Origin of the sequence: Paenibacillus campinasensis (genome assembly GCF_002272015.1) — a bacterium.
Lineage (GTDB): Bacteria > Bacillota > Bacilli > Paenibacillales > Paenibacillaceae > Paenibacillus_AQ > Paenibacillus_AQ campinasensis.
Window position 1 is genome coordinate 1 of record NZ_NPBY01000043.1, and the last position, 57671, is coordinate 57671.

At 53.4% G+C, this 57671-nt stretch carries 54 protein-coding genes (1 of these 54 running past the window's edge); 5 read left to right on the plus strand and 49 right to left on the minus strand.

The features are described from left to right. Positions 1-33: 33 nt before the first annotated feature. On the minus strand, positions 34-1779 hold the full coding sequence (locus CHH67_RS13130; RefSeq protein WP_095265645.1) for an ABC transporter ATP-binding protein: 1746 nt from the start codon (positions 1777-1779) through the stop codon (positions 34-36). Between the two features lie 183 nt (positions 1780-1962). Between CHH67_RS13130 and CHH67_RS13135 the strand changes: the two genes are divergently transcribed. Next, entirely contained in the window at positions 1963-2478 is a 516-nt protein-coding gene (locus CHH67_RS13135) for an ADP-heptose synthase (RefSeq protein ID WP_095265646.1), read from the plus strand. Between the two features lie 98 nt (positions 2479-2576). On the opposite strand, the gene CHH67_RS13140 is transcribed toward CHH67_RS13135, so the two are convergent. Beyond that, positions 2577-3029, minus strand: a complete 453-nt coding sequence (locus tag CHH67_RS13140) for an NUDIX domain-containing protein (RefSeq protein WP_095265647.1) — start codon at positions 3027-3029, stop codon at positions 2577-2579. Positions 3030-3078: 49 nt separating this feature from the next. Beyond that, positions 3079-3384 carry a HesB/YadR/YfhF family protein gene (locus CHH67_RS13145; RefSeq protein WP_095265648.1) on the minus strand — a complete coding sequence of 102 codons (306 nt, stop codon included), beginning with the start codon at positions 3382-3384 and terminating at the stop codon, positions 3079-3081. Positions 3385-3952: 568 nt separating this feature from the next. Here CHH67_RS13145 and CHH67_RS13150 point away from each other — a divergent pair. Further along, positions 3953-5710: an ABC transporter ATP-binding protein gene (locus tag CHH67_RS13150; protein WP_095265649.1), complete on the plus strand. Its 1758-nt coding sequence runs from the start codon at positions 3953-3955 to the stop codon at positions 5708-5710. Next, complete coding sequence (locus CHH67_RS13155; RefSeq protein WP_095265650.1) at positions 5711-7816, plus strand: ABC transporter ATP-binding protein; 2106 nt, start codon at positions 5711-5713, stop codon at positions 7814-7816. Between the two features lie 272 nt (positions 7817-8088). Here CHH67_RS13155 and CHH67_RS13160 read toward each other — a convergent pair whose 3' ends face one another. From CHH67_RS13160 to CHH67_RS13185, 6 genes are all read right to left on the minus strand, one after another. Beyond that, entirely contained in the window at positions 8089-9012 is a 924-nt protein-coding gene (locus tag CHH67_RS13160) for an S-layer homology domain-containing protein (RefSeq protein ID WP_095265651.1), read from the minus strand. Positions 9013-9080: 68 nt separating this feature from the next. Beyond that, positions 9081-9545, minus strand: coding sequence for a hypothetical protein (locus tag CHH67_RS13165; protein ID WP_095265652.1), 465 nt, complete (start codon positions 9543-9545; stop codon positions 9081-9083). 75 nt (positions 9546-9620) lie between these two features. After that, on the minus strand, positions 9621-10349 hold the full coding sequence (locus CHH67_RS13170; protein ID WP_244908193.1) for a hypothetical protein: 729 nt from the start codon (positions 10347-10349) through the stop codon (positions 9621-9623). Continuing rightward, positions 10349-11242: an ATP-binding cassette domain-containing protein gene (locus CHH67_RS13175; protein ID WP_095265654.1), complete on the minus strand. Its 894-nt coding sequence runs from the start codon at positions 11240-11242 to the stop codon at positions 10349-10351. Before CHH67_RS13175 ends, CHH67_RS13170 begins: the two co-directional genes overlap by 1 nt. Before the next feature lie 192 nt (positions 11243-11434). Then, a complete protein-coding gene (locus CHH67_RS13180; protein ID WP_095265655.1) occupies positions 11435-11773 on the minus strand; it encodes a four-helix bundle copper-binding protein in 339 nt (112 codons plus the stop codon). A 140-nt stretch (positions 11774-11913) separates the two neighbouring features. Next, positions 11914-13077, minus strand: coding sequence for a CobW family GTP-binding protein (locus tag CHH67_RS13185; RefSeq protein WP_095265656.1), 1164 nt, complete (start codon positions 13075-13077; stop codon positions 11914-11916). A 109-nt stretch (positions 13078-13186) separates the two neighbouring features. Here CHH67_RS13185 and CHH67_RS13190 point away from each other — a divergent pair, with 109 nt between their 5' ends. After that, positions 13187-13702, plus strand: coding sequence for a MogA/MoaB family molybdenum cofactor biosynthesis protein (locus CHH67_RS13190; protein WP_095265750.1), 516 nt, complete (start codon positions 13187-13189; stop codon positions 13700-13702). Positions 13703-13799: 97 nt separating this feature from the next. Here the strand turns inward: CHH67_RS13190 and CHH67_RS13195 are convergent, their stop codons facing one another. The 29 genes from CHH67_RS13195 to uxaC form a co-directional block, all read right to left on the minus strand. Further along, complete coding sequence (locus tag CHH67_RS13195; RefSeq protein ID WP_244908191.1) at positions 13800-14327, minus strand: hypothetical protein; 528 nt, start codon at positions 14325-14327, stop codon at positions 13800-13802. A gap of 72 nt (positions 14328-14399) precedes the next feature. Continuing rightward, positions 14400-15407 (minus strand): acrylyl-CoA reductase family protein, encoded by a 1008-nt coding sequence (locus tag CHH67_RS13200; protein ID WP_095265657.1) that lies wholly within the window; start codon positions 15405-15407, stop codon positions 14400-14402. A 405-nt stretch (positions 15408-15812) separates the two neighbouring features. Continuing rightward, complete coding sequence (locus CHH67_RS13205; RefSeq protein ID WP_095265658.1) at positions 15813-17267, minus strand: nicotinate phosphoribosyltransferase; 1455 nt, start codon at positions 17265-17267, stop codon at positions 15813-15815. Between the two features lie 159 nt (positions 17268-17426). Next, the gene (locus tag CHH67_RS13210; RefSeq protein WP_095265659.1) at positions 17427-17969 is read right to left on the minus strand and encodes a cysteine hydrolase family protein; all 543 of its coding nucleotides are present in this window, start codon (positions 17967-17969) and stop codon (positions 17427-17429) included. A 90-nt stretch (positions 17970-18059) separates the two neighbouring features. After that, positions 18060-18845 carry an NUDIX domain-containing protein gene (locus CHH67_RS13215; protein WP_095265660.1) on the minus strand — a complete coding sequence of 262 codons (786 nt, stop codon included), beginning with the start codon at positions 18843-18845 and terminating at the stop codon, positions 18060-18062. 187 nt (positions 18846-19032) lie between these two features. Further along, the gene (locus tag CHH67_RS13220; protein WP_095265752.1) at positions 19033-19482 is read right to left on the minus strand and encodes a YlbF/YmcA family competence regulator; all 450 of its coding nucleotides are present in this window, start codon (positions 19480-19482) and stop codon (positions 19033-19035) included. A gap of 65 nt (positions 19483-19547) precedes the next feature. Beyond that, positions 19548-21107 (minus strand): tRNA (N6-isopentenyl adenosine(37)-C2)-methylthiotransferase MiaB, encoded by a 1560-nt coding sequence (miaB, locus tag CHH67_RS13225; RefSeq protein WP_095265661.1) that lies wholly within the window; start codon positions 21105-21107, stop codon positions 19548-19550. Positions 21108-21380: 273 nt separating this feature from the next. After that, positions 21381-21953, minus strand: a complete 573-nt coding sequence (pduL, locus tag CHH67_RS13230) for a phosphate propanoyltransferase (protein WP_095265662.1) — start codon at positions 21951-21953, stop codon at positions 21381-21383. A gap of 174 nt (positions 21954-22127) precedes the next feature. Next, positions 22128-23084 carry a dipeptidase gene (locus tag CHH67_RS13235; RefSeq protein ID WP_095265663.1) on the minus strand — a complete coding sequence of 319 codons (957 nt, stop codon included), beginning with the start codon at positions 23082-23084 and terminating at the stop codon, positions 22128-22130. 106 nt (positions 23085-23190) lie between these two features. Next, on the minus strand, positions 23191-23451 hold the full coding sequence (locus CHH67_RS13240) for a stage V sporulation protein S (protein ID WP_006211249.1): 261 nt from the start codon (positions 23449-23451) through the stop codon (positions 23191-23193). Between the two features lie 126 nt (positions 23452-23577). Next, positions 23578-24372, minus strand: a complete 795-nt coding sequence (locus CHH67_RS13245) for a TIGR00282 family metallophosphoesterase (RefSeq protein WP_179292125.1) — start codon at positions 24370-24372, stop codon at positions 23578-23580. A 90-nt stretch (positions 24373-24462) separates the two neighbouring features. Further along, positions 24463-26004, minus strand: a complete 1542-nt coding sequence (gene rny / locus CHH67_RS13250) for a ribonuclease Y (RefSeq protein WP_095265665.1) — start codon at positions 26002-26004, stop codon at positions 24463-24465. Between the two features lie 350 nt (positions 26005-26354). Next, positions 26355-27098: a regulatory protein RecX gene (locus tag CHH67_RS13255; protein ID WP_095265666.1), complete on the minus strand. Its 744-nt coding sequence runs from the start codon at positions 27096-27098 to the stop codon at positions 26355-26357. Between the two features lie 88 nt (positions 27099-27186). Further along, a complete protein-coding gene (recA, locus tag CHH67_RS13260) occupies positions 27187-28254 on the minus strand; it encodes a recombinase RecA (protein ID WP_095265753.1) in 1068 nt (355 codons plus the stop codon). A 331-nt stretch (positions 28255-28585) separates the two neighbouring features. Next, positions 28586-29851, minus strand: a complete 1266-nt coding sequence (locus tag CHH67_RS13265; RefSeq protein WP_095265667.1) for a competence/damage-inducible protein A — start codon at positions 29849-29851, stop codon at positions 28586-28588. 366 nt (positions 29852-30217) lie between these two features. Then, a complete protein-coding gene (gene pgsA / locus CHH67_RS13270) occupies positions 30218-30799 on the minus strand; it encodes a CDP-diacylglycerol--glycerol-3-phosphate 3-phosphatidyltransferase (protein WP_095265668.1) in 582 nt (193 codons plus the stop codon). Positions 30800-31060: 261 nt separating this feature from the next. After that, positions 31061-31552 (minus strand): YajQ family cyclic di-GMP-binding protein, encoded by a 492-nt coding sequence (locus tag CHH67_RS13275; protein ID WP_095265669.1) that lies wholly within the window; start codon positions 31550-31552, stop codon positions 31061-31063. A gap of 163 nt (positions 31553-31715) precedes the next feature. Beyond that, a complete protein-coding gene (locus tag CHH67_RS13280; protein ID WP_095265670.1) occupies positions 31716-31895 on the minus strand; it encodes a hypothetical protein in 180 nt (59 codons plus the stop codon). 75 nt (positions 31896-31970) lie between these two features. Then, positions 31971-32897, minus strand: a complete 927-nt coding sequence (locus CHH67_RS13285; RefSeq protein WP_095265671.1) for a helix-turn-helix domain-containing protein — start codon at positions 32895-32897, stop codon at positions 31971-31973. 38 nt (positions 32898-32935) lie between these two features. Then, on the minus strand, positions 32936-33703 hold the full coding sequence (locus CHH67_RS13290) for a DUF3388 domain-containing protein (protein WP_095265672.1): 768 nt from the start codon (positions 33701-33703) through the stop codon (positions 32936-32938). 206 nt (positions 33704-33909) lie between these two features. Then, positions 33910-34164, minus strand: coding sequence for a DUF3243 domain-containing protein (locus CHH67_RS13295; RefSeq protein ID WP_095265673.1), 255 nt, complete (start codon positions 34162-34164; stop codon positions 33910-33912). 104 nt (positions 34165-34268) lie between these two features. Further along, positions 34269-35039, minus strand: a complete 771-nt coding sequence (ymfI, locus tag CHH67_RS13300; RefSeq protein WP_095265674.1) for an elongation factor P 5-aminopentanone reductase — start codon at positions 35037-35039, stop codon at positions 34269-34271. Next, the gene (gene yfmH, locus CHH67_RS13305) at positions 35036-36319 is read right to left on the minus strand and encodes an EF-P 5-aminopentanol modification-associated protein YfmH (RefSeq protein WP_095265675.1); all 1284 of its coding nucleotides are present in this window, start codon (positions 36317-36319) and stop codon (positions 35036-35038) included. The genes ymfI and yfmH overlap by 4 nt, the downstream gene beginning before the upstream one ends. Positions 36320-36322: 3 nt before the next feature. Continuing rightward, positions 36323-37603, minus strand: coding sequence for an EF-P 5-aminopentanol modification-associated protein YfmF (gene yfmF, locus CHH67_RS13310; protein ID WP_095265676.1), 1281 nt, complete (start codon positions 37601-37603; stop codon positions 36323-36325). Positions 37604-37728: 125 nt separating this feature from the next. Continuing rightward, on the minus strand, positions 37729-38544 hold the full coding sequence (gene sleB, locus CHH67_RS13315; RefSeq protein ID WP_095265677.1) for a spore cortex-lytic enzyme: 816 nt from the start codon (positions 38542-38544) through the stop codon (positions 37729-37731). A 328-nt stretch (positions 38545-38872) separates the two neighbouring features. Then, positions 38873-39979: a glycoside hydrolase family 88/105 protein gene (locus CHH67_RS13320; RefSeq protein WP_095265678.1), complete on the minus strand. Its 1107-nt coding sequence runs from the start codon at positions 39977-39979 to the stop codon at positions 38873-38875. A 157-nt stretch (positions 39980-40136) separates the two neighbouring features. Continuing rightward, a complete protein-coding gene (locus tag CHH67_RS13325) occupies positions 40137-41645 on the minus strand; it encodes a UxaA family hydrolase (RefSeq protein ID WP_095265679.1) in 1509 nt (502 codons plus the stop codon). Further along, a complete protein-coding gene (locus CHH67_RS13330) occupies positions 41642-43147 on the minus strand; it encodes a tagaturonate reductase (RefSeq protein ID WP_095265680.1) in 1506 nt (501 codons plus the stop codon). The genes CHH67_RS13325 and CHH67_RS13330 overlap by 4 nt, the downstream gene beginning before the upstream one ends. Then, positions 43147-44580: a glucuronate isomerase gene (gene uxaC, locus CHH67_RS13335; protein ID WP_095265681.1), complete on the minus strand. Its 1434-nt coding sequence runs from the start codon at positions 44578-44580 to the stop codon at positions 43147-43149. Before uxaC ends, CHH67_RS13330 begins: the two co-directional genes overlap by 1 nt. A gap of 165 nt (positions 44581-44745) precedes the next feature. Here uxaC and CHH67_RS13340 point away from each other — a divergent pair, with 165 nt between their 5' ends. Then, the gene (locus tag CHH67_RS13340) at positions 44746-45630 is read left to right on the plus strand and encodes a helix-turn-helix transcriptional regulator (protein WP_244908192.1); all 885 of its coding nucleotides are present in this window, start codon (positions 44746-44748) and stop codon (positions 45628-45630) included. Positions 45631-45786: 156 nt separating this feature from the next. Here CHH67_RS13340 and CHH67_RS13345 read toward each other — a convergent pair whose 3' ends face one another. The 11 genes from CHH67_RS13345 to CHH67_RS13395 all read right to left on the minus strand — a co-directional run. Then, positions 45787-48453: an FtsK/SpoIIIE family DNA translocase gene (locus CHH67_RS13345; RefSeq protein ID WP_095265682.1), complete on the minus strand. Its 2667-nt coding sequence runs from the start codon at positions 48451-48453 to the stop codon at positions 45787-45789. Positions 48454-48513: 60 nt separating this feature from the next. After that, positions 48514-48756 (minus strand): YlzJ-like family protein, encoded by a 243-nt coding sequence (locus tag CHH67_RS13350; protein WP_095265683.1) that lies wholly within the window; start codon positions 48754-48756, stop codon positions 48514-48516. After that, positions 48753-49484 (minus strand): ClpP family protease, encoded by a 732-nt coding sequence (locus CHH67_RS13355; protein WP_179292126.1) that lies wholly within the window; start codon positions 49482-49484, stop codon positions 48753-48755. Before CHH67_RS13355 ends, CHH67_RS13350 begins: the two co-directional genes overlap by 4 nt. Before the next feature lie 288 nt (positions 49485-49772). Continuing rightward, positions 49773-51452, minus strand: coding sequence for a ribonuclease J (locus tag CHH67_RS13360; RefSeq protein ID WP_095265685.1), 1680 nt, complete (start codon positions 51450-51452; stop codon positions 49773-49775). A 218-nt stretch (positions 51453-51670) separates the two neighbouring features. Further along, complete coding sequence (gene dapA / locus CHH67_RS13365; protein WP_095265686.1) at positions 51671-52552, minus strand: 4-hydroxy-tetrahydrodipicolinate synthase; 882 nt, start codon at positions 52550-52552, stop codon at positions 51671-51673. Between the two features lie 44 nt (positions 52553-52596). Then, positions 52597-53811 (minus strand): aspartate kinase, encoded by a 1215-nt coding sequence (dapG, locus tag CHH67_RS13370; RefSeq protein ID WP_095265687.1) that lies wholly within the window; start codon positions 53809-53811, stop codon positions 52597-52599. A 189-nt stretch (positions 53812-54000) separates the two neighbouring features. Then, a complete protein-coding gene (locus CHH67_RS13375; protein ID WP_095265688.1) occupies positions 54001-54597 on the minus strand; it encodes a dipicolinate synthase subunit B in 597 nt (198 codons plus the stop codon). Beyond that, on the minus strand, positions 54597-55493 hold the full coding sequence (dpsA, locus tag CHH67_RS13380; protein WP_095265689.1) for a dipicolinate synthase subunit DpsA: 897 nt from the start codon (positions 55491-55493) through the stop codon (positions 54597-54599). The genes CHH67_RS13375 and dpsA overlap by 1 nt, the downstream gene beginning before the upstream one ends. Positions 55494-55740: 247 nt before the next feature. Next, the gene (gene dut, locus CHH67_RS13385; RefSeq protein ID WP_176475488.1) at positions 55741-56187 is read right to left on the minus strand and encodes a dUTP diphosphatase; all 447 of its coding nucleotides are present in this window, start codon (positions 56185-56187) and stop codon (positions 55741-55743) included. After that, positions 56165-57430, minus strand: coding sequence for a M16 family metallopeptidase (locus CHH67_RS13390; protein ID WP_095265690.1), 1266 nt, complete (start codon positions 57428-57430; stop codon positions 56165-56167). Before CHH67_RS13390 ends, dut begins: the two co-directional genes overlap by 23 nt. 101 nt (positions 57431-57531) lie before the next feature. Further along, positions 57532-57671: the 3' end of a polysaccharide deacetylase family protein gene (locus CHH67_RS13395; RefSeq protein ID WP_095265691.1), read on the minus strand. The gene runs 841 nt beyond the window's last position; 140 of the gene's 981 nt are visible here — the last part of the coding sequence; its start codon lies beyond the right edge, outside the window; it ends in the stop codon at positions 57532-57534.

The following is a 57671-nucleotide window of genomic DNA, read 5'->3' on the forward strand; positions in this document are numbered from 1 at the left end:
TTTTTTATATATCATGATGCTGTATTCGCCTGCCTACGCCTCCAAATGCTGCACATTGTACAGTCTCGCGTAGCTGCCTTCCCGGTCCATCAGTTGCTGATGTGTGCCCTGCTCGGTGATCTGGCCATTCTCCAGCACCACGATCTGGTCGGCATGGGTAATGGTGGACAGACGATGGGCTACGATCAGCGTGGTCCGGTTGCTGGACAGCGACTGCAGCGCCTGCTGAATCAAATGTTCAGATTCCAGATCAAGCGCAGATGTCGCTTCATCCAGCACCAGAATATCCGGATCCTTCAGGAACACCCGGGCAATCGCCAGCCGCTGCTTCTGCCCGCCGGATAGCTTGACCCCCCGCTCGCCCACCTCGGTGTCGTAGCCTTGCGGCAGCTGCATAATAAAGTCATGCGCATTCGCTGCTTTCGCAGCCGCGATGATCTCCTCCTCCGGGGCCTCCGGATTGCCGAACATAATATTTTCGCGTACGGAACCGCTAAACAGAAAATTGTCCTGCAGCACCATCCCGACCGAGCCGCGCAAACTTTCCAGCGTCAGCTCCTTGACGTCTTGCCCGTTAATTCTGACCGCCCCTTGCTGCACATCGTAGAACCTCGGGATCAGTCCGATCAAGGAGGACTTACCGCCGCCGCTCATGCCGACAAAGGCCACGGTCTGCCCCTGCTCAATGGTCAGGTTAATATCCTTCAGCACCCATCCATTCTCATCGCTATACCGGAACCATACCCGGTCGAACTGGATTTGTCCCGCCTTATCCAGCTTTCTCGCATTCGGTGCATCCACAATATCATAGGGCTCGTCCAGCAGCTCCTGCACCCGCTCCAGCGACGCTGACGCCTGGGTCAGCACCGTGGACGAATTGATCAGCCGCCGCAGCGGAGCATACATCCGCTCCAGGTACCCGAAGAAGGCGACAAACGTCCCGAGCGTCAGGTCCCCCTGAATGACCCGGTAGCCCCCATAGCCAATGACCAGAATCGGGGCAATATCTGTCAATGTGTTAATGACGGAGAACGTAAGGGCATTCCATTTCGTCTGCGCCATCGCCTTGTTCAGGAAATTGCCGTTAATGCCTTCGAATTTGTTGCGATCATAACGCTCTAGTGTGAAGCTGCGAATCACGGAAATGCCTTGAATCCGCTCATGCAGATAAGCCTGGATGCCCGCCAGCGCCTGAGAGCGATCCTTCGTCAGCTTTTTGAGCCGCTTATACAGCAGATTGACAGCCAACGCATATAAAGGCAGCACCGCTATGGACACGAGCGTAAGCATCGGGTTCATGAAGAACATAATTATTAAAACAAACAGCAAAGTAAACATATCCAGCCAAATATTCATCATCCCGACTTCAACCAGATTTTTAGATTGCTCGACATCATTGATGAATCGGGATATCCCCTCGCCGACCTTGGTGTTCTGATAATACCGGAGCGACAGGCGCTGAAGATGGGCGTACAGCCGATTGCGCATATCGAACAGAATGCGGCTTGTTATAAACTGGGCAAAATACTGCCGTAAATATTCAACCGGACCGCGGACAATCACAAACAGCACCAGCGTCCCGGCGAGCACCATCATCAGATCATGAATCTTCTGCTGATTGGTCAGTTCCGGATTGATCAGGAGCGAATCCACCACATATTTCATAATCATCGGCAGCAATAGAGGAATCGAGAACTTGATCATGCCAATGATCAGCGTGAGGATAATCCACTTCATGTATGGTTTGACGAATGGGTAGTACAATTTCCAGGACTTCAACGGTGAGTAACAGCTCCTTTCTTAGTTGCAGCAAGCCCGCTGTTTCGAGAGCAAGTTGACATTTACGCGCTTCAATGATTTATTAGTTCTAAACTGATTTTTTCAGGATTGTTGCCGAATCCCTATCCAGGATTACGCAAAATTCGATCACGTATTAACGCCCCTGCAGGGAGGATTTTATTCATGACCAGAGTTTTTGTAACGGAAGCCGTTATGCTTGCCATCTATGGGCAACTCGTGGTTCCGCCCAAGCCCGTAGAATTTATTATTCCTTATACCACGATTATGGAGCTTTATGAATTGCAGCCGAGCCCCGAGCCGCTTATGACCAACACTGCCGATGATCAGCATGTCAGGGATAAAATCGGTGAGTTGATTCAATATTTTGAGGAGCCGCTGAACAAGAAGAAAATCGATCGCGCGCTTCAAGTGCCGTGGGCGAAGAGCCCCAGCATTCCGATAGGTGACAGAACGATCGTCACCGTTATCAATGCGATGGATACCGCCACGTACGGAGATATTTTCGATCCCGTGGAGACCGAACTGCTGCTTACAGCCGGACGGACGGAAGCGCCGATCATCACCGACCAGTACGAGCTGATCGAACGCATTATCGAGAACGCACTCCCGGTTCAGGTATACGACATTGATGATTTTGATTTTGCATTGGAGCTGTCATTTCCGGAGCAGGCGGAATAGCCTGTTCCTATTTACTTACCCATCCGCGTATGTATCCGAAAAAAAATTCCCCTTGCGGGGAATCGCATACGATCGGCCACTGGCCTGCTGCTATCGATTCATGACTGCCCTATGTGATCCAACAGGCGAACGGCAAGAGGATCGAGCTTCGGCAGCTCGTCAAAGCCGAAATACTTTAAGGATACTTCGCTATCTTTGCCCTGCGGCATATTGATGGCACTGCGTACTCCGTCGGCCCCGTACAACCCGATCACATAATACTCCTCATCCCCGCCGGGATGCTTTTTGACATATCGTGGTCCCGAGAAGAGATCAAGCAGGCGCAAACGATCGGCCACCAGGCCGCTCTCTTCCCACAGCTCTCTTGCAGCTGTATCCTCCAGCGCTTCCCCCGGCTTCAAATTGCCTGACGGAAGCCCCCATTCGCCGCTGCGCGGCCTCTTCAGAAGCAGCACCTCTCCGTTATCATTCAGCACCAGCACCGCCGCCTTGACCTGAATGCTCGATCTTCTGCCAATATAAGGCCTGATATCGCGTTGAAATACGCTCATCCAAGGAGCCTCCTTTCCCTAAGGCAGCGCTGCAGACTTACAACCGATGTTAATTAACTGCGCCCTCTTTTTCATAAATATACGAAATATCATCCTGTGATTCCACATATTTCACGCTTAGCTTATAGCCTTCCAGATACCATAAATCGTGTTCTTCCATAAAAAAAAGCAGATCCTCGGCCTGTTCCGTCAATCCCGGCGACACCGGTTCTTCCACGGAAATACCGAGAGAAAATCCGGGATGCAGTCCTCCGCCAGAGCTGTATCTCGGGAAAAAGCGAATGGCCTTACCCCTCTCCAGCTCAAGCTCCTTCTTGTACCAGCGGGCAGCCTCATTGGTGACTTCGATTTGCATGCTCTATACACTCCCCTTTTCATGAGGTTCTCTAACGTATGTTTACCCTGAACTTGAAAACCATGTCTAAAACTTGTCATATGCAGGGTGTATTAGTATCATAACGCAAACCGGCTCAGGGATACAAACATTTTCAGCCGTAATCCCCCCGCCTGTTTCGCAAAAATAATGAAGATTTTCTGAAATTTTGTTTGACACATTCCGGTACCCGATGATAGAATTCAATCCATACGAGCGCGATTTCAATTTATTGTAAAATGAAAGGAAGGGTGAGACTCATGTTCAATCAAGTACATTTTATGCTCCATGATATGGATGGACAATGCTTGCAATTGAATATTGATCGACTCCCTGCCGGTGCACATCTTACCGAGGATTGATGGATTCCGCTCATTGCTGGGTAACTCCATTGTGGTCCTTGACCCTTATGCACGCACAGTCGTATCCCCGTGCGTAAGATACGTTGAATGATAAGGAAGCATATCGTCCGTCTTTCGCGGATGATGTGCTTTTTTTAGTTTAACCCGGAGCTTAGACTGCACCTCCCACACGAAAGGAAGGGTTTCTAGTGTTTGCTGTACTTAAAAATTTAGGGTGGTTCTTTAAACAAGAGAAAAAACGTTACCTTGTCGGCTTGTTCCTGCTCATTATTTGCGGTGTGATCGAACTGCTCCCGCCGCTTCTGCTTGGCAACGCGATTGACGACATCGTCACCAGCACGATCACATGGGCTTCGCTGACACGCTACCTGCTGCTCATACTGGGCATCGTGGCTGTCGTCTACGCGGCCACCTATGTCTGGATGCACCGCCTGTTCGGCGGGGCCAACCTGGTGGAGCGGCTGCTGCGCACCCGGTACATGAATCATCTGCTCGGCATGCTGCCACCGTTCTTCGAGCGCAACCGGACGGGTGATCTGATGGCCAAAGCGACGAATGACCTGCGTTCTGTCGCGGCTACCGCCGGCTTTGGCATGCTCGTGCTGACAGACTCCTCCGTCTTTTTGTTCACCGTGCTGTTTGCGATGGGCTTTCTGGTCAGCTGGAAGCTGACGCTGGCTGCCATTCTGCCGATGCCCATCATCGCGATCGGGATGGTCATTTACGGGCGGGCCATTCACAAGCGCTATACGCTCGCCCAGGACGCTTTCGGTGTCATGAACGACCAAGTGCTTGAATCCGTGGCCGGCGTGCGCGTTGTCCGCGCATACGTCCAGGAGCGGGCGGACCAGAAGCGGTTCCAGGACATCACGGATGATGTATACCGCAAAAATCTGGCAGTAGCCAAAGTAGATGCCTTGTTCGAGCCAACGATCAATTTCTCCATCGGCCTCAGCTATGTGATCGGTCTGTCGTACGGGGTGTACCTCGTCTTCCAGAACGAGATTACGCTTGGCAATCTGGTTGCCTTCAACATGTACCTCGGGATGATGATCTGGCCAATGTTCGCCATCGGCGAACTGATTAACATTATGCAGCGCGGCGGCGCCTCCCTGGACCGCGTCAACGAGACGCTGAAAACACCGCCTGACGTCACAGACCCGGAACAGCCGGAAACTCCGGCAGTGCCGAACTCCATCGTATTCAGCAACGTCACGTTCCGATATCCGAGCTCTTCGGCAGATAACCTGAAGGACATCAGTTTCACGCTGAATAAAGGCCAGACACTCGGCGTCGTCGGACGCACAGGCAGCGGGAAGTCGACGCTGCTGAAGCAGCTGCTTCATGAATATCCGACCGGCTCGGGCGAAATTCGCTTTGACGGTGTGCCGATTGAACAGCTGACGCTTGATCATCTGTACAGCTGGATCGGCTATGTGCCGCAGGAGCAAATTCTGTTCTCGAAGACCGTTAGGGAAAACATCCAGTTCGGTAAAAAGGATGCCTCCGACGAGTTGATTATGGAAGCGATCGCCACTGCGGCATTTGACCAGGACTTGTCCACTCTGTCCGACGGGCTCGATACCCTTGTCGGCGAGAAGGGCGTAGCCCTCTCGGGCGGGCAGAAGCAGCGCGTCTCCCTCGCTCGCGCCTTCATCAGCGATCCGGAAATTCTGATTCTGGACGACGCCTTATCGGCGGTCGATGCCCGAACCGAGGCGCGCATTATTGACAACATCCGCACTAAACGTGCAGGCAAGACCACGCTGATCTCTACACACCGGCTGTCTGCCGTCCAGCATGCGGACTGGATTATCGTCCTTGAAGAAGGACGCATCGTCGAGCAGGGCAGACATGAGGAACTGCTGGCGATGAACGGCTGGTACCGTGAGCAATACGACCGCCAGCAGCTTGAGAACAAACTAACCTCTGAGGAGGTGTCCTAATTGACGCCCAATGAACCGACATTCAAACATCAATCCGGGATCGGAAAGCGGCTGTTCCGCTATGCGCTCACAGCCAAAGGAACGTTTATTGCCGCTCTGATCCTGCTGGCGATCGGGGTTGCTGCCGAGCTGGCCGGTCCGTTCATCGCCAAGACGATGATCGACGATCACATTCTGGGCATTGAGAAGCCTTATTATGAAACGACCCAGGCGGATGGCGCCGCAAGATATCAGGATCAATATTACAAGCGAGAAGACCGATTTGGCGAGAACGAAAGCCGGGGGCAGGAGGTGCGCATTCTCCAGGTCGGGCGAAGCTTCTACTTCATTCCCGAAGCGGTGGCGCGCAGCGATGGCGAGCGCTCCTTCCAGGACGGCATGCTGAGCCTGTCCTATAACGGGGAGCTGCATCAGTATCCGGCCGTCCAGCTGTCTCGCGAGGAGCTGTTTGAATTTTACAAGCCGGAGCTGCCAAGCATCTACAAGCTGGTAGGACTGTTCCTCGTCTGCCTGTTTATCTCGATGGTTACCGTATTCGGAAGAACCTACTGGCTGCAATCAGCGGCGAATCGGGTAATCCAGAAGCTCAGAACCGATGTATACGCGCATATTCAGCGCCTGCCGGTTCACTTTTTTGACAATTTGCCAGCAGGCAAGGTTGTATCCCGCGTTACTAACGATACCGAAGCGGTTAAAGATCTGTTCGTTGCGGTACTGTCCAATTTCAGCTCCGGTATTGTATACATTACCGGGATTTATATCGCGCTGTTCCTGCTGGATGTCAGATTGGGGCTTATCAGTCTGTTTGTCATCCCGATGCTGGTCATATGGACGATTCTGTACCGGAAATTCGCCACCCGATACAACACCGTCATCCGTTCGCGTTTAAGCGAGATTAATGCCATCATTAATGAATCGATCCAGGGCATGGAGATCATCCGCGTATTCCGCAGACAGAAGGCAACCCAGAAAGAATTCGAGGATCTGAACGCGGACTACCTTGCCCATCAGAACAAAATGCTGAACCTGAATTCCCTGACAACCCACAACCTGGTCAACATTCTTCGGAACGTCTCCCTGGTGGTTGTACTGTGGTATTTCGGGTCAGGATCGCTGAACGGGGCCGGGATTGTGTCCATCGGTGTGTTGTATGCATTCGTCGATTTGCTCGGCCGCATGTTCCAGCCGATTACCGGCATGGTCAATCAGCTTGCCGCACTGGATACGTCCATCGTCTCCGCAAAGCGGGTGTTTGAGCTGATGGATGAACCTGGCGAGCGGGTAAACGACGGTTCCATGCCGCGCTATAAAGGCGATGTGGAATTTAAGGATGTGTCGTTTGCCTATAAGAAAGATTATGTGCTGAAGAACATCGCCTTTGAAGCCAAGCAAGGCCAGACCGTCGCTCTTGTCGGTCACACCGGATCAGGCAAAAGCTCCATCATCAATTTATTGTTCCGCTTCTACGATCCGCAGCAAGGCACCATCACCATTGACGGTGTTCCCGTTACGGAAATACCGAAACAGCATCTGCGGAAGCATATGGGCATCGTGCTTCAGGACCCGTACCTGTTCACAGGCACCATCGCTTCGAACGTGAGCTTGGGCGATCCGGATATTCCCCGGGAGAGAATTGAGCAGGCGCTGCGGGATGTCGGTGCCGACCGGTTGCTCCTCCATCTTCCGCAGGGCTTCGATGAGCCTGTCATTGAGAAGGGCAGCACGCTGTCAGCCGGCGAGCGGCAGCTGATCTCCTTCGCCCGGGCGCTCGCGTTCAATCCGGCTATTCTCATTCTGGATGAAGCGACCGCCAATATCGACACGGAGACCGAGGCGCTGATCCAGGATGCGCTCGAGGTCGTAAAACGGGGCCGCACCACCTTCATTATCGCCCATCGCCTGTCTACCATTCGCAATGCGGATCAGATTCTGGTGCTGCATCGCGGAGAAATTGTAGAGCGCGGCACCCATGAGGAGTTGATGAAGATGGGCGGGCGGTACTACAAAATGGTTCAGCTTCAGCAGGGCGGCCCAGAGCCAGCCTCCACCGAGGCGCCCGAGGCTGTCGGCGCTTCAGCCGGCCAGCTTGCCGGAGGCCAGGCGTAAGCGCCGAAGCTGCGGTCTTCGTCAGCAGGCATAAGCTGAAGTCTGAACGCCTGGACCATCGTTTGAAGCTCGAATACCGCGCTAGAGGCATGCGTCTTGAGGCCGAACCATCGTTTATAACCCACGCGTCAAGCGAGATTCTGTAACATTTAGCACATGCAAAAAGGCTGCAGCGCCCTTGCGAACCGTAAAGTTCGCGGGCGATGCAGCCTTTTCTTACTGGCAGAATCGCTACAGCCGTCTCTTAAGCGGCTGAAAAAATCTGAATCCGATTATGGCAGCAGTTCCAGCTTGTCTGCAAGCTTGGTTGTAATGTTGGTGTACTTAGCCGGCACCAGCACTTCATCAGAACCTGCTGTAATGACCTGAGGGTACATTTTGTCAGGATCAGGCTCGACCACCGTGTAGTATACGACAGCCTCGTCTTCACCTACATAATCCACGGACGTAATCTTAATTGCATATCCCGGATTTGGCAGATCCTCTTTAGTCACGATAACCTTGTTCTCGTTCGCATCCACTTTGACAACTTCGGTCGTAACCGCTGGATCGTCCTGCTCCGGCTTGTCAGGAATCGCGTTCTCCTGATGCATCTCTAAGAACTGAACCGCGCGGTAAGCGAGCTCAGCCGCTTCCAGCCGTGTCAGCGTGTCTGTCGGACGGAAGTTCCCTTGCTCATCCAGCTCGGCAATTTTCGTTAACAGCAGAAACTGAACCGCACCAAGGCTGTCCTGCTTCATCAAATCCGCATCCGCCACGTTAATGTACATCTTGATGACCGGATACGGGCCGGTTACTTCAACCGCTTCATACAGCAATTGCGCGAACGCCTCGCGCGTGATCGCTTCGTTCCATTTCATGTTCTCGGATACGGACAGTCCATGCTCAGCAGCAATTTGAACGGCATCCGCATACCAGGCGTTCTCAGGCACATTCACACGAGCGTCGCCCGTACCAGCTATAGACTCCAGCTGAGCGGCATTCACAATCATTTGCACAGCCTGTGCTGTCGTGATTGTCTTGGACGGTGCGAATTTGTCGGCGCTTACGCCTTGAATAATTCCTTTCGCTTGAAGCTCCTTCACCATTTGCAGTGGCTGCTCCCCTTGGATATCCGTAAAAGCGGAAGCGGCACCCGCACCAAGAAGCGACGAAGTCACAAGAATGGAAGTTATCAGTTTTGTAGTTTTGTTCATTATTTCCACCTCCTATTCCTTCTGACGTGGAGGTATGGCAAAATGTTTCAGCAATGTCCTATTTTCTACTAAACGTTCTGTTCATTGTGCAAGCCGAGCTTCACATACATCTCACGAGAGTAGCCCTGCAGCTTCTGCTCCAGCGCTTGCGCCTGGTCCTTGAAGGCGGACAGCTCCCGGATCATTCTCGTTCGACCGGCAGGCGTGAAGGTTTCATGGATCCGTTCCTTAAAATAATCATGAACGATATAATTCCGCTGTTTCCACACTTCCTTCAGCTGCTGCGTCTCTTCCTCGGAGAACGGAAAGTAATGCTGGATCTCATGCACCAGCTGGCCTAAAGAACTGCTGAGCTTGCGCTGATACAACTGTGTAAAATCCTCCTCCGAAGGCACGCTCCCCTGGGAGAGCTTGATTAACATCAGCAGATTCGCAAGCTGCTGTTCCAGCGCTTGGGAGTAGTATACCGCCAACCCGAAATAGGCAAACAGTTCTCTGGAATGTTCGCTGTCCAGCAGTAAGGATTTTTTCATAACGTCCTCCTGTCTTGACTATTTACCATCTGCTATATCTATTATTCTTAATGGTATAGGAAGAAGGCCGGTTGTTCAACCGCCTTTTTGAGCCGGAACGGCCGCATCCCGGCGAAGGGCGCACCACACATATACGGCAAGAAGAACCAGGCTGTACAGCCAGGCATACAGGATCGCGAGGATCTGAACCGCCTGCCCGCGCACCGGCGCATTGACCATCATATCCATGACCAGCCACACCGGCGGCAATAGATAACGAACAAGGGATGCCGCTTCCGGCAACTGGTTCCCGACACTCTGCCCGGCTAATGAAACAATCATCACCAGCAGCAGCAAACCTGCCGCTCTTCCCTGGTTCTCCATCCATCCCGATTGAAAATACATCGACAGCGATGCGCCCAGCATGGATAATACTGCATGTGCTGAATATCCGATCACCAGCTCGGACATCGTTATCGGCTTGTCAAACATATTGGCAGCGATCGGGTAGCCGACCGCGAACAGACTAAACATCATTACAATCAGGATAATGGCCAGATATTGACCTATGTAATAGCGCCCCGCGCTCCCGCTCTGAACAATGAGCAGCACAGCCTGTCTGCCCTGATCATGATTCAGGAAATTCATCCCGAGCCAGGCCGAGCCTATAAATAACAAAGCGGCCGTAACCGCATAGCTGTCCATAATCGGATTGGGCCGATAAGCATATATGAAGACCACCGAGATGAGCATAAAAGCCACCGGTGCAAAATAACGATAGGAACGCGTGTAATTCGCAATCATATAGCGGATCAGAGGCATCATCAAGCGAGCGCCCCCTTCCTTGCTGATTGGGCCGGCACTCCCGCGGCGCCTGAACGCTCATGCAGCCGCTGCACGCCGAGGATGGACCCGCCTGACTGCAAAATATGCAGCATTACGTCATCAGCAATACTGGCGCGAACAATGACCGCTCCAGTCTTGCCTTTCGTTTCCCAGCGGAGGAAGCCGCTGGCTTCCTCCAGCTCCGACAACAGATGTGCCGCCACATTCGCGAACTCCAGCCTCATCTCATCTTCTTCCCGGCTGATGCGAATCTCCGGCGGTCCTTCATGCACGATCCGTCCCCTGCTCAGCCGGGTCACCCGGTCAGCGACCGAAGAAATGAGCAGCGGCTCATGCACAGACATGACGATGGCCGTGCCCAGCCGCTTCGTCTCATTCAAGATGCCGACCATTTCAGCCTGGCTTGCCTCATCGAGTCCAGACAGCGGCTCATCAAGAAGGAGAAGATCCGGCTGGCGAAGCAGCGCCTGCATCAGATTTACCTTTTGCAGCATCCCCTTCGAGCTTCGCATCATACTGGTGTCTGGAAGCTGGAACACCGCCATCATCGCATCGATGCGTCTTGCCGCCTCCGATTTGGCAAGCCCTTGGATCGCCGCCACATGACGCAAATATTCCGTCGGACGGAAGCGGGTCGCCGGAAATCGCTCAGGGACGTAGCCGATCCGCAGCGGGTCTATATGTGCAATCCGCGATCCGCCGGATGGCCGGATAAGGCCGGCAAGGATGTGGAGCAGCGTGCTTTTCCCGGCTCCGTTTCCCCCGACAATCGCAGCGCACTCCCCCTGCTTCAGGCTCCATGTTATATTCGTCAAGGCAGCATATTGGCCGAAGCGTTTATCCACCTTGATGAGTTCGAGTACCTTCTCCAAAGCGACTCACCTACAATCCCATTCATTGGATACATCATCGTTCCATAGTCGTAATTATAGAGGTTCTCCGTGACGTTATCAACGTGTGCCAGCCTCACCCTAGGAACGCCATAACTTAAAACACGCCGTCACTCAAAAAAAGCCCGGCCTCCATTACGAAGCCGGACTTCCTCATATAGCAAACACTCAGGCTTAAAGATGGCTCAGCATTTCCCGGCAAGCCTCGGCGCATTGTCTACAGGCTTCTGCGCATTGCTTGCAGTGGTCGTGGTCATGCTTGCCGCATTCCTCGGCACATGCCGTCGTAATCTTGATGCATAGCTCGACTATTTCTTTGACAAAAGGGCTGTTGCGTGACATTGCCTGGGCAGCATAAGCGCAAATATCTGCGCACTCCCGGTCGATCGCAATGCAGTCCAGCAGCTTGGCCAGCTCATATTCCTTCAGACACGAAACGTAGCACACATTGCAAGCGTTCATACATCGAATACAAGCTTCAATACATTGTTCGTACTTAGGCTCAGTCAACATCGATCAGATCCTCCTTGCTGTCTTCAAAACGCTATGTCAATCTATTAAACACGAACCGGTCGGCTGAACCAACCTGACGAGCAATACGGGGAAACGGGGCCTTAAGTGCACAGATTAGACGAGCAGAGCAGATTAGATGTTTAACCGTGCCCCTCATTTTCAAGCGCTTGAAGCTGCTGCTCGAGCCCCGATTTATGGAAGTGCTCTCCGATAAACACAACCACATCGGGCAGTTCCCCCTGCGGCGTAATTTTCGTAAAGTCTGTTTCCCGATAAGCATACTGGAACAGAAAGCGGCTGTTCGTATCGCTGAACGTCAATATTCCTTTGGCCCGATACACATCCCGCGGCAGCTCGGATATGAATCGCTCAAACGCCTCGCTGTTGACCGGTCGGGAGAAATAATAGGTGTAGGACATGACATGATCGTGAGAGTCGTGATGGTGATGCTTGTGATCATGAGAGTCATGGTCATGATGGTGATGCTCATGGTCCTGTTGGTGATCATTATGAGGGTCATGACCGCCCTGGCCGTGATGATCAGCGTCTGAATTCCATTGGCTGCCGGCCGCAGTTGCGGTTCGGCTTCGTGCTGCGGAATGGGACGCAGCCGCGGGAGAGCCAGCTGACAGTACGGAAGATTGCGCAACGCCGCTGCCGCTTCCCTGGCCTGTAGCGTCCACCACATCGGCTGTCCGGCCAACGAGCAGCGCTTCAACATCCATCTCGCAATGCGATGCCGGCACAATCGGCGCATACGGATTCCAGCGCGTGAGCAGCTGACGGATCTCCGCCTGCTCATGGTCCTGAATGCGGTCGATTTTATTCAAAATGAGCAAGGTCGCTGCCCGAATCTGCTCCTGCATGAGACGGTAGGTTTTGCCCTTCTGCTCTCGGTGCAGCTCCAGCAGATGACCTGCATCCACCACGGTGATCAGCTGTTTCAGATCCACCTTCATATACAATGAAGCCTCGGCAATCGCATCCAGAATCTCCACCGGATTCGCGACCCCCGTAGCTTCAATGGCAATGACATCCGGCTGTTCCCGCTGGATCAGCAGCGCCAGCTCCGAAGACAGGTCAGAGCGGATGGAGCAGCAGATGCAGCCGCTGAGCATTTCGGCTGTGGGAACATCTTGCCCGGCAATATAACCGTCAATGTTCACCTCGCCGATCTCGTTCATCACGATGGCAGGCTTCAGTCCCTGCTGCTTCCAGTGACTGATGAAGCGGGTGAGCAGCGTTGTTTTTCCACTGCCAAGAAAACCTGATAAAATATAGATGGGCGTTACACGATGATCCATAAAGTACTCCTTTAACTACCGTTAGTGTATTATGCTAGCGAGTGTACTACAAATGAACGCAGGACTGCAACAGATGCCGCAATAACGAGACAGGAGATGTGATTTGATGATGAATTCAGTGGAAGAACATAGACAAGAAGCGCCTCAGACCGTAAACTGCATGATTGTGACCGTATCTGACACAAGAACAGAAGAGAATGACCGCAGCGGCCATCTGATGCGCGAGATGCTTGAAGAAGCGGGATATCGTGTAGTCAAAAAAATGATAGTGAAGGATGACTACGACACGATTCGGGAATTGATCCATGAAGCCGCCGGTGATCCCGAGGTCGAGGCCGTGCTGCTGACGGGTGGAACCGGGATATCCAGACGGGATACGACGTACGAGGCGGTTGCTTCCTTGCTCGATAAGGAGCTGCCCGGTTTCGGCGAAATTTTTCGCTACCTCAGCTTTGCAGAAGATATCGGGCCAGCCGCTATCTTAAGCCGGGCGATCGGCGGAACCGTCGGCAATACCGCCGTATTCTCGATGCCGGGCTCGACCGGCGCCGTCAAGCTGGCGCTCAGCCGCATCCTCGTGCCGGAGCTCCGTCACGTGAAGCGGGAGCTGGACAAGCAGGGCTAGGAAATCGTGGCGTCACGCAGCAGCTGCGTTTCCGAAAAACCCGCTTAGCTGAGACAATAATAAAACAGCGGCGCTAACGCGCCGCTGTTGTGGTTCATTATGGGCTTGACCGCCGTGGTGACTCTGCCAGTATCGTTTCGGCGATGCTTTTTACCTGCTCGGTATACTGATCCGTTTTATCTCCGGTCGAGGTGTATACGATCGCAGCATCCCGGTCGCTGATGACCAGATTGTGCATTCCGGCGTTTTGATGATCTCCTTCGCCGCCGTACAGCTCCTCGATTCCACGTTCACGAGACGCTTCATCCTGGTACACATGCACGGTGATCAACTGGCTGGAATCATAATTGATTCGGTACTGATATGTCATATTTCCCACTTCGTCTTCGACATAGTTCTCGTTGGTCAGGCGCATGTTCTGTTCACGGAAGGCCATCTGCAAGTCTTCCAGAAAACGGCCATTGAGGCCGCGTCCGGTCATTTGGGACTCGCGGGTCCCCTCTTCATACGCCTGCATATTGTATTTTCGCGCCTCTTCTTTGGCTACCTGCTTAGTACAGCCGATCATTGCGGAAGCCATGACCACGCTGATCAGAACGATCAGCATACGCCGATAGATCATCATAAGTCCCCCTTCCTGTACACGTGCTCCTTGTCTTAGGATGGCTGCGGAGGAAGAACATTATGCGAATGCCTTCTACTTTTCGACAACAATGACACTGCGGCCGATGGCCTTGCCTTGAAGAATGTTATGCAGCAGCTCGGGCAGCTGATCAAGGTTGTACTCGGCGATCCCGTGAGCAAGCACCTGCTCCGGCTTCCATTCGTTGGCCAGCCGCGACCAGATCGCTGTGCGCCGCTCCATCGGGCAATATACCGAATCGATGCCAAACAGCGATACTCCCCTCAGGATGAACGGATAGACCGAGGACTCGAACGAGCGCCCTCCCGTCATCCCCGACACGGCGACAGCGCCGCCGTATTTCACATGTTTAAGGATTTCCCCGAGCCGAGCGCCTCCTACCGGGTCTACGGCCGCAGCCCATCTCTGATCGGACAGCGCGCCTTTCCCGCTTCCGGCCGCCTCGTCTCTGCTCACCACTTCGCTGGCCCCGACGGATCGCAGCCAATCTGCCACGTCCGGCTTGCCAGTCGCAGCTGTGACATGATAGCCGAGGCGACTTAATATGGAGACGGCAAAAGAGCCCACACCACCAGTAGCGCCCGTGACCAGCACCGGGCCCTGATCCGGACGGAGACCGCTGCGAAGCAGCGCGTCCACGGATAGCGCCGCTGTGAAGCCGGCTGTTCCGATCGCCATCGCTTCCCGGGCGAGCAAGCCGCTCGGCAGCGGCACCAACCAGTCGCCCCGGACTCTGGCATATTCGCTGTATCCGCCATCATGGGATACCCCGACCTCATATCCGGTGCACAATACCTTATCTCCCGGCTGAAAGTCGGGATGGGATGAAGTCATCACCGTCCCGGCCAGATCAATCCCCGGAATAAACGGGTATTTGCGAACGATTTTTCCTTCCCGTATACTGGCAAGACCATCTTTATAATTGACGCCGCTATAGGAGACCTTGACTGTCACATCCCCTTCCGGCAGCTGATCCAGCGTCCATGGCTCGATCCCGCCCCGGACACCGCCGTCCTTCTCCTCTCGCAGCACAAATGCCTGAAATGGTGTATCCGCGCGCATGACAACCACCCTTTCCCTTATTGTTTAACCTGCATCTCGGACATTTAAGCAGACGGGGGCTGCTGCCCTGCTATCTGTCGAAGCCGCTGCAAGGGGGCGCACAATTTGGCGCTTCCTGCGCTTTCCCGAGAAATAATTTCCTATTGGTTATTTGCGTATCTGCTGCCTACTACAGTACCATCTGTTCAGCTTGGATGTCAGTGACCGATGATACGCCTTGCCTAGCCCAGCATTGCCCAGCCCAGCCCTGCCCTTCATTCGTCTGCAAGATGCCGGTCAATCACTCCAGGAGACCCGCTGCTTGTGCCAAACCGCCTGCCGGTTGATGTAAACCAAACGCCCCGGCGCAGCATGAGAACATCTGCACAGGAGCGTTAGGTATCGCTGCCTTAGATATGATGATGTTTAATCTTCACTATGTTCCATCAGTTCAGCCATCATTCGCTGCTTGACCTCCCATACCTCTTCGCTCAAGTTCACCCGGTAAATCTCCGGGTTCAGCTTGCGCAAATATTCCGGCCAGAATTGATCCAGCTGGGTGTCATGGTAGGCCCGAATCTCCTCCAGCTGCGGAAGCTCATACACAAGCTCTCCCTGAATAAAGATCGGCGTCAGCATCGGAACAGCTTCAAAGTTCTTCACATTCTTGCGCATGTATGGATGCAGCGGGTTAAACAGCTTGAGCTTGCCGTTCTCCGGCGGCATCTCTTCATGCGGGAAGCAGATATAATCGGCGATGGCTTTCCCGCTGCCATTGGAGATGATGCGATACACCTCTTTTTTTCCCGGTGTCGATACTTTCTCCGGATTGGCCGATATTTTGATGGTCGGTACCATCTTGCCGTCCACCTCACGCTCCACCAGCTTGTAAACCCCGCCCAGCGCCGGCTGGTCCGCTGCCGTAATCAGCTGGGTGCCCACGCCCCAGGTGTCGATCTTGGCGCCCTGCGCCTTCAGATCAAGAATCGTTCCCTCATCAAGATCGTTGGAGGCGACAATGCGGACATAATCAAGACCGGCGTCATCAAGCATTCTGCGCGCCTGAATCGAGAGATAAGCCAGATCGCCGCTGTCAAGACGGATCGCATTCATCCGCTTGCCCTGCGCCTCCAGCTTTTTCGCGGTGTTGATAGCATTCGGTATTCCGCTCTTCAGCGTATCAAACGTATCCACCAGCAGCGTGACCTGATCCGGCATCACCTGGGCAAAGATATCAAATGCTTCCTGCTCGCTTCGGAACGTCTGCACCCAGGAATGGGCGTGTGTCCCTTTCGTCGGAATCCCGAACTTCTCCCCGGCCAGCATGTTGGATGTCGCGTGAAAACCGGCGATGTAAGCGGCTCTGGCTCCCCATACGGCCGCGTCTGCCTCCTGGGCACGGCGGGTCCCGAACTCCAGCAGCGTGTCATCCCCGGCCACCTGACGAATTCTGGACGCCTTCGTTGCGATCAGCGTCTGGAAGTTCATAAAGTTCAGAATGGCGGTTTCGACCAGCTGCGTTTCGAAGATCGTTCCTTCCACCCGAATGAGCGGCTCGTTCGGAAATACAAGCGCGCCCTCCTTCATGGCGTGGATGCTGCCCTTGAAGCGAAAGCGTCGCAGCTCCTCCAGAAATTCCGGCTTGTACTGCTCCTCCTGCTTCGCTAAATAGGCGATATCATCATCCGAGAAGGAGAGGGACTGAATGTAATTCACGATTCTCTCCAGTCCGGCGAATACGGCATAGCCGTTGCCAAACGGAAGCTTTCTGAAATAGGCTTCAAACACCGCCTTCGTGTTATGAGAGCCGTTAATCCAATGAGCGTACATCATATTAATCTGATATTTATCCGTATGCAGGGCCAATCCCGCTGTCATCATCACGATCATCCTCCAGTTGCCCGGTCCATATATGTCTCTCCGGGAGGTTCGTACAAGTTGAACAGCAATGAACGGTTTAAAGTCAACCGGGTATAAGGACTTCCGACCGCTCTGGCGTTCTCTTGTCTAGTTCTTCGTTCAACTTATACAGCTGTCAATTTAAACGCTGCGAACGACGCTGGCGCCAAGGCTGCCGCTGAAATGACCCAAAGCCCACTTGTGGCCCTCCGGGTTAAAGCTTGCGACCGCATCCTCAAACACGGTAATATGATACCCTCGATTGTACGCATCCACCGCAGTGTGAAGCACACAGATGTCGGTGCAGACGCCGATCAGATGAACCTCGGTAATACCGCGCTCCCGCAGCTTCTGATCCAGATCGGTTCCGCAAAAAGCACTGTAGCGTGTTTTGTCCATCCAATAGATCTGCTCTTTGCGCGCCTCGTACACATCCTTCAAAGCGCCGTACAGGTCGTGGCCACTGGTTCCCCGGATATTATGCGGAGGAAACAGCTTCGTCTCCGGATGATAGGAATCATCGCGCTCATGAAGATCCACCGCCATCACCACATAATCCCCTTGATCACAGAACGATTCTGTCAGCCTGGCGATCGTAGGCTCAATCTCGATTGCCGGCTTGCCGACCGGAAGATTCCCGTCCACGAAATCATTCGTGAAATCAATCACGATTAAAGCTTTCATCCATCAACACTCCTTTGCCATCGATTGGAATGCAACTTGTTCCTTACACTTAACGACAAGCTGACTTGGAGTCCGGCTGCAGCTGAAACTTTACGTATAAATGGACAGCAGCGGCGAATGGTCCGTGAACCGGTACAGCTGCGCCGGCCGCTGGGAATACTGATTCGAGCTGAGCGGATTGCCTTCCTCGTCCCGAACCTCCTCCAGAATTCCTTTTCTGCTGCGGGTGGAGGTGATCTTGCGGATAAAGTTCGGCTCATTAAATTCAGGCACAACCGTTTGAATGACCTGATACAGCTCGCTTAATGTAAAATGCTCCGGCAGAAATTGTCTGGCAATGGTCGTCTGCAGCATCTGCAGCTGAATTTTCCGATAAGCATCCATAATGATCTTGCGGTGGTCAAACGCCAGCTCCAGTTCTTCCAGCGCCTCTTCCATCGTGAACAGGCCGACTTCCTCAGCATCATCCGCCGCCTGTCGATGCTCCAGCATCCATTCCTCCACCAGGGCAAAAAAAGCATGGCTGATGATCCAGCCCCGAGGATCGCGCCCCGGCGCGCTGTATACCCCCAAATATTCGAGATGACCGCCATCCACGCCGGTCTCCTCCTTCAGCTCACGCTTGGCCGCATCGTAGATGGACTCACTCTCGCGGCAAAATCCGCCCGGCAGTGCCCACATGCCTGCAAATGGCCAGGAGCGGCGCCGAATGAGCATGACCTTCAGCTCCCGAATCGGCAGCGTCTTGGTCACCGTCTTCCGTTCCCGCTTCGTGAGCGTAAACATGACTATATCAGCAGGAACCCCGTCCGGTGTTCGATATTTCTTGCCGCTGCTCTTCGGCTTCTGTTCATGATCTGTCATTTCCATCACCATAACTATTATTTTGATAATTTCATTATGACATATTTGTTTGCATTGTCAAGATATATTGACTTTATTTTAACAGGATTATGCAAAAGTTCACCTTTAACTTGCCCTGCTGCTCTCTGTTTTACCGCATCATTTATGTAGGAAGGCACATAAAGCGAAAAAAGGCGCGGAACCAGTCCGCACCTTCTCCTTACCCGCAGCTGCTCGGCGGCATGTCTTTCCCGGTTTCCACATTGACCTTCTCCGAAACGGTGTCATGGATGACCGAAACGACAAGTTGTAGCAAATAGTTGATGTCGCTTTGGGTTTGCTGGAATTCCACCACAAGCGGAATGCTGTCGATCTCGTCCTGCAGCTCTTCGATTTCCCGTTCAATCTTCGCCACCATCTCCTGGTTCTTGAAGGTTTCGAAAGCGACGATTTCTTTCTGCTTTTTCTTAATCTGCTTAATCAAATCCTGCACGCGCTCATGATTGCGGATTTTTTCCTCCGCCTGCTTGAACATTTTGACTTCTTCACTGGATGAAATCAGCTCGGCCAGCTCTTCCGCCTTGGCCATAATATCGTCGCGAATAATCAATTCTCTTGTATTGTAGCTTGTCATTCCGTACGCGTTCACACGACCATGCTCTTGTGCCACATTCATCGCTCCAATTCTATCCTCAATTCGGTTATTGTTATTCCTGAATCCGTTGGATTGCTTCGTTATACCGCATCCGGCGTACTGACCGGCTCCGGTACCATTTCCCCTTTAATATACCATGTTTTTGGATCGGTAATTTGTACATGGACAAAGCTTCCGATCAGATCTGCCGTCCCTTCAAAATGAACCAGCTTGTTCGTGCGGGTGCGGCCGGACAGCATCGATTCGTTGTTCTTGCTGACGCCTTCCACAAGCACTTCCACCGTCTGGCCCATCAGTCGGTCATTGCTCTTGCGGCTGAACTCGTTAATCGCTGCGTTAAGACGCTGAAGACGCTCGCTCTTGACCTCCATCGGAACATTGTCCTCCATCACGGCGGCCGGTGTCCCTTCACGAGGCGAATAGATGAACGTAAAGGCGGAGTCGTATCCGACCTCCCGCACCAGCGAGAGCGTCTCTTCAAACTGCTCATCCGTCTCTCCCGGGAAGCCAACGATGATGTCGGTGGTAAGCACCACGTCCGGAATTGCCGCCTTGATCTTGCGGACCAGCTCCAGATACGATTCGCGGGTGTACTTGCGGCTCATTTTCTTCAAGATTTGCGAGCTGCCGGACTGCACCGGCAGGTGAATATGCTCCACCAGATTGCCGCCTTTGGCAAGCACCTCAATCAGATGGTCATCAAAATCCCGCGGATGAGAGGTTGTAAACCGCACGCGCGGAATATCGATCTTATGAATGTCATCCATCAGATCAGCAAATGTATAGTTGATATCGGTAAAATCTTTTCCGTAAGCATTGACATTCTGACCCAGCAGCGTAATTTCCTTATAGCCCTGACGCGCCAGTTCACGCACTTCGGCGATAACATCCTCCGGTCGGCGGCTCCGCTCCTTGCCCCGCGTATAAGGGACGATGCAGTACGTGCAGAACTTGTCGCAGCCATACATGATGTTCACCCAGCCGCGAAGCCCTTCCCGCTTCTTCGGCAGGTTCTCCACGATGTCGCCTTCCTTGGACCATACCTCAACCACCATCTCCTTGCTGAACAGCGCCTCCTGGATGAGATGAGGCAGACGGTGAATGTTGTGTGTGCCAAAGATCAGATCAACGAAGCCGTGTTTTTGCAAAATGCGTTTGACGACCGCTTCCTCCTGCGACATGCAGCCGCAGACGCCCAGCAGCAGATCCGGTTTCTCGGTCTTCAGATGCTTGAGATGCCCCAGCTCGCCAAACACTTTGTCCTCGGCATTCTCTCGAATGGCACAGGTGTTCAGCAGAATGATGTCCGCCTCTTTGCGGTCCTCCGTAGGCGAATAGCCCATCTGCTCGAGCAGCCCCTTGATCGTCTCGGAGTCATGCTCATTCATCTGACACCCGTACGTATACACCAGATAGTGCTTGCCCGCGCCGATGCCCTTCAGCTCACTAGGAACCGCGGTATCGTACAGCACCTCGACGCTCTGTTTGCCACGCTGCTTCTCTTGTCTATGGTTAGGCTCCGATAGAATATTGATTTCCCTGCCGTTAATGCGGATTCGCTTTCCGTTCTCGTCCTCGGAGAGAATCTTCGCACTGGAAAAATCAAAATACTTGGAGTAGTCCTTCGTTTCTTTGGACATGCAACAGGTCACTCCTTATGCTCCGTTAAATCTCTTGTAATCCGATTGTATAATTTTGTTATGAAAAGCGGCCAGATAGGCACTGTTTTTAATTATATCATGATCTTGAGGGCTAAGCTACCATACCGGGGCGATGATTTGCCCGGCATACAGCAAAAAGAGCCGGCGGATCAAATGGCATGATCCCGGCTCTTCAAGCGAGGCGGCCCTGGACGACATATACAGCCGTTTTCGTCAGCTCCAAGGTGCACCTTATTCGATTCTCAGTATGTGTTAGTCCACGATTTCCGCAGTGTCCCCGGTTCTTGCGCCGGCTGCATTCGCTTCGTCGGTATCGATATGCATATCGAGGGCGAAGCTGTCGGATACGCGAGCAATGACGTTCTCGAACACAACGCCGCGCTCACCGCCCAAACGGACTTTCAGCAGATCTTTATCTTTAATGCCCCATTTCTCGGCATCGGATGTATGGAAATGAATATGACGGGCAGCGATGATGACCCCTTGGTCAATCGTAACTTCGCCAGCCGGCCCTTTAATCGTAATACCTGGCGTTCCCTCAATGTTGCCGGATTCGCGTACAGGTGCCTTCACACCAAGCGCGAAGGAATCCGTAAGGGAGATCTCCAGCTGGGTTGCAGGACGTGCAGGTCCCAAAATTCTCACTTTATCAAATTGCCCCTTCGTGCCGATTACCGCCACCGTTTCGTTAGCAGCGAATTGTCCAGGCTGGGACAATGGCTTGAATTCCGTCAATTGATATCCTGGTCCGAACAATGTCTCAATATGTTCTTGTGTCAAATGGATATGGCGGGCAGATACACCCACCGGTACAGTTTTGCTCACCTGACTCACTCCTTGTTTTTCTCTATATGCTGTACATGCCACCACCTATTATACTCTCTATTACCCAAAAATAAAAAGGCAGACCGATGACATCGTTCTGCCTTTTGCCCGATTTCGTGACTATTTATTGAAAATGAGGCGGCTAACACCGAATTCCGGTGCTCGCTGCGCGCGTCATGATTTTTCACTATGCATCGCCGGCAGGTTCGCTTCCAGAAACCGAAGGGCATTGCCGGACATCCAGCCATCGACTTGGGACGCCGAATAATGCTTCAACAGCAGCTCTGCCAGATCCGGATAAGCGCCGGGATGCTCCAGCCCCCTGACCCACTCGTCAATCCCGTCAAAATCGGAGCCGAACATCAGGTGCGCTTCGCCGCCCAACTCGCAAATCTTCTCAATATGGGGCAGCACATCCTCCATCTTTACCAGGCCTGTACCGTTCTTGATGAACCAAGGGACAAACGTAACGCCAACAAGCCCGTTTAGCGCGATCACCGCCCGAATCTGATCATCGGCCAGGTTCCGGGGATGGGGACATACCGAATCGGCATTGGAATGAGAAGCGATGATGGGCGCCTGCGTCAGCTCGGTCAACTCCCAGAACGATGCCCGTGACAGATGGGATACATCCAGCAGCATGCCGATTTCGTTGCACCGCTTCACCAGTTCACGACCGCGCAGGGTAAGCCCGCCGTTTCGCTTCTCCATCGCCCCGTCCGCCGCCCAGTTGGCATAATTCCAGGTGACGCCGAGAAAGCGAACGCCAAGCTTGTATAGTACGTCGACATAAAACAACTGCCCTTCCAGTCCATCGGCCCCCTCCAGAGACAGCAGTCCCCATTGCTTGCCTCCCTGCCGGATGTTATACACCTGCTCTTTCCACTGCAGCCACTCCAGATGTCCGGCACGATGGATCCGATCGCGGAATACCTCAATCTGGGCAAGGATTCGCTCCATCGAAGGCTTTCCGTACTGCTCGGACAAGAACACGGCAAACACCTGAAGGTCGAGGGAGCCTTCCTCCATTCGCTTTAACGTGACGTCCATATCCGGAGCATCAACAAACGAAGCCTGCGGATTTTGCCACATTTTGCTGAGTGCATCACAATGAAAATCGACCACCCGCATCCCAAAGGTCCCCCTTCATCAAGGAATATATCGATTCACAGCAAAAAGCCTGTTTACATCCAGGTGCAGCCCCCGCAGGTAAACAGGCCAAACGTCACTTCCAACATTATCTAGGTTCTACGATCAATTTAATCGCCGTCCGGTCCTCGCCATCAATCACAATATCCGTAAAAGCAGGAATACAGATCAAGTCCACCCCGCTCGGTGCTACAAATCCCCGGGCAATCGCTACCGCTTTAATAGCCTGGTTCAGTGCTCCCGCCCCAATCGCTTGCAGTTCCGCTCCGCCGCGTTCACGTAGAACCCCAGCCAGCGCTCCTGCCACTGAATTCGGATTGGATTTGGCTGAAACTTTTAATACTTCCATGGTAAGTACCTCCCCTGGGAATGTTGAGTGATCGTTTGCTTCTGCTTAGTAGATGTTATTCGTGAGAGGAGAAAAAATTCCTTCTTTTTGTTGGTGTCCTACATTATTAACCGTTTATGGCGCCCTTCAATCCATCCTCCATTCGTCCTCGTAAAGGCGAATTTTTTCAATTTTGCGAGCTTTGCCTGTCGCTTCGTCAATATCTGCATAGACGGCATGAAAATGCCATTTCCCCTCATCCACCTGGAACCGGGCCGGAAGCTGGGTTTTGAACTTGTACAGCACCGCTTCGCGCTGCATGCCAAGCACACCTTCCTTCGAGCCTACCATGCCCGTGTCGGTCAGATAGGCCGTTCCGCCCGGCAGAATCGTGTCGTCATTGCTCTGAACATGGGTATGCGTGCCGACCACCATCGACACCCGTCCGTCGAGATGCCAGCCCATGGCGATTTTCTCCGATGTCGCCTCAGCGTGAAAATCAACCAGAATGCACTTCGTTTCCGCTCGCAGCTCATCCACGATGTCATCTGCCGCACGGAATGGACAATCGATCGCCGGCAGAAACGTTCTTCCTTGCAGATTCACAATCGCCAGCTGCTTGCCGTTGCCCTTAACGATGGTATATCCTCTTCCCGGTGTTCCCGGCGGGAAATTGGCCGGCCGAACCATTCTCGGCTCATCGTCGATGAATTCGAATATGTCCCGGTTGTCCCATGTATGGTTGCCCATCGTAATCCCGTGAACGCCCAGATTAAAAAACTCATTGGCAATGGCAGACGTAATGCCCCGTCCAGATGCCGCATTCTCCCCGTTGGCAATGATGATATGCGGATTATATTTGCTTTTCAGTTCCGGCAGGCAGGACTTCAATGCCTTGCGCCCCGTGCTGCCGACGATATCTCCGATGAATAAAACGTTGATGTCAATCACGCTCCTTAGAATACGCTGTGTGTTCCTTCTGCAACTTAATGAAAAAAGTGGCCGGGTTGCGGCCACTTTCGGACTTTAAGCTTATTTCGCATAATCGACTGCCCGGGTTTCCCGAATGACAGTGACTTTGATATGACCTGGGTAGTCAAGCTCATTCTCAATGGTCTTCGTAATATCACGAGCCAATCGGAATGCTTCCGCATCATCGATTTTATCAGGCTGTACCATTACGCGAACCTCACGTCCGGCTTGAATGGCATAGGATTTCTCCACGCCTTCGAACGATTCGGAGATCGCCTCCAGTTTCTCCAGACGTTTGATATACGTCTCAAGCGTCTCTCTTCTGGCACCCGGTCTTGCTGCCGACAGTGCATCAGCCGCTCCGACGAGCATGGCAATAACCGAAGTTGCTTCACAATCACCGTGGTGAGAAGCAATACTGTTGATAACCACCGGATGTTCTTTGTACTTCTTCGCCAGCTCCACGCCGATTTCAACGTGCGAACCTTCCACTTCATGATCCAGCGCTTTACCGATGTCATGCAACAGCCCGGCACGTTTCGCCAATACAATGTCTTCCCCGAGCTCTCCTGCCATCAGACCGGCAAGATAAGCGACTTCCATCGAGTGCTTCAGCACATTTTGACCATAGCTTGTACGGAATTTCAAACGGCCCAGGATCTTGATAAGATCCGGATGCAGTCCGTGCACGCCAACCTCGAAGGTGGCCTGTTCTCCATACTCGCGAATGCGTTCGTCCACTTCCTTGCGGGATTTCTCCACCATTTCTTCAATACGCGCCGGGTGAATCCGACCGTCAGCCACCAATTTCTCCAAGGCTGTACGGGCAATTTCGCGGCGGATTGGATCGAAACCGGACAGAATCACCGCTTCCGGTGTATCATCGATGATAAGATCAATCCCGGTCAAGGTTTCCAGAGCACGGATATTGCGGCCTTCACGACCGATAATGCGCCCTTTCATTTCTTCATTCGGCAGTGTAACTACCGACACCGTAGTCTCTGCTACGTGATCGGCAGCGCAACGCTGAATGGCAAGCGTAATGATCTCGCGCGATTTCTTGTCGGCTTCTTCCTTCGCCTGCTGCTCGATCTCTTTGATCATCTGAGCCGTCTCGTGGCGAACTTCCTGCTCAACATTGCTTAAAATAATGCTGCGTGCATCTTCCATGGTGAGGTTGGAAATACGCTCCAGCTCGGTCACCTGTTTTTTGTAGATCAAATCAATCTGCTGCTGGGTTTCTTCAATTCGTTTCTCTTTGTTCGCCACTTGTTCTTCTTTACGTTCCAAAGATTCTATTTTTTTATCCAGCGATTCTTCCTTTTGCAACAATCTGCGTTCCTGCCGTTGAATTTCATTCCGGCGCTCGCGAGTGTCTTTTTCAGCCTCGGCCCGAATTCTAAAGACTTCGTCTTTCGCTTCGAGGACCGTTTCTTTCTTCAGCGCTTCAGCTTCCTTCTTTGCATTCTCAACGATCTGCAAAGCGGCTTCCTCCGCACTGGAAATTTTAGCTTCTGCAAGGGATTTGCGAATAAAATAACCGAACCCAAAGAATATAGCGGCTACAACGAGAACGATTATGATCCAGATCCATGCCTCCATCTGATCACCTCCTCGTTGGTTCCTCCAAGGCATTCCTTGGGAATGTGCAATTGTCAGGTTACTCATTCATTCATACATAAAATTCCGGCAGATGAAACTGCCTCCCCACACGTGTTTGTCCACACGTAAAGCCCGCCTCTACAGCGGCTCACATTTCGTTATGATGAATTGGCGAATCAAGAATCTTTCACAAAACAGTCGCTTTTTTGGAAGGAAAAAGGCTACTATTTCATGTTACAGATTCATGTTTATTTTAGTATTGATGAAAAGATATTGTCAAGGGAAAGCGCTGGGGGAAACAGCAGCCATCCACCAACGCTTCCAATTCTGGCAGCGGAAGACGAGTTCAATTACACGAAATCGTCTTCCAATGCATCCTCATCCACTTCCTCAAACTCTTCGTCAATCAGCCGTTTCAGCACCTGGCGCACCTGTTCTCCGCCGAATCCTCTGCGCATGAGGAACGCCCCTGTCTTGCGCTTTCTGTCGAGCGGCTCCCCCTTCGTCTGCTGCCACTTCTTGCGGCCTATGACCAGCGCGCTCTCCAGCTCTTCCTCCGGGCTGACCTCGCCGAGCGCCTCCGCAATCATGCCGGACTCAATCCCTTTCTGTCTCAGCTCCTGCTTCACCCACAGCCGGCCTTTCTTATGGCTGGTCATGCGCTGCTGAGCCCACATCCTGGCGTATAGGCCATCATCGACCAGCTTTTCCCGCTCCAATCGCTCCAGCGTGTGGTCGATGCTTCCCTGCTCCCAGCCTTTCTGCTGCAGCCGCTGCGCAATTTCCTTCGACGTTCTCGGCTTCCGCTCCAGATACCGCAGCGCCTCTACATAGGCGCGATGCCTTTCATCCGCGGCCACAATTTCCTCCAGCGCATCCTTCCGGAAGACAGCCCCGTTGATCATCCGGTATTTAATCATGACATCCTCATGAACGGATAACGTATAGGGGCCAAATGAGATAAGGTAGCGATAGCGCTGCTTCTTCATCAGCTCGACCGCAGTGATAACCAGATCTTCATCTTCCGGAAAAGCGGCCAGTCCCTCAGCCTCGGCCTCCGTCTGCTCCTGCTCTCTATAGCTGTCGTTCTTCATCAAGCTCTCCTTCCTCGTCCTGAATAAAGAAGACCGCCCGGTGCGTGCACACTGGGCGGTCCCGCTTATGTGGTGAAGACGTTAGACTTTAGGCATTGTCCACTTCAAATAACGCTTGCTCCTCTTGCTCCTCTTGCTTCTTCTCGCTCTCGGAAACCTCTGGAACAATGGTTGTCAGATTGCTTGCTTCCCGAATCTTCTGCTCAATCACTTCGGCAATTTGCGGGTTCTCTTTCAGGAACTGCTTCGCATTTTCGCGGCCTTGTCCCAGACGATCGCCTGCATAGGAGTACCAGGCACCGCTCTTATCCACGATATCCAACTCTGTGCCGATATCGATAAGGCTGCCTTCTCTGGAAATTCCTTCACCGTACATAATGTCCAGCTCAGCCTGCTTGAAAGGCGGAGCTACCTTATTCTTCACAACCTTGATGCGCGTGCGGTTACCCACAACGTCGTTGCCCATCTTAATGCTTTCCACACGGCGCACGTCGAGACGAACGGTGGAATAGAACTTCAACGCACGGCCGCCAGGAGTCGTTTCCGGGTTGCCGAACATCACGCCGACCTTCTCGCGAAGCTGGTTGATGAAGATCGCGATCGTTTTCGATTTGTTAATCGCACCGGACAATTTACGCAACGCTTGCGACATCAGACGCGCCTGCAAGCCGACATGAGAATCCCCCATGTCCCCTTCAATTTCCGCCTTCGGCACGAGAGCGGCAACCGAGTCGATCACGATGATATCCACCGCGCCGCTCCGCACGAGCGCCTCAGCGATTTCCAGCGCCTGCTCCCCTGTGTCAGGCTGGGACAGCAAGAGCTCGTCAATGTTGACGCCCAGCTTGCTGGCATACGACGGATCAAGGGCATGCTCGGCGTCAATAAACGCAGCTTGTCCACCGGTCTTCTGTACCTCGGCAATCGCATGCAGCGCTACCGTCGTTTTACCGGAAGATTCCGGTCCATATACTTCAATAATCCGGCCTCTAGGCAAACCGCCGGTTCCTAATGCTATATCCAATGCCAGCGAGCCGCTTGGCACAATCTCCACTTGCATGTGGGTGGATTCACCCAGCTTCATGATCGAACCTTTTCCGAACTGTTTCTCTATCTGACGAAGCGCCATCTCCAGCGCAGCACGACGATCTGACAATTCTTCCACAACCCTTCACTCTTGATATTATTATCATACCTTGTTTTGACACGTTTGCCAAGCTTTTTTTCGAACATACATTCGTCTTTTTTTCGCGCGATCGCCTCCTGATGCGCTGCTGCCGCTCTCGTCCGCAATGACAAAAAACCGCGGCAACATCGTTTGATATGCCACGGTTCTTCCGTACTTCTACTATACTTGGTTCCGCTTGGGAATTCAAGCAGCCTTGCCAGCGAGCGCGAGGATTGCGAATCCGCAAGCTGCCGCGCCAGGCCCTGATCCATACATTTACATCCAACGCTTGAGAATATCTGAAAAAGCGGCAGCCGGATCAGCTCTCGCCGCGAGCAGCCATCAGTCGCCGCCACAGCCGGTAGAGCAGCGCTTTGGTCGCCCGGATTCGAATCGTCTCCCGGTTGCCCTGCAGATGAAGCTCATGCACCTCTGTCTCTTTGCCACGCTCGGCCAGCCCGATGTAGACGAGGCCCACCGGCTTGCGCTCGGCATAACCGGGACCGGCCACCCCGGTAACCGACAAGCCGAAATCGCTGTCCGTAATCATGCGCACATGCTCGGCCAGCACCTCGGCCACCTCCCGGCTGACCGCTCCGGGCGCTCCTTCGCCTTCCAGCAGCCCGTGCGGGACATGGACGAGCTTCTCTTTCATCTCGTTCGTATAACATACGACCCCGCCGCGAAACATCGTTGCACTGCCGGGTACGGAGGTGAGGCTTTCCATCACCAGCCCGCCCGTACAGCTCTCCGCCGCGCTCAGCGTCCAGCCCCGATCCGCCATCAGATCCACGATCACCTTCTCGATCGGCACATCTTCGCTCGCATACATAAACGCCGAGGCGCGCTCCCGAATCTTCGCTTCCAGCCCGTCAAGCTTGTCCATCGCTTCCGATTCGCTTGGCGCTTTGGTTGAGATCCGTACCGTGACCTCGCCTTCCTTGGCGTATAATGCGATGGTCGGGTCCGTCTGGGCCGTGATCAGATCCTGAAGACGCTCGTCCAGGGAAGACTCGCCGATGCCGGCGAACTTCAGCATTTTCGAGTAGATCGGCTGCTCATGGGTAAGCACATGCTGCATCAGCCACGGCTTCGCCTGCTGTTCGAACATCGGCATCAGCTCTTTCGGCGGGCCCGGGAGCACTATATAATGCACATCATCAGAGCTTACGGCGTTGCCAACGGCAAGTCCGGTCTCGTTGGGCAGCGGTGTGCCTCCTTCAATAGCGAGCGCCTGCCGCCGGTTGTTTTCCGTCATCGGAGTGCCCCGCTCCCTGAAGAAGCGCTCGATGGCGTCCATCGCCATCCGGTCGATGTGCAGTGTGCGTCCGAGGAATGCCGCCAGCGCATCCTTCGTCAGATCATCCTGGGTCGGGCCAAGCCCCCCGGACAGCAGAACGATATCCGCCCGGCTGCTCGACAGGCGCAGCGCGTCCTGAATACGCTCCAGGTTATCCCCAACCACTGTCTGATAATATACGTCAATCCCCAGAGCGGCCAGCTCGCGGGAGAGATACTGCGCATTCGTATTCACAATTTGCCCCAGCAGGAGCTCTGTTCCCACCGCAATAATTTCCGCTTTCATAACGACCATCCTCCTGTGCAATCACCTATATGCATGTTATTCACCCCAAAGATGCCCGGATGAAAACCGGTTATCCTTCCCTCAATTCCCTTAGTCTGGGCCAATATGTAAAGCCAAATGCCAACCTGCAGCCATAGGAAAACCGGCAGCCCTAGCAGACCTTGGTGTCTCTTCTGCCATCTTCCTCGGGGGGAGCCTCTGCCTCTTCACCAACATGGCTCCCGGCACGTTGGTACTAATACACCTCGACCATCGCGCCTGGTTGGAAAAGGACCTCAGCTTCACTGGACAGTGAAATGAGGTCCTTTCCTTAGCAAGCCGGATGTGTCCCCGTCATCCTAGGCACGATATGAGCGCAGCCTTTCATTATGCTTCCTTGAGCAAATGCCGGTTTTTGACAAAGTATTCCACGCCTGAGTAGATCGTAATCAAGGCCGCGGCCCAGATCGCGATATCCCCGAACGGAATATGCAAAAAGACAAACGGAAAGTCATTGATCAGCAGCGCCACAATGGCTACAATCTGAATCGTCGTTTTAATTTTGCCCGACTGTCCGGCCGCCATGACGGCACCGTCGAGCAGTGCAATCTGGCGCAGTCCCGTCACCGCAAATTCGCGGCTGATAATAACGATCGCAATCCAGGCATCGCATTTGCCCATCGCGACAAGGGAGATCAGAACGGCCGCCACCAGCAGCTTATCCGCAAGCGGATCCAGCAGTTTGCCGAGGTTCGTGACCATGTTGTTCTTGCGTGCCAAATAGCCGTCAATGCCATCCGTGCTGGCAGCCACAATGAAGATAAACGCTGCGATGAGCTGATTGAAAGGCAGCTCGTAGTTATACCACACCAGCGGAGCCGGGTAGAAACCAAAGTCAACGAGCAAAAAAACCATCATCAGCGGAATGAGACATATTCTCGCAATCGTTATTCGGTTGGGTAAATTCATGAAGCAACCTCCCTCACCTGGGGTTGTCTCGAGAACTCAGCCAATCTGCCGACCACTCGGGCAAGCATAACCATCATGTTCATGTATCGAAGAGGCTGTAATAAGCGTTCGTCGCTTTCCGTCATATTCATCCCCCAATAAGCTATGTATAAGTAATTACTGATATATCGTTTTTTAGTATAATGCTTTGCCTGTTGCGATGTCAAAAAGCGCCGTTACCCTTGACACCGCGCCCGCAGGAGGGGGATTATCGGGCGCTGCTTATTTCAAATTGGTGAATTGCAGATCCAGCGGCAGGTCCGCTTTGAGCAGCAACTGCATGACAGCCTGAAGATCATCCCGGCTTTTGCCTGTAACACGAATCTGATCGCCTTGAATCTGGCTTTTCACCTTCAGCTTCGAGTCGCGGATCAGAATGTTGATTTTCTTGGCATTCTCCTGATCAACGCCCTGCTTGAGCGACAGGCGCTGACGAACCGTCCCCATGGCCGCAGGCTCCACCTTGCCGTAATCTACGTTTTTAAGCGATAGACCACGCTTCACCATCTTCGTCTGCAAAATATCGATCACCGCATTCAGCTTATATTCATCGTCCGACGTAATGACCAGCACATCTTTCTCCAGGCTCAGGCTGCTCTTGCTGCCTTTAAAATCGAACCGGTTGCTGATCTCCCGTTCCGTCTGGGTAACCGCGTTGTTCAATTCCTGCATATCCATCTTGGATACAATATCAAATGAATGTTCCGAAGCCATACCATAACCCTTCCTTTCCTATCATTGTGTTCTTCTATTATAGGTAAAACCAAGGGTCAAGTCTAATTAACCTGTCACCTGACACATAATCTTCGCAAGCTTGACCACAGCCTAAAAAGACCCCGTTTCCAGCTGGCACGCCGAAAACGAGGTCCTGTCACAATTACGTCTGCTCCTTCGGCTCCTGCCGCAGTATTTTGCCGCGGAACATGCTCAGAATGCCAAGCACCACATGAGCCAGCCCGAAACCAAAAATACCATATCCCCATGCGTTCGGGATCAGATAATAGCCAAGAAGACTGACGATAATCCCTAAACTAACCACAATCCAGTTCACTGACATTTACATTCGCCCCACTTTACGGAAATGGATAACAGCACACACGATGCTATTTAATATTTCCCAAGCGGAAGCAAATTATTCGCCGTTCGTGTCCGTTTCCGTCGAAGCATCTGCTGCCTCCAGCACGATCCGTGAGGTCGTTTTTCCGTCCGTAACCTCATGCCCGCCTACCGTGATGGTGGTGGCTGCAGAATAACCCGATTTAATGTACATGCCTTGGCCGTCCAGATCATAGCTTACCGAAGCGCCATTTTCGAGATTGTCAAAATAAAGCCGCTCCCCTTGGGAGTTGGTGCCGCGATATACTTCAACCCAGCTCTTGCCATCGCTCGAAGCAGAGATCTCGACCTTCACGCCGGCTCCCGCTACCTTGAAGAAGGTGCGGTTGCCCTCGGTCCGATCCTGCGTTACCGTAGCTTGACCGACAGGCTCCTCCGGCTCATCCACCGATTCAGTCTCGCCGCCAGCCGCATCCGTTCCCGGTTCTTCCCCGCCTGCGCCGCCGCCTTCCTGATCGCCAGGTGTTTCGCCATCCGGATTGTTCTCGCCTTGGTCTGCCGGTTCTTCCTGCGTCACCGGCGGATTCGTGGCCGGCGGCGGGTCCGTCTTCGGATTGTTCGCCCCTGATGCATACCAGTAAATAACCGCAATAATCAGAATCGGAAAGGTCCACATGAGCAGCGTCGGCAGCCAACTCATGCTCCGGGACGATTCGGATCTGCTGGCCCGCTTCTGAATGACCGGCTCCATCGTCGATTCCGGTTCATTCCGCGGCACATCCTGCTTGTGCCCCTCCAGCAGTTCATCCGGATTTATCCCAACCGCCTCGGCATAGGTTTTAATAAAGGCACGCACGTAAAAACTGCCGGGCAGCACTTTGTAATCTCCCGCCTCGATGGCTTCCAAATATCGCTTTCGTATCTTTGTTATTTCCTGCACGTCATCCAGGCTCATTCCCTTCTGCAGACGCGCCTCTCTTAGTTGCTGTCCCAGTTCGGACATGCCATCACCTCCTATGAAAAATCATGAATATCCCTTAATTACAAATCATCATTATAAGAACCGGTGAACGTATCATAAACGATTTCTTCATCCGGATTGTTTCGCAATTCAATTAAAATATCAAAGTCATCATAAGAATATTCAGACTCACGCACAAAAATATCAGGATGCTCAATAACTTTTGTGCTTTCCATCTGCATCAGATCTTGCAGCAATTGATAATGCTTTTCGTTCGAGCGGATCGTGCTGACAATGCCGTCCACGATAAAAATGTTGTTCGGGCTCATCTCCTCTTCGGACAGCTGGCTGCGAATCGTCTGGCGCAGCAGCGTCGAGGAAACAAACGTCCAGCGCTTCATCGCGCACACGCTGCCCGCAATGATCGACTCCGTTTTGCCGACACGCGGCATTCCGCGCAGTCCGATCACCTGATTGCCTTCCCTCTTGAACAATTCACCCAAAAAGTCAACAAGTAAACCGAGCTCATCACGCGTAAAACGGAACGTTTTACGATCATCCGAGTCCCGGTCGATATATCGTCCATGCCGCACAGCAAGAATGTCCACCAGTTTCGGCGGTCTCAAAGCCGTGACGGTTATATTCTCCACTTTATTTAACATTCTGCCCATGAGCACAATTTTTTCTTCATCATCGGTCTCAATCAGCATGCCTCTCGTTTGCCCTTCGACACCGTTAATGGTCAATATGTTGACCTCCAGCATCCCCAGCACCGAAGCGATGTCACCGAGCAGACCCGGGCGATTCTTATGTATTTTATATTCCATGTACCATTGGTTCGATTTCAACGACAGACACCTTCTTCGGACTTCTATTCCATCATCTTTCGACATAATTAGCTCCTAAACAACCGCTCAGAAAGTCGAAATATAAAATGGGTCACGTTAATGATATATAAAATAAAATTGAAAGGCAAGTACAAAGGGATAACATGAACTTAACGATCTTGTTACTTGACAAAAAACCCCCGAATCGGGGGCTTTTCAATGACTCGTTACGCGTTGTTTTTGGCGAGTTTCACCATCAGGCGGGCGATCACGTGACGCTCTTCATCGTTGCCGACATCCCACAGTTCCTTCAGCGCACGGTTGGAAGCGTTTTGCGGGTCGACCTTCTCGTCAAGGAAGTCGCCGATCTCATAAGCAAGCTGAGCGATCATATCCTCGCTCATCCCTGATTTTTCAGCCTGAACGACACGCTCGCCAAGAAACTTCTTCCAGGAATCAAAGTTCTTGATTACGGATGACATGGTTTAAATCCTCCTTTTGCATTGTGGCGATAAAGTCACAATACTAATATGTCCCCATGCCAGAGCCGTTATGAGTGGTGAAATGCACCACCCGCTCATTCCCTTCAGGTTACCCAGCCGCCGTTCGGGCTGATGATTTGTCCCGTAATATATCCGGATTCAGGCAGCGCCAGAAAATACACCAGCGACGAAATTTCATCCGGCTGCGCCAGTCTCCCTGCCGGAATCTCCTCCTGCAGCAGCCGGATATCCTCCGGCTCCAGATGGTCCAGCATCGATGTATCCACCGCGCCGGGCGCCACCGCGTTGACGGTCACGCCCGACGGAGCCAGCTCCTTGGCGAGCGCCTTCGTGAAAGCGTTCACCCCGCCCTTGCTCGTTGAATACAGCACTTCACAGGAAGCGCCGGACATGCCCCATACGGACGAGACGTTGATAATTCGGCCAAAGCGCTGGGAAACCATTCGGCCCATAAAAGTCTGGGTACACATAAACAGCCCTTTCAGGTTGATGGACATCAGTGAATCCCATTCTTCCTCCGTCACGTCCGATAACAATCCGTAATGCGATACCCCGGCGTTGTTCACCAGAATATCCGGCTCCATGCCGTGGGCCTCCAGCTTCTCCCTCATGCGCACAATCTGCTCCTTGTCACTCAGGTCCGCGGAGACCGTCATCACCTTCGCCCCATGTGCCATGCAGCGCCGAGCGACTTCGTTGGCCGCCTCATGGGAATTGCGGTAATGCAGGACAACATTCATGCGAACCGAGGCAAAGCGCTCGGCAATAGCTGCGCCGATCCCTCTGCTCGCTCCCGTCACCAGGACGGTCATTTCCCCGATCGGTTTCAGATCCTCTCCCATCATCTCACTCATGCGGGGCTCAATACGACAGAGACGGCCATCTGCTCCCAGTCCACATGTTCGGCCAGCCGCTGGTTGACATCCTCAAGCGTAATGGATTCATAGACCGGCAGCACCTTGAACAAGTCAGCGCCTCTGAATTGATAGCGGGTAAATTCATGGGCGATATTTTCCGGGGAATTGAGCATGCGCAAATATCCGCCCATCTTTTTCTTGCGGGCCCGCTCGAAATCCGCCGCCTGGAAGCCGGCAGACTTCAGTCTGTCCACTTCCTCACGAATGCGCGAAAGCAGCAGATCCGGGTCCTTCGTATCTCCGCCTACCGCAGAAAAAGCATACTGCGGCGAGCTGTTATATTCATGGCCGAAGCTGTCGGAGATCAGATCCTCATCGTAGAGCTTCTGATACAGCTCGGTGCTGGAGCCAAACAGCAGATCAAGCATGATCTTGGTCGTCAAATCCCGCTTCAGCTGCTCCTCGCCCGTCAACCCGACCTGCTTCTCCTTGAAGCCGAACAAGCATTTCGGCAAGGATACGGCAAGACGGCTCTCCTTGCGTTTCTGGGCAACCTCCTGCGGCTCCGGTTCGAACAGCCGTTCAATGCTTCCCTGCTTCTCATAGGATTTGCGTGCCTGGTTGCTGCGAACCCATTCCATCGTTTCCTCCGGATCCACCCCGCCGACAACAAACAGCAGCATGTTGCTCGGATGGTAGAAAGCGTTGTAGCAGGTGTACAGATCCTCCTTCGTGATCGTGCCGATCGACTCCACGGTGCCGGCGATATCGATGCGAACCGGATGTTCCTTATACAAGGCCTCTATCAGGCCGAAGTAGGCGCGCCAGTCCGGATTGTCCTGATACATGTTGATTTCCTGGCCGATGATGCCCTTTTCCTTCTCCACATTTTGATCGGTAAAATACGGGTTCTGGACAAAATCAATCAGCGTCTCCAGGTTGTCTTTAATGTTCTCCGTTGCGGAGAATAGATACACCGTCTGGTCAAAGCTCGTAAACGCATTGGCCGATGCGCCGCTCGAGGCAAACTTGGCAAAAATGTCGCCCTCCGGCTCCTCAAACATTTTATGCTCCAGAAAATGGGCAATGCCGTCAGGCACCCGCACCTCATTCTGGCCTTCTACGCGGAAGTGGTTGTCAACCGATCCGTACTTCGTGGCAAAGGTGGCATAGGTTTTCTGGAAGCCAGGCTTCGGCAGCACATATACATGCAGTCCGTTGTCCATCGCTTCATAATACAGCGTTTCCTGCAGATTGTCATAATGAATGCTTTGCACCGGCTATTCCTCCTTTTGGCCTTTCAAGAAGTAGATCGTATCCAGCGTAAACGCTTCGGCCGCCTTCTTCACATCATCCACGGATACCTCCGCGACCTGGGCCAGCATATCATCCGGCGAGCGCTCGCGTCCCGACAGCTGACGGTTGAAATCGTAAGCGATAATCTCAAATGCCGAATCCTGCATCTCCTTGATCACATTCCGGATCATCGCCTTCGTCTGCGACAGCTCCAGATCGGTGATCGCACCCGCTGCCATATCATCCAGCTGCTTGCGGATAATATCGACCGCCTGATCAAAATTTTGCACCTCGATCCCCGATTGGATCGTAGCAATCCCCTTGTGTCCGTCGTAACGGGAGGAAGCGTAATAAGCGAGGCTCGCCTTCTCGCGCACGTTCACGAACAGCTTGGAATGCGGATAACCGCCAAGGATGCCGTTATACATCAGGGCAGAAACGTAGTCATCATCGCCATACGTGATCGACCCGCGAAGACCCATGTTCAGCTTGCCCTGGTTAATGTCGAGCTGCTCGATCACGGTCTCGGCCTCGCCGGCTGCCTGCCGAATGACAGAAGGCGCGTACTCGACCTCAGCGGTCCGATTCAGCTTGAAATGCTGCTCAACAAGCGCCTTGACCTCTTCAAGCGATGTATCGCCCACTACGTACAGATCCAGAGAAGATTGCTGCAGCCAGGCCTGATACGCCTCATACAGTCCCTCCGGCGTAATTCCGTCCAGGTCTTTGCGCTCCCCGAGCGGGTGCAGGCGGTACGGCTCGTTTTTGCACATGACTTCAATACAGCGCTCTGCCGCATACCGGATTTTGTCATTGACGATGGATTCCAGCTTCTTGCGCACCGTATCCCGTTCCGTCATCACATAGGATTTCCGAAATGCGCCGTTCTCCAGCACCGGCTGCGTGAACGCTTCTCCCAGGAAGGAAAAGGACGAAGCCAATAAACTTTCCGGACTTTGTACAAAAGAATCATTGATCGTATCCATCCGGAAATGGACGATCTGGTAATCACCGCGTTTGTACACATCAAATCCGAAGCCCGCGCCATACAGCTGCTCCAGCCGTTCACGGAAGGCCCGCGTCTCCGGATAGGAGACGGTCCCTCTCCGCAATACAAACGGTGTGAGCGCCGTGGAGGTGACGGTATCTTCAGCCAGCGGCGTTCCGGCATACAATGAAATCGCAAATGTTTTAAAACGGCGCGTTGGCAGCACATGAATACGGATGCCTCCGGCGACGCCGTGTTCAAATTCCGCTTTTGTCAAGGTTCATAACTCCCTTAGCTCAAGGATTGGTTTTGCCATCAATTCCCTCATTCGTTAACTTTCATTCTAACCTAAGCCAAAGTGAAGAAGCAACCGAAGACAAGCCTCGGTTGCTCCTGATACGGCTACATACAGAAGATGTGCTGGCCTATCGTTTTAACCTGAGGCCGTGACCAGATCCACTTGGACGTGGCTGTTCTTGGGTTGAAGTAATAGAGGCAGCCACCCGATGGGTCCCAGCCGTCGATCGCCTGCATAACCGCTTTGCGCGCCTGGTCGTTCGGCTCCAGCCAGATCTGTCCGTCCGCCACGGCCGTAAACGCTAGCGGCTGGAAGATCACGCCGTGAATCGTGTTCGGGAATTCCGGGGATCTAACCCGGTTCAGAATGACCGCAGCGACGGCAACCTGTCCTTCAAACGGCTCTCCGCGGGCTTCGCCGTATACGGCGTTAGCCATGATCTTCAGGTCATTCTCCGATAGCCCCATCGTATTGGCAGAGCCCAGATTGCTGTTGATGTTGTCAGCGGCCTGCTCGCCGCCGCCTCCTCCGCCACCACCGCCGCCGCCTTCATGTTGCTTAGGCTCGGTCGGCTTCCAATCCTTCGTGGCATTGTACAGCCGCAGCTTCACCTTCGGACCGACAATCCCGTCAACTTTCATTCCGAACTCGGACTGAAACCATTTCACAGCTCCTTGTGTTTTGGAGCCGAACACGCTGTCGATCTTCCCATGATAGAAGCCCAAATATTTCAGACGCCCCTGCAGCTCGTAAACATCCTCACCGTAAGAACCGAATTGCAAAATGGCATCGCTGAAGCTCGGCAACGCTTCCTGGGCGGGATACTCGCTGTCTGCCATCTTGAACCTGCCCGGAATCACCAAAGTCGCCGACACTAAAATCGCGATGGCCATCAGAAGCCAAATTTTCGAGTTTTTCATGCTGCGCTCTACCTTTCTCTTGTGGTTTAACAGGATTGCTAAGGTTATTATGACAACACTGCCAGTTTCCTATGCACTCCTTGCCTTCACCCCGTCGCATTCATGAATGCCAACAATTGACCTCCGATTTTTATAGAATAAAAAAAGCCGCTCCACAAGGGAGCGGCAGCGCTTACAACAACCTTTCGCCCGCGGCCGAGAAAAAGTCCGTCCGCCTGTTCACAGGCTCCATGCAGCCATGACTATCAGCCACATGGACCGCAACGTCGCCTCCACCGTATAAACAGATACACCTATAACCAGGCCACTTCTATTCGAACTACCTGGTCTAGCTCTCGCTGCGTCCGATCTCGACACAGGCCATGACAAAGGCGCCGACACCGTGCAAATCATTCTCGCTGCGCGGCCGTTCTACATAGTGTTTATAATCTCCTACGCCTGTTCCTATACAAATCTCCGGCAGGACCAGGAGGCCTTTGTCATTGTTATAGACAGTCCGAAGCAGACCTTCAAAGCCTCGATTGGCCGCTTCCTTGAAGGAAGCATCGAGGCAGGACAGCCGCGCTCCCTTAGCCAGGGCATACACAAACAGGCTGGTGCAGGACGTTTCGAGCCAGTTGTCGGGCCGATCGCCTTTGTCCAGCACCTGATACCACAGCCCGCTCTCAGGGTCCTGGTAACGCACCAGCGAACCGGCAAGATCGCGCAGCGCCTCCTCCAGCACACCGCGGCCTTCATGGCCAGCTGGAAGCATATCTAGAAACTCCACAAGCGACAGCGCATACCATCCGAGCGCCCTGCCCCAGAATTCCGGCGAGCGGCCGGTATCCGGATCGGCCCACGGCATCTTCTTGCTCTCATCCCAGGCATGATGGTACAGCCCCGTCTTCTCATCCCGGGTATGGGTCCGCATCAGCTTCTCCTGATACAGCACCTGCTCAAACAGCTCCGGTCGGTCATAACGCAGGCCATACTGCATCGTGTACACTCCGCCCATGTAGAGCCCATCCAGCCACATTTGGTACGGATATTTGTCCTTGTGCCAGTAGCCTCCCTCGGTCGTCCGGTTCATCGTGGACAACAGATGCAGCAGCTTGTCGGCAGCCTTTCGGTATCTGCTATCCCCGAGCGCCTCATCCAGCTCGAGCAGCAGGAGACCGGCCTGCACCGAGTCCAGCTCGCCCCGATCGAGCAGCAAATTGCCGTGCTCGTCCACGAGATGATTCACATAGCCTTTGATATAATCCAAATATTGGTTATCACCCGCAACCTTCCACAGCTGGAACATGCCGACGAGAAATACCCCCTGATGATAATGCCAGCGTCCAGCGGGCGGCAGCTCCTCCGGAGTGTACGTTTCCATAATAGCGCGGCAAGCTTCGGCGGCCGCCGTTAACGGCGATAATTGGACCTCTTTCTGCGCTTGATTGGACATCCCTTATCTCCCCTTTTCCATTGGTTCAGGATTTTCGCTTCTTCGTATGATGCAGGACCTTCATTGATGCATGGTGCTCGCTGCTGATGATTCAGTGATAGTACACATAGCGAGGGTACACATAGCCACAACCAGTATTTACCTTCCTACATGAACGCTACAGAATGACACCATCCTTGAAGATCGATATTTCCCGGAACTCATGCTTCTCGTTATTCGTTCTGCGGCTTCCCGAGGCCAGGTCAATGATATAATCGAGCAGTTCCCCCTGCACCTGGTCCATCGAGCTCCCCTCCAGCAGCACGCCGGCATTAAAGTCGATCCAATGCGATTTCCGCGCGGCAAGCTGGGAATTGGTGGAGATTTTCACGGTCGGCACCGGACCGCCGAACGGGGTGCCTCTGCCTGTCGTAAACAGCACCAGATGCGCGCCAGCGGCAGACAGCGCGGTTACCGATACGAGGTCGTTCCCCGGCGCTTCGATCAGATTGAGACCGGTTTTCACGGATCTTTCCCCATATTTGAGCACGTCGGTGACGATGGCACGACCGCCTTTTTGTGTGCAGCCGAGCGATTTTTCCTCCAATGTTGTAATGCCGCCATCCTTGTTCCCCGGTGACGGATTCTCATACACTTCCTGCCCATGACGGATAAAATACTCCTTGAACCCGTTAATAAGCTGCGTAATATCCTCGAATACCTGACGGTCAGCCGCCCGCTCCATCAGAATTGTCTCCGCGCCGAACATTTCCGGCACCTCGGTTAACAGGGCGGTCCCGCCTTGCGCGGTGACGGCGTCAGCAATTCGCCCCGCGAGCGGGTTCGCTGTAATGCCTGACAGCCCATCCGAGCCGCCGCATTTAAGCCCGACCCTCAGCTTCGACAGCGGCACCTCAGTCCGTTTGAACTGCTCAGCATAGTCGACCAGTTCTTCAATAAGCTCCAGACCCGCTTCCAGCTCATCCTCGATCTCCTGCGTTCTGAGATACTTCACCCGTCCCGGAGGAACCGGGCCGATCAGCGCCTTCATCTCGTCAATCTGGTTGTTCTCACATCCGAGACCGATGATCAGCACGCCAGCCGCATTGCCATGCTTCGCCAAGGAAGCCAGCAGCTGCTGCGTATGCTGCAGATCATCCCCAAGCTGGGAGCAGCCATACGGATGCGGGAAGTGATACACCCCGTCAATGCCGCGGTCTTTAAACTGCTGATTGGCCATTCGCGCCAGCAGTTCACAGGTTTTGTTGATGCAGCCCACCGTATTTATAATCCAGATTTCGTTGCGGATGCCCGCCTCGCCATCTTCCCGAATATAGCCTTGAAAGGTCCGCCGCTCCCCAAGGGCCGGTGACACCGTCTGCGAAGAGGAGGGACGGTATTCATATTCCAGCTTGCCGGACAGGCCCGATTTCAAGTTGTGGGTATGAATCCAGCTGCCGGGTTCAATCGCCGCCGTTGCCACACCGATCGAATAGCCGAATTTGATGACATGGCTGCCCTTCTCGATCGGCCGCAGCGCCAGCTTGTGCCCTTTCGGGATGTCTTCCCGCGCCTCAAAGGCATGCTCCTTGCCATCGATGACGCAGCGCGCATGCTCGCCCGCAGCCAGAGGCTTAAGCGCAATACCAACATCATCTTTCGGATGAAGCACGATCATATCGTTCATCGTTCCACCAGCTCCATTTCCTGAAGATAGCCGCACACCGCTTCATGCAGTCCGGTTATGGCGTTCAGATTCTCATCCCACAGCTTCTCCGACCCGAGCAGATCGCTGGCCAGGCCGGACAGCTCCAGCTCTCCGCTGCGATAACGCGCCCAGGCGCCCTCGAACAGGGCCAGTGCTTCCTCATCATCCTTCACAGGCACGCGCTGGCCGTCCAGCCGCTGACCGAGCCACTCACCATCCCTCCGGATGACGTCGTACAAGCGGATCAATGCGGCCAGCCCTTCCGCGATGGTCGGCGGGATCACGCCATGCAGCTGAACATAACCCTTCAGGCTGGGAAGCAGACGGACTTTGAACTTGGATATGCTGTTCATGGAAATGTCGGCCAGCTTATGGCGAATGAATGGATTCCGGAACCGTTCCCATACGGACTCGGCGTAGCCGAGCGATTCCTCTCTTGAAATCGGCACGGAAGGGACTAGCTCCTGCTCCATGGCGGCCTTCAGCTTCGGGCCCCATACCGGATGCTCCGTCACCTGCTTCACCTCGTCCACGCCGTAAATCCGTCCAATCGCGGCCATGAGTGTGTGGGTACCATTGAGCAGACGGACTTTGCGCGTCTGAAACGGTGTCAGATCATCCACCCATTGCACATTCAGGCCAGCCTTATGAAAAGGCAGTCTTTCCCCCAGCGCTGGCTCCCCTTCAATCGCCCAGAAATGATAAGGCTCCGTCGCATTCAGCATCCGGTCCTCATATCCCCACCTGTCATAATAAGTTTCGGCCTGCTCCGGAAATCCGGTCACGATCCGATCCACCAAGCTGTTCAAGAACCGGTTGTGATTCCTCACCCAGCTCGAAAACGACGCGGGCAGCTTCCAATCCTCGGCATGCTGAAGAACGATGCGCAGCAACTCATCGCCATTGCGCTCCAGCAGCTCGCACGGCAGGATCAGCAAGCCCTTGGCGGGATCTCCCTTGTAATGCTCATATCGCCGGTACAGCAGCAGCGCCAGCTTGCCCGGAAACGAAGCGATCGGTTCCTCCGGCTTCCAGGCAACCTGTTCATAGCGGATCCCCGCCTCCGTTGTATTGGATACAACGATCTCCAGGTCGGGACTTTCGGCAAGTCCGAGAAACTCCGCCCATGCTGAATAAGGATCGATCATCCGGGAGAAGACGGTGATTAGTCGCTCTTCCTCGATGCGCTTCCCGCCAAGCAGGCCTCGGGTCAGCAGCGTATAGATCCCATCCTGGGATGCCAACTGTTCAAGCTTGGCCTTTCCGGAAGGCCTTGGCTGCGTAACGGCAATCCCTCCCCGAAACAGCCCTTTCCGATTGCACTCATCCACCATCCAGTCCACAAATCCCCGCAAAAAATTGCCTTCTCCGATCTGAAGCACCTTCACCGGGTATGTCTTCAGCTCATCATATTGGCGGGCAGCGTCCGTTCCTTCAAGCGAATGACGGCCAAGCTGACTTCTTCCTGCGTCTGTCTTCATCAGGACTCACCAGCCTCATCGGACGCTCCGAACCGGAAGTAGGCTTCTGCATTGTTGTAGCAGATCGCCTGGACCATCTCACCCAGCCACGCCGGATCATGCGGTGCCTCGCCGCGCTCCACCCAGTCGCCGAGCAGATTGCACACGATTCTGCGGAAATATTCATGGCGGGTGTAGGACAAGAAGCTGCGGGAATCGGTCAGCATGCCGACAAAACGGCTGAGAAGCCCCATATTCCCCAGCTTGCTCATCTGGTCGATCATGCCGTCCTTTGTGTCATTGAACCACCAGGCCGAACCGAACTGGATTTTGCCCGGGATGCCGTCACCCTGGAAGCTGCCAATGAGCGCGGCGAGAATGTCGTTGTCTCTTGGATTGAGGGAATACAGAATCGTCCGGGGCAGCGCCTGCTCCTGATCCAGACGGTCCAGCAGCCGAACGAGCGGCGTTGCGAGCGGCGCGTCACCGATGGAATCATATCCTGTATCCGGGCCGAGCGTCTGGAACATGCGGGTATTGTTATTCCGCTGTGCATTGATATGGTACTGCATCGCCCAGCCAAGCCGGGCATAGATTTTGCCTAGATGGAGCAGCGTGAATGTCTTGTACTTCACTTCTTCCTCCCGGCTAACCCCGGAACCTTGAAGCGCTTTCAGAAAAATAGCGCCCGCTTCTTCCTGCGTCGTCTCGGCATAAGGCACATAATCCAGCGCATGGTCGGATACCCGTCCGCCAACGGAGTGGAAAAATAGTGCCCGGCTCTCAAGGGCCTTCAGAAACGAATCATAGTCCGAAATGGTGATGCCACTAGCTTCCGCCAATTTAGCCACCCAAGGTACAAACGTATCCCGGTTGATTTCGAGCCCCTTATCCGGACGGAATGACGGCAGCATCCGAAAGCCCGGCGCATCCTCCTTGGACAACTTGATATGGTACTCCAACGTGTCGGTTGGATCGTCTGTTGTACACACCACCTGCACATTGCTGGACTTGATCAGCCCTCGGGTCGTCATATCGGCTTCGGCCAATCGCGCGTTGGCCTGCTCCCAGATGTGCGGCGCTGTCTTTTCACTGATGATATCGTCAATGCCAAAAATGCGGCGAAGCTCCAGATGCGACCAATGGAACAGCGGATTGCCCAGCGTCATCGGTACCGTCTTGGCCCAGGCGAGAAAGCGGTCATAATCGCTTGCTCCACCGCCGCCCGTAATCAGCTCTTCCCTTACCCCGTTGGCCCGCATCGCGCGCCACTTATAATGATCACCGTCGATCCACGCTTCGGTCAGGTTGCGGAACCTGTGGTTCTCGTATATCAACTGCGGGCTTAAATGACAGTGATAGTCTATAATCGGCATCTTCTTAGCATACTCATGGTACAGCGTCTGGGCCGTGCGGCTGTGTAACATAAAATCCTCATCCATAAATGGTTTCATCGGTTCACCACCCCTATAAAGTTACCTCCATCATATAGCATCATCAGTTGTAAAACTTCACTTTTTTTGCTCATATAAGCTGTAATTCAACATATCCTGCCTTCCTATAATTTGGTACACTAGAGTTGTTCAGGCACGTCTTCACGTAAGAAAGGAGCAGCGCCGATGAAATCAGAAATGATGGGAATGATGCCTCATATGGAAGCAAACGCAATGACATTTGGCGAAGAAGAAGGCGAGTTTTATTACGATCGCGTACACCGGATCGAACCTTTCGAACGAAACAACCATTATCACGGAACGTATGAAGTGTTTTATTTGGTGTCGGGAGAGCGGCATTATTTTATCAAGGAGAAATTGTATGCCATTCAAGCCGGGGATCTGGTATTCATCAATAAGTTTGATGTGCATAAAACATCGGGGCTCGGGGACCCGGAGCATGAGCGGATCGTCATCAACTTTTCCGACAACTTCGTCAACGCCAGCCAGCCGCTTCAGCCGCCGGGCCTGCTCAGCCTGTTCAAGCTTGACCGCCCGCTGCTTCGCCTCAGTCCCGACGAGCAGCAAATCATGCGGTCGCTATTTCACAAGATGGAGCAGGAAATTGCAGAACAGGCACCGGCGTATGAGCACATGCTTCGCATTCTGCTGACAGAACTGCTGATCCGAGCAGGCCGCATGCTGGATTCGGCGCCAGCCCCGGCACCGGTTTCCAACAATCCGCTGCACCAGAAAATAACCGACATCGTCAAGCACATCCATACGTATTATTCGTCCAAAATTACGCTCGACGCCTTGTCATCGACATTCTATATAAGTCCATACTATTTAAGCCGCATCTTTAAAGAAATTACCGGGTTCACGATCATCAACTACGTCAATCTGACCCGCATCCGGGTAGCCCAGCAGCTGCTGAATGATACGGACATGAAAATTGTGGACATTGCGGAAGCGGTAGGTTTTGAAAGCCTCACGCACTTTGACCGCACCTTCAAGAAAATGATGGGCATGACCGCCAGCAAGTATCGCAAAGGAAGCGGCGCCGGCTAAACTGAAAAGCCCCCGGCTGCCGCATCCCATCGATCCATCCATGGCAGCTCTGCCAAGGGAAACATGCATCGGGTCATACATATGAAAAAACCGCCCCTTGGGGAGGGACACGTCGGTGTCCACTCCCGCAAAGAGCGGTTACTTTCAAGATTCAGATCAACTGATTCGGTTTTGCTGGTATTGCTCCAGTGACATCAGCACCTCGCGCGGCTTACTGCCTTCATACGGACCGATGATCCCTCGCGCCTCCATGGAATCGATCAGTCTGGCGGCACGGGTGTAACCCACCCGCATCCGCCGCTGAAGCAGCGATACCGAAGCCTGCTTGGCCTCAAGCACAATCGTCACCGCCTGATCATACAGCTCATCCAGCTCTTCATCTTCGGCCGATGCGCTGTCATCAATCTCCGGCACGATCGATTCATCGTACTCCGCCTGTCCTTGATCACGGACGAAGTTGACGATGTTCTCCACCTCATAATCGCTCATGAATGCCCCTTGCACGCGGATCGGCTTGGATGAGCCCATCGGCATGAACAGCATGTCCCCCCGGCCAAGCAGTTTCTCGGCCCCGGCCATATCCAGAATGGTCCGGGAATCGACCTGGGAAGATACGCCGAAGGCAATCCGGGAAGGTATGTTGGCTTTGATCACGCCAGTAATGACGTCAACCGACGGCCGCTGGGTTGCAATGATCAGGTGGATGCCCGCTGCCCGGGCCATTTGGGCCAGGCGGGTAATCGCGTCCTCCACATCGTTGGCCGCCACCATCATCAAATCAGCAAGCTCGTCCACGATCACTACGATGTAAGGCAGAACAGCTGCCGGATTATCCTTCATCAATGCATTATAGCCTTCAATGTTACGCGTCCCGGATTTGGAGAACAGTTCATACCGCTTCTCCATTTCAACGACGATCTTCTTTAGTGCCAATGAAGCCCGCTTCGGATCGGTCACCACCGGAGCCATCAGATGTGGAATCCCGTTATATACGTTGAGCTCGACCATCTTCGGGTCAACCATCAGAAATTTCACTTCGTCCGGCTTGGCCTTGTACAGAATGCTGGTAATAATGCCGTTGATGCACACCGATTTGCCCGAGCCGGTTGCCCCGGCGACAAGCAAGTGTGGCATTCGGGCTAGGTTGCCGACAATCGTCTGCCCCGAGATGTCCCGCCCGAAGGCAATCGACAGCTTCGATTCCGCTTCCTGGAACACCGGCGTCTCCATCACCTCTCGCATGGTTACAATGGACACCTCATGGTTCGGCACCTCAATGCCGATCGCCGATTTGCCCGGGATCGGCGCTTCCATCCGGATATCCTTAGCCGCGAGCGCGAGCGCAATATCATCGGTCAGATTGACGATGCGGCTCACCTTCACCCCGATATCCGGCTGAATTTCATAACGGGTAACGGACGGCCCGCGGACAACCTCCAGCACCTTGGCCCTTACGCCGAAGCTTTCCAGCGTCGCCTCCAGCTTGCGGGCTGTCTGCATATAGTCGCTCTGGTCGCCCGCCTTGCCGCCATTTTTAGGCTTGGATAACAGGCGGAACGGCGGCAGCTTGTATGGCTTCGGCGGCGGCACCGGCGCAGCTGCGGCTGCCTGGCCGCTCTCTTCCCCACTGCCGCCGGCAGCGGCTGCCTCCGCCTGCTGCCCGGCCTCATGATGACCGGCCTCATCATCTGCTGGCAGCTCTTCATAAGCCACCTCATCCACTCCGATGTCTCCCGGTATTTCCGCAGCCGGGCTCTCGGAGGAGAGGGGTGGCAGCTCCAGGTCATCGACTTCCTCTTCCTCGCCTTTCCCTTCCTGCTTCACATGCTCGAAGAAGTCGCGAATGATCGGTGAAGAAGGCGAAGCCGTGCCCATATCAGGAGTGGCCGTTTCCGGCTCAGTCTGGCTGAACACAACCGCTTCCGCGGCTCCAGGCGCGCCGACCTCGCCTCCGGTCGTGTAAACCGGCGGCCCGCCCTCCAGCTCGTCCTCCTCGGGAGCATAAGCAGAAGCAGGCCGCTTCTCTTTGCTGAAGATGTGGAAGATCGGGAATGTCCCCTTTCGCTTCGGAAGCTTCAGCTGCTCCAGATCTTCGAGATCATCCGCTTCGTCATCGTCATAATCCTCCGGCAGCTTGATATTCTGTTTCGCAGATGTTTTCGCTGCTGCCTTGCTCCGCGTTTGATGCGCGTTCAGCTGCTTCTGGATTCGCTGTCCCGCCTTCGCCACCCGGACGCGGAACATCCGCATCAGATCGACGTAGGACAGATTTGTAATTAGCATAAAGCTGATAAACAGCATTACAATCATAATCAGTCTTGCCCCTATGCTGCCAAACAGCGTCAGCAGTAACGCAAATTGCAAAGCGCCGACATATCCGCCGCTGATGTCTTTACCCATAACAGGATGAGATCCGTCTGCCGGTTTGCCGCCAATAAGCTCACCCTGCAAATCACTATGTATCTGGCTCAGCACATTGGAACCGGTCAGCTGACCAATCGGAGCCAGCTTGGATTCAAGTCCCGATATGCTGCTCATCAACGTCAGCGACAGAACAAGAATAAGAACACCCGTCTTCCTGCTGTTCCAGCGGCGCGGCCATTTTCGATGAATCATCACCATCAATCCGTAGTAAATGGCAATCAGGGGGATGATAAAATAATACTTGCCGAGCAAGTAAGCCGACATCTTCGAGAGCGAACGCCCGACAGGAGCTTCTCCCGACAGCGCGATCACCGCCAAGGTCATCAGTACGATGCCATATATTTCATATTTCAGTACAGCTGCAAATATCGGCTTCTTTTTTCTCCTACGTTTTGCCAAAAGAGTCACCCCCGAATCCATATTATATCATATATTCGGTGGCGTACCTATGTTCTGTTTTCAGCCTTTCGAATCATTTTCCAATGTCGGAATATACCGAATCATGCGCCCCGGCGCATAATCCGGATTCAAGTAATGGTGAAGCTCGCAATCCAGCAGCCGCACGATTCGAGCCTGCTCCTCACCCAGCAGCTCGACCTCCATCAGCACGCCTCCCAGCCGGATTTCCTTCAGTGGTATCGGCTCGGCTGGAGGCGCAAATTGCCACAGCATCTCCTCAGGTACAATGCTATACCAGATCATTGGGTGATGCCTCCCGCATGCGCCGATTTGCGTTCCGTAATCATGCTGTTCAGCCGGTTCAGCGCCTGCCCGATGCCGCCTACTTCATCCATCAATCCAAACTTAACCGCATCCGCTCCCGATACAGCCGTCCCGATATCCCGGTTTAATTCGCCGGTTTTGAACATCAAATCCTTGAACTGATCCTCCGTTATTTTCGAATGACTTGTGACAAAACGGACGACGCGCTCCTGCATCTTCTCCATATATTCGAACGTCTGCGGAACACCGATCACTAAGCCGCTCATCCGGATTGGGTGAATCGTCATCGTTGCGCTTTCCGCGATATACGAATAGTCAGCCGCTACCGCAATCGGCACGCCGATGCTATGGCCGCCGCCAATGACTACCGTCACCGTCGGCTTATTAAGAGAAGCAATCATCTCCGCAATGGCCAGGCCAGCCTCTACATCCCCGCCTACCGTATTAAGAATGATCAGCAATCCTTCAATCCGCGAATTTTGCTCGGCGGCCACCAGCTGAGGGATCATATGCTCATACTTGGTCGATTTGTTCTGAGGGGGAAGCACAATATGCCCTTCGATTTGACCGATAATCGTCATGCAAAATATGTTGGAATCCGCGCTGCCAGGCACCGCCGTCTGTCCCAGCTGCTGAATAGCTTCAGCCACGGTTGCCTTCTTCCCTTCCTCTGTTCCCACAGGCGGATTGCCTGGCGCTCCATTCATCCTGATGTTGCGATCTGTTTGCGTCCGCTCTTTGTCCATGTGCTGATCCCTACCTTGTCTTTATATAGTCAGGGCCGTTCATCACGGCTACGTCTTAGTATGGCAAACGGCCATACCGTTTTATGCCTGGGACAGCACTGGGACATGAATTCCTCCGCAAAATTCCATCACACAACAAATAAGCCTCCTCTCGCAGGAACCGTCCATATTACCTGCGAGAAGAGGCGACTGTGTGCCTAGTTATACAATTGTGCTCATTAGCTGCAGACGAATAAAGCTTAATGTCAATTAAACTTCCATGATGATCGGCAGGATCATCGGTCTGCGGCGAGTTTGTTCATACAGGAAGCGGCCCAAAGCGTCTTTCACGCTTGTCTTCAGAGACGCCCACTCGTTCACATTCTCGCTCATCAGCTTCTGAAGCGTGCTGGATACGATGCGGTTCGCCTCGTCCAGAAGCCCTTCGGATTCCCGTACGTATACAAAACCGCGGGAAATGATGTCAGGGCCGGATACGATCGCTCCGCTCTGCTTGCTTAACGTTACCACGACAACCAGAATGCCGTCCTGGGACAACAGCTTGCGATCGCGAAGCACGATATTGCCCACGTCACCTACACCCAGTCCGTCAATAAGAACGTTACCGGCGGTAACCTTGCCTGCTTTTCTGGCTGATCCGTTCTGAATCTCGACAATTTCACCGATGTCGGTAATGAAGATATTGTCCGGATCCACTCCAACGGATTCCGCCAGCAGTGCGTGACGCCGCTGCATTCTGTATTCACCGTGAATCGGAATAAAGAACTGCGGTTTCATCAGGTTGAGCATCAGCTTCAGCTCTTCCTGGCTGCCGTGTCCGGATACGTGTACGCCGGAATTGGAGCCGCTGTAGATGACATCAGCACCAAGACGGAACAATTCGTCAATCGTCCGGCCCACATATTTCTCATTGCCCGGAACCGGAGTTGCCGCTATGATGACGGTGTCGCCTGGCAGTATATCCACCTTGCGATGCGTCGAGCGGGCCATGCGGGTCAGCGCCGACATCGGCTCGCCCTGACTGCCTGTGCAAAGCACGACCACCCGGTCAGCAGCCATCTTGTTCACTTCTTCCGGCTCGATAAGCATGCCGTCAGGGATGTGCAGATACCCCAGCTCTGCTGCGATCGAGACGACATTCACCATGCTTCGTCCAATGACGGTTACTTTGCGGCCCGACGACTCCGCTGCATTAATGACCTGCTGAATCCGATGAACGTTCGAAGCGAAGGTCGCGATAACGACACGCTGCTCGGCTTTGCGGAAAATGTCTTCCAGAACGATGCCCACACTTCGCTCCGAAGGTGTGAACCCGGGTTTTTCCGCGTTCGTGCTGTCGGACAGGAGTGCAAGCACGCCCTTGCTTCCGATTTCAGCCATACGCTGAAGGTCGGCATATTGATCATTCACCGGGGTATGGTCAAACTTGAAGTCCCCCGTATGAACGACATTGCCTTCCGGTGTTTCGATGCAGATTCCGACGGAATCCGGGATGCTGTGGTTCGTTCTGAAGAACGTAGCCTTCATCGTGCTGCCAAGCTCAACTTCGGAATCGGCATGAATCAGAATCCGCTTCGTCTCTCCCAGCAAATTGGCTTCTCTTAGCTTGTTCTCAACCAAGCCAAGCGTCAGCTTCGTCCCGTACACAGGTACATTCAAATGTTTCAATACGTAAGGCAGTCCGCCGATATGGTCTTCATGACCGTGGGTAAGCAAAATGCCTCTCACTTTGTCACGATTCTCCGTTAAATAGCTGATATCAGGAATAACAATATCAATGCCCAGCATATCCTCCTCAGGAAATTTCAATCCCGCGTCCACGACAACGATGTCGTTGGCATATTGGACAACATACATGTTCTTCCCGATCTCACCGACGCCGCCCAAGGCAAAAATCGATAGTTTATCGCTGCTAATTTTCTTTGACAAAAGTTCTAACCCTCCTAAAGTTTTTGGACGTCGTTCTAATCGTTATATTAAATTTCAAAAAAATACCGCACCCAGTCACTTGAACTCATTATACATGAAGAAAAAGTGAAAACACAAGTCAGCCGATCCCGTGTGCTTTAGGATGCCCTTGTACAGCTCTTTTAAACGAAAAAGCCACCCGTCCAAACAGACGAGCGGCTTCCTATCTCCATATGCAATTACAGATTGGACAACAAGTGGTTAATAAAGGCTGCCTCGCGTTCAGTTGGCGCTACAAGCGGCAGACGAACGTCTCCGACCTGGTACCCTCTTTGCACAAGCGCGTACTTAACGGCCGCCGGGTTCGGGAGCGGCTCCGGGCATTCGAACAGCCCTTTAAAGAGCGGGAATAGCTGCTGGTGAAGCCGAGCGGCTTCCTTTACCTGGCCATCGACATAAGCTTGAATCATCGCTTTCATCTGTGCGCCGGCCACGTGGCTGGCGACACTGACGATGCCATAAGCACCGACCGCAAGCGCCGGCAGCGCTGCTGAATCATCGCCGGAATAGACGATAAAGCCTTCCGGAGCCCCGGCAACAATCGCCGTTACCTGATCGATCGAGGCACATTCCTTCGTGGCTACCACATTCGGAATCTGGGCCAGACGCAGCGTCGTTGCTGCGCTCAAGCTGATGCCTGTGCGTCCAGGCACATTGTACAGCATCACAGGCAGCGTGGTCGCAGCGGCGACCGCTTCAAAATGTCTGTACAGCCCTTCCTGATTCGGCTTGTTGTAATAAGGCGTTACGAGCAGAATGCCATCCACGCCGCACTGCTCCGCTTTTTTGGTTAGTTCAATGGAATGGGCCGTGTTGTTGCTGCCCGTGCCGGCGATGATTTTGCTTCTTCCGGCAGCGTGTTTGACCGCAAAGCGGAACAGCTCCAGCTTCTCCTCTTCGGTCAGCGTCGGCGATTCGCCTGTCGTACCTGCAATGACCAGCGCATCCGACTTCTGGTCCTCAATCAGATGATCGATAAGCCTTGCCGTCTCGTCCCAATGAATGGAGCCATCCCCGCGAAAAGGCGTGACCATGGCCGTAATTAATCTTCCGAAATCCACCTTGATTCCCCCTTGAAAACGGTTGTTGCCGGTAAATCGATTCCCTACCGGTGAAGTTCAAATTTACTATGCAGTGCACGGAGGGCCTGAGCCATGTCCTCTTTCTTTACGAGTACCCAAATCGTTGTATTGGAATCTGCCGATTGGAGTATCGGAATGTCGTGCTCGCTAAGCGACTCCACGATTTTGGCCATGATGCCGGGAACCCCGTTGATGCCGCCGCCGATGACGGACACCTTGGCGCATCCGGACAGACTTTTTGGCTTCAGATTTTGCTTTTGGAGCACCTCGATCGCTTTTTCAGAATCGCTGTCAAACACGGTATAAAGTACCCCGGTAGGGGTAACATTAATAAAATCAACGCTGATGGAATGTTCAGCCATCGCTTTGAACACCTTCAGCTGGAGTCCTTCCGAAGGATCACCTTCCACCGAAATTTGCGTAATATTGCTTACATAAGCGATCCCAGTCACATACCGGTCCACGATGCCGGTCTGCACGTCCCTGAAGCCTTCGGGCTGGGTCACCAGCGTCCCTTCACTATCTGTGAATGTTGAGCGAACCCGGACCGGAATTTGGGACTGCATCGCAATTTCCACTGCCCGGGGATGGATGACCTTGGCTCCCTGATGGGCCATATTGCATATTTCCGTATAACTGACATAGCTTAATGGTTTGGCATCCTCCACGATTCGAGGATCCGCTGTGAGAATGCCATTGACATCGGTATAAATATCAACCATCTCGGCCCGCAGGGCGGCTCCGAGTGCCGTAGCGGACGTATCACTTCCCCCGCGGCCGAGGGTGGTGAAATCCCCCGTTTCGGTCTGCCCCTGAAACCCGGTCACAATCACTACCTGATACCGCTCCAGTTCCTTGATGACTCTCTCGGGCCGCACGTCCACTATACGCGCATTGCCATGCTGACTGTCTGTTGTAAATCCGGCCTGCGCTCCGGTAAGCACCGTCGCCGTAATGCCTTCACTGTATAGCAGGCTGCACAGGGTAGATGCCGATATGATCTCCCCGCAGCATAGCAGCATATCCTTCTCACGCGAAGGAAGCGCGTTGCCGTTCTGCTCGATCCAGTTAAGCAGCGTATCTGTCGCGTAAGGCTCACCGCGGCGTCCCATGGCTGATACAACGACGACCAGCCTGTACGCATTGGCAAGTTCGCGCTGGATATGACCGATGACGCGCGATCTCGCTTGCGGTGTGGACAAGGAAGTGCCGCCGAATTTTTGAACTAAGATACGCATAAATATTCCTCCGTTTATAGGTGCCCAAAAGACGAAAAAAGGCGGGCCGACCGAATTGAAACGGCCGGCTGCTTGAGCCTGACCGTTTCATGTATCTATAATCTATAGTTTGCCGCTCAATGACGAAACCTCACCCTCATGAACGGAACACGCAGTTATCATTTTACCCCATTGTCGAACGATAGGGAATTATGCCGACTGAAATTTCTCAATCAAAAGCGGCTGAAGCTGTTTTCCTTCAAGCGCCGCGTAGCATGTTTCCGGTACAAGCTCCATTTTCGCTACGAGCGAATTCGGCTTTTTCACAGGATCATCCTGGCCGAACGGAACAAAATAAATGTTCTTCGTAACGAGCAGCTTCGCAATGTTCGCCGCATTCAATCCGAGCCCGTCGTTGGTCGAAATGGCCAGCACCAGCGGTCTGCCGTTCCGCATCTGGGCCTTGCCCGCCATCAGCACCGGGCTGTCGGTCATCGCATTGGCCAGCTTGCTGGTCGTGTTGCCCGTGCATGGCGCGATTACCATCACATCCAGCAGCTTGGATGGGCCAAGCGGCTCGGCGTCGACAATTGTAGAAATAATATCATTCCCGGTTATATCTTTCAACTGTTTCTGCCAGCTGAGCGAAGTGCCGAACCTCGTGTCTGTTGTCATGATTGTGCTGGATACGATCGGAACCACATTCGCCCCGCCGTCCTTGAACCGCTGAATCTGCGGCATAACCTCTTCCAGCGTACAGTGCGAACCTGTCAGCGCATAACCTACCGTCTTGCCGTTCCAATCCATTACGCTTCCCCCCGAATCTTGATTTCTTCAGAAATCAGCTCCACCAGCGCGTTTGCCAGAATGATTCCAGCCGTCTTGGGAGCCACGATTCCGGGTAATCCGGGTGCCAGCATTGCTTTGATTCCCCGTTTCTCGGCATAGCGAAAATCGCAGCCGCCGGGTGCGGAGGCAAGGTCAATAATGACAGCCTCCCGAGGCATTTTCGAGATGATTTGTGCTGTGACTATCATAGTTGGAATCGTGTTAAAAAGCAAGTCAACATCGACCACTTCGCTCCCCAAATCCTTGATCATAAAAGGCTTCCAGCCCATCTCCTCGGCTCTGGCAAAGTGCTCTGATTTCCGTACTCCCATCTTGACTGTGGCACCCAGTCCCTGAAGGCTGCGCGCCATCGTAAATCCCGTCCGGCCCATACCGAGAACCATGCTGGTTGAACCATGAATCGTAAAATCCGTATTCTGGATGGCCATCATGAGGGCTCCTTCCGCCGTCGGAATCGAGTTGTAGATGGCAACATCATCACGTTCCAAAATTTCCACCAGCTTAATTCGGTATTTGTTGCACAATGTGCGCAAATAATGTTTGGCCATGCCCGTGTATACCACACCGTTTTTAGGCATAGCTGCAATATGTTCTTCCTGCAGTTTTAAAGGACCTTCCGAAAATAACGCGCTGACACGTCCTTCATCATCACATCCCACGACAGGCAGCACCAGGGCATCCGCTTCTGCCAGCAACTCCGGCGTCAGCGGCTCCCTCGTGACTCCCTGAAATGGCTCCTGCAGTTTCTCAAAACCGGCTATCTTGACGGAGGCATCCATATCCGCACATTTACGTATAACCTCGATCTGCCTGGCGTCTCCTCCTACAAAGACGGTCCGGATTCCAGTCAGCATGGAAGGCGTCGCTCCTTTCTTCAACCATCGTATAAACCATCTTATGCCGAAGCCTAAGAGGTGGTGAGGAAAGATGAGTGTGATATTGGTTGAATTTGGAAGCGTTCGATAACAGCTGCGCCAATATAAAAACGGCGCTCACGGTTGAAGCGACAACCGCGAGCGCCGTAAATTCATTATATAAACTCTAACCCATGAGTGCATTCGACACGCAGGCATACGTTTTATGACCTTATAACGATCCGCCTTATTTGCCGGTATGTCCGAATCCGCCCGCTCCGCGCACGGTATCGGACAGTTCATCCACCTCCACAAACTCGACGGCAGGCACCGTCTTGAACACCATCTGGGCAATCCGTTCGTTGCGTTCGATAGTGAATGGCTCCTGCCCCAGATTGATGAGCAGCACCTTGACTTCCCCGCGATAGTCCGCATCAATCGTTCCCGGCGCGTTCAAGCATGTAATGCCATGCTTGTATGCAAGCCCGCTTCGCGGACGGATCTGCGCCTCCAGCTCCCCCGGCATCGCGATGGCGAACCCGGTCGGGATCAGCTTGCGCTCTCCTGGCGCGAGCACAACCGGTTCCTCGACGGCGGCGTGCAGATCAAAGCCTGCCGCAAGCTCTGACATTTTGACAGGCAGCTTGATATCCTCGTTTCCGGGCAATCGGTTAATTTGAACGTAGTGCAACAAATTCATTCCTCCTAAGTGTGTTTAATGCCTTGTCTGTCGTTCCGACCATGGCCAGCGCATATGGCGTTCCGAACATCCGGTCAAGCACCGCATCAATGTCGTCCATGCTGACCTTTTCGATCCGCTCGATCACTTGATCAAGGCTGTAGTGACGGCCGAGCATCAGCTCATTTTTGCCCAGACGGTTCATGCGGCTCCCGGTGCTCTCCAGGCTCAGAATCAGGCTGCCCTTCAGCTGTTCCTTGCCTTTGCGCAGCTCCTCCTCCTGCATCCCGTTCGTTGCCAGATCAAACAGCATTTCCTTGGTCAGTTCGAGGACGTCCTTCGTCTGCTTCGGCGCCGTTCCGGCGTAAATGGTAAACATGCCGCTGTCCGCATGGGAACTGTGGTAAGAGTAGACCGAATAGGCCAGTCCGCGCTTCTCCCGAATTTCCTGGAACAGGCGCGAGCTCATGCCACCGCCGATGGCATTGTTGAGCAGCACCATGGCATACTGAAGATCATCTCCGATGGCCAGGCCCGGAAATGACATGCAAATATGATTTTGCTCGGTTTTTTTCTTCCGGAACTCGATTCCGTCCTGAAATACAGGAACTTCCAGCGGCCCGCTCGTCCCGCGGTTGGAGAACTGGCCAAAATGCCGCTCCAGCAGCTCCACTACGCTCTCATCAATATTGCCTGCCAGGGAGATGACGGTGTTGTCAATTGTATAATGGCTTGTCATGTAGGCTTTAAGCGCCTCAGAGTCCATCGCCTCCAGCCGATCCTTCGTGCCGAGAATTGGATAGGCCAGCGGATGGCCGCCGTAGACGGACAGCGACATCAGATCATGCACCAGATCATCCGGTGTATCCTCATACATCGCAATCTCTTCCAGGATGACGTTCTTCTCTTTGGCAAGCTCTTCCGAATCCAGCTTCGAATGAAAGAACATATCGGACAATACATCCACCGCAATCGGCAGATGCTCATCCAGCACTTTGGCGTAGTAGCAAGTATATTCCTTGGCCGTAAATGCGTTCACATTCCCGCCAATGGCGTCAAACTGCTCCGCAATGGCACGCGCGTCGAAGCGTTCGGTGCCTTTGAACATCATATGCTCTATAAAATGCGTAATCCCGTTGATCTCGGGGGTTTCATTCCTCGATCCGGTCTTGACCCAGATGCCGAATGAGACCGAGCGGCTTGTCGGGATTTGCTCCATAACAACTCTCAGGCCGTTAGACAGCTGTATTTTTTTCATGATAGGCCCCCCTAATTGTTCCGCCAAGGTTCACTTCCAATGGCTCGATTTACCTAATGCCATCCATACATTTTATCAAACTTGCCTCTGCCGCTCAACCGCTAGGGCATGATCCGCTCCGGGGACAGCGTCTGGCTGACCGTGCCGATGTGAAGCCCTTTGGCGCGGATGCCTTGAATCATGGCTTTAAGTGCTTTAGAGGACGACTCTGTCGGATGCATCAGAATGAGAAATCCCGGCT

Excerpts from the sequence above, each read along its gene's own strand:
- CHH67_RS13135 (WP_095265646.1), top strand. The coding sequence starts at position 1,963 with ATGACCAGAGTTTTTGTAACGGAAGCCGTTATGCTTGCCATCTATGGG.
- CHH67_RS13140 (WP_095265647.1), bottom strand. The coding sequence starts at position 3,029 with ATGAGCGTATTTCAACGCGATATCAGGCCTTATATTGGCAGAAGATCG.
- CHH67_RS13145 (WP_095265648.1), bottom strand. The coding sequence starts at position 3,384 with ATGCAAATCGAAGTCACCAATGAGGCTGCCCGCTGGTACAAGAAGGAG.
- CHH67_RS13160 (WP_095265651.1), bottom strand. The coding sequence starts at position 9,012 with ATGAACAAAACTACAAAACTGATAACTTCCATTCTTGTGACTTCGTCG.
- CHH67_RS13165 (WP_095265652.1), bottom strand. The coding sequence starts at position 9,545 with ATGAAAAAATCCTTACTGCTGGACAGCGAACATTCCAGAGAACTGTTT.
- CHH67_RS13170 (WP_244908193.1), bottom strand. The coding sequence starts at position 10,349 with ATGATGCCTCTGATCCGCTATATGATTGCGAATTACACGCGTTCCTAT.
- CHH67_RS13180 (WP_095265655.1), bottom strand. The coding sequence starts at position 11,773 with ATGTTGACTGAGCCTAAGTACGAACAATGTATTGAAGCTTGTATTCGA.
- CHH67_RS13185 (WP_095265656.1), bottom strand. The coding sequence starts at position 13,077 with ATGGATCATCGTGTAACGCCCATCTATATTTTATCAGGTTTTCTTGGC.
- CHH67_RS13190 (WP_095265750.1), top strand. The coding sequence starts at position 13,187 with ATGAATTCAGTGGAAGAACATAGACAAGAAGCGCCTCAGACCGTAAAC.
- CHH67_RS13195 (WP_244908191.1), bottom strand. The coding sequence starts at position 14,327 with ATGATGATCTATCGGCGTATGCTGATCGTTCTGATCAGCGTGGTCATG.
- CHH67_RS13200 (WP_095265657.1), bottom strand. The coding sequence starts at position 15,407 with ATGCGCGCGGATACACCATTTCAGGCATTTGTGCTGCGAGAGGAGAAG.
- CHH67_RS13205 (WP_095265658.1), bottom strand. The coding sequence starts at position 17,267 with ATGATGACAGCGGGATTGGCCCTGCATACGGATAAATATCAGATTAAT.
- CHH67_RS13210 (WP_095265659.1), bottom strand. The coding sequence starts at position 17,969 with ATGAAAGCTTTAATCGTGATTGATTTCACGAATGATTTCGTGGACGGG.
- CHH67_RS13215 (WP_095265660.1), bottom strand. The coding sequence starts at position 18,845 with ATGGTGATGGAAATGACAGATCATGAACAGAAGCCGAAGAGCAGCGGC.
- miaB (WP_095265661.1), bottom strand. The coding sequence starts at position 21,107 with ATGTCCAAAGAAACGAAGGACTACTCCAAGTATTTTGATTTTTCCAGT.
- CHH67_RS13235 (WP_095265663.1), bottom strand. The coding sequence starts at position 23,084 with ATGCGGGTGGTCGATTTTCATTGTGATGCACTCAGCAAAATGTGGCAA.
- CHH67_RS13240 (WP_006211249.1), bottom strand. The coding sequence starts at position 23,451 with ATGGAAGTATTAAAAGTTTCAGCCAAATCCAATCCGAATTCAGTGGCA.
- rny (WP_095265665.1), bottom strand. The coding sequence starts at position 26,004 with ATGGAGGCATGGATCTGGATCATAATCGTTCTCGTTGTAGCCGCTATA.
- CHH67_RS13255 (WP_095265666.1), bottom strand. The coding sequence starts at position 27,098 with ATGAAGAACGACAGCTATAGAGAGCAGGAGCAGACGGAGGCCGAGGCT.
- CHH67_RS13265 (WP_095265667.1), bottom strand. The coding sequence starts at position 29,851 with ATGAAAGCGGAAATTATTGCGGTGGGAACAGAGCTCCTGCTGGGGCAA.
- pgsA (WP_095265668.1), bottom strand. The coding sequence starts at position 30,799 with ATGAATTTACCCAACCGAATAACGATTGCGAGAATATGTCTCATTCCG.
- CHH67_RS13275 (WP_095265669.1), bottom strand. The coding sequence starts at position 31,552 with ATGGCTTCGGAACATTCATTTGATATTGTATCCAAGATGGATATGCAG.
- CHH67_RS13280 (WP_095265670.1), bottom strand. The coding sequence starts at position 31,895 with ATGTCAGTGAACTGGATTGTGGTTAGTTTAGGGATTATCGTCAGTCTT.
- CHH67_RS13285 (WP_095265671.1), bottom strand. The coding sequence starts at position 32,897 with ATGTCCGAACTGGGACAGCAACTAAGAGAGGCGCGTCTGCAGAAGGGA.
- CHH67_RS13295 (WP_095265673.1), bottom strand. The coding sequence starts at position 34,164 with ATGTCATCCGTAATCAAGAACTTTGATTCCTGGAAGAAGTTTCTTGGC.
- ymfI (WP_095265674.1), bottom strand. The coding sequence starts at position 35,039 with ATGAGTGAGATGATGGGAGAGGATCTGAAACCGATCGGGGAAATGACC.
- sleB (WP_095265677.1), bottom strand. The coding sequence starts at position 38,544 with ATGAAAAACTCGAAAATTTGGCTTCTGATGGCCATCGCGATTTTAGTG.
- CHH67_RS13320 (WP_095265678.1), bottom strand. The coding sequence starts at position 39,979 with ATGTCCAATCAAGCGCAGAAAGAGGTCCAATTATCGCCGTTAACGGCG.
- CHH67_RS13325 (WP_095265679.1), bottom strand. The coding sequence starts at position 41,645 with ATGAACGATATGATCGTGCTTCATCCGAAAGATGATGTTGGTATTGCG.
- CHH67_RS13330 (WP_095265680.1), bottom strand. The coding sequence starts at position 43,147 with ATGAAGACAGACGCAGGAAGAAGTCAGCTTGGCCGTCATTCGCTTGAA.
- uxaC (WP_095265681.1), bottom strand. The coding sequence starts at position 44,580 with ATGAAACCATTTATGGATGAGGATTTTATGTTACACAGCCGCACGGCC.
- CHH67_RS13340 (WP_244908192.1), top strand. The coding sequence starts at position 44,746 with ATGAAATCAGAAATGATGGGAATGATGCCTCATATGGAAGCAAACGCA.
- CHH67_RS13350 (WP_095265683.1), bottom strand. The coding sequence starts at position 48,756 with ATGATCTGGTATAGCATTGTACCTGAGGAGATGCTGTGGCAATTTGCG.
- CHH67_RS13355 (WP_179292126.1), bottom strand. The coding sequence starts at position 49,484 with ATGAATGGAGCGCCAGGCAATCCGCCTGTGGGAACAGAGGAAGGGAAG.
- dapG (WP_095265687.1), bottom strand. The coding sequence starts at position 53,811 with ATGCGTATCTTAGTTCAAAAATTCGGCGGCACTTCCTTGTCCACACCG.
- CHH67_RS13375 (WP_095265688.1), bottom strand. The coding sequence starts at position 54,597 with ATGGATTGGAACGGCAAGACGGTAGGTTATGCGCTGACAGGTTCGCAC.
- dpsA (WP_095265689.1), bottom strand. The coding sequence starts at position 55,493 with ATGCTGACTGGAATCCGGACCGTCTTTGTAGGAGGAGACGCCAGGCAG.
- CHH67_RS13390 (WP_095265690.1), bottom strand. The coding sequence starts at position 57,430 with ATGAAAAAAATACAGCTGTCTAACGGCCTGAGAGTTGTTATGGAGCAA.